50 protein-coding genes and 4 tRNA genes (1 of these 54 running past the window's edge) are annotated in these 57,671 nt (G+C 31.2%); 20 read left to right on the plus strand and 34 right to left on the minus strand.

The genetic code is table 11. The features are described 5' to 3' along the window. Window positions 1-65: 65 nt before the first annotated feature. On the minus strand, window positions 66-1,541 hold the full coding sequence (gene lnt, locus PKN74_RS02350; protein ID WP_472308218.1) for an apolipoprotein N-acyltransferase: 1,476 nt from the start codon (window positions 1,539-1,541) through the stop codon (window positions 66-68). 152 nt (window positions 1,542-1,693) lie between these two features. Between lnt and PKN74_RS02355 the strand changes: the two genes are divergently transcribed. Together PKN74_RS02355 and dnaK are read left to right on the plus strand one after the other, a co-directional pair. Continuing rightward, window positions 1,694-2,236 carry a 5-formyltetrahydrofolate cyclo-ligase gene (locus PKN74_RS02355; protein ID WP_472308220.1) on the plus strand — a complete coding sequence of 181 codons (543 nt, stop codon included), beginning with the start codon at window positions 1,694-1,696 and terminating at the stop codon, window positions 2,234-2,236. 280 nt (window positions 2,237-2,516) lie between these two features. Continuing rightward, window positions 2,517-4,316 carry a molecular chaperone DnaK gene (dnaK, locus tag PKN74_RS02360; RefSeq protein ID WP_472308222.1) on the plus strand — a complete coding sequence of 600 codons (1,800 nt, stop codon included), beginning with the start codon at window positions 2,517-2,519 and terminating at the stop codon, window positions 4,314-4,316. A 76-nt stretch (window positions 4,317-4,392) separates the two neighbouring features. Here dnaK and PKN74_RS02365 read toward each other — a convergent pair whose 3' ends face one another. The 13 genes from PKN74_RS02365 to asnS all read right to left on the minus strand — a co-directional run bounded on the left by PKN74_RS02365 (window position 4,393) and on the right by asnS (window position 20,754). Next, window positions 4,393-5,346 carry an enolase C-terminal domain-like protein gene (locus tag PKN74_RS02365; RefSeq protein WP_472308224.1) on the minus strand — a complete coding sequence of 318 codons (954 nt, stop codon included), beginning with the start codon at window positions 5,344-5,346 and terminating at the stop codon, window positions 4,393-4,395. Between the two features lie 37 nt (window positions 5,347-5,383). Further along, on the minus strand, window positions 5,384-6,007 hold the full coding sequence (locus PKN74_RS02370) for a hypothetical protein (RefSeq protein ID WP_472308226.1): 624 nt from the start codon (window positions 6,005-6,007) through the stop codon (window positions 5,384-5,386). 150 nt (window positions 6,008-6,157) lie between these two features. Beyond that, a complete protein-coding gene (locus tag PKN74_RS02375) occupies window positions 6,158-7,465 on the minus strand; it encodes a nicotinate phosphoribosyltransferase (RefSeq protein ID WP_472308228.1) in 1,308 nt (435 codons plus the stop codon). A gap of 7 nt (window positions 7,466-7,472) precedes the next feature. Continuing rightward, the gene (locus PKN74_RS02380) at window positions 7,473-7,937 is read right to left on the minus strand and encodes a methylated-DNA--[protein]-cysteine S-methyltransferase (protein ID WP_472308230.1); all 465 of its coding nucleotides are present in this window, start codon (window positions 7,935-7,937) and stop codon (window positions 7,473-7,475) included. Then, entirely contained in the window at window positions 7,934-11,458 is a 3,525-nt protein-coding gene (gene smc, locus PKN74_RS02385; RefSeq protein WP_472308232.1) for a chromosome segregation protein SMC, read from the minus strand. The genes PKN74_RS02380 and smc overlap by 4 nt, the downstream gene beginning before the upstream one ends. Then, the gene (locus PKN74_RS02390) at window positions 11,459-12,133 is read right to left on the minus strand and encodes a uracil-DNA glycosylase (protein ID WP_472308234.1); all 675 of its coding nucleotides are present in this window, start codon (window positions 12,131-12,133) and stop codon (window positions 11,459-11,461) included. It lies immediately after the preceding gene. Window positions 12,134-12,213: 80 nt separating this feature from the next. Next, window positions 12,214-15,660 (minus strand): LptF/LptG family permease, encoded by a 3,447-nt coding sequence (locus PKN74_RS02395; RefSeq protein ID WP_472308236.1) that lies wholly within the window; start codon window positions 15,658-15,660, stop codon window positions 12,214-12,216. Next, the gene (locus PKN74_RS02400) at window positions 15,661-16,413 is read right to left on the minus strand and encodes a phosphate signaling complex PhoU family protein (protein WP_472308238.1); all 753 of its coding nucleotides are present in this window, start codon (window positions 16,411-16,413) and stop codon (window positions 15,661-15,663) included. A 45-nt stretch (window positions 16,414-16,458) separates the two neighbouring features. Next, the gene (locus PKN74_RS02405) at window positions 16,459-17,280 is read right to left on the minus strand and encodes an NAD(+)/NADH kinase (protein WP_472308240.1); all 822 of its coding nucleotides are present in this window, start codon (window positions 17,278-17,280) and stop codon (window positions 16,459-16,461) included. A 3-nt stretch (window positions 17,281-17,283) separates the two neighbouring features. Next, window positions 17,284-17,583: a YggT family protein gene (locus PKN74_RS02410; RefSeq protein ID WP_472308242.1), complete on the minus strand. Its 300-nt coding sequence runs from the start codon at window positions 17,581-17,583 to the stop codon at window positions 17,284-17,286. A gap of 95 nt (window positions 17,584-17,678) precedes the next feature. Further along, the gene (locus tag PKN74_RS02415) at window positions 17,679-18,380 is read right to left on the minus strand and encodes a YggS family pyridoxal phosphate-dependent enzyme (RefSeq protein WP_472308244.1); all 702 of its coding nucleotides are present in this window, start codon (window positions 18,378-18,380) and stop codon (window positions 17,679-17,681) included. Next, complete coding sequence (ruvB, locus tag PKN74_RS02420; protein WP_472308246.1) at window positions 18,373-19,428, minus strand: Holliday junction branch migration DNA helicase RuvB; 1,056 nt, start codon at window positions 19,426-19,428, stop codon at window positions 18,373-18,375. The genes PKN74_RS02415 and ruvB overlap by 8 nt, the downstream gene beginning before the upstream one ends. A gap of 21 nt (window positions 19,429-19,449) precedes the next feature. Next, entirely contained in the window at window positions 19,450-20,754 is a 1,305-nt protein-coding gene (gene asnS / locus PKN74_RS02425; protein ID WP_472308248.1) for an asparagine--tRNA ligase, read from the minus strand. Window positions 20,755-20,957: 203 nt separating this feature from the next. On the opposite strand from asnS, the gene PKN74_RS02430 reads away from it, so the two are divergent. From PKN74_RS02430 to polX, 4 genes are all read left to right on the plus strand, one after another. Then, window positions 20,958-21,033 (plus strand) — tRNA-Ala (locus tag PKN74_RS02430). 76 nt (window positions 21,034-21,109) lie between these two features. After that, window positions 21,110-22,558 carry an IMP dehydrogenase gene (gene guaB, locus PKN74_RS02435; protein ID WP_472308250.1) on the plus strand — a complete coding sequence of 483 codons (1,449 nt, stop codon included), beginning with the start codon at window positions 21,110-21,112 and terminating at the stop codon, window positions 22,556-22,558. 26 nt (window positions 22,559-22,584) lie between these two features. Further along, window positions 22,585-22,854, plus strand: coding sequence for an acylphosphatase (locus PKN74_RS02440; protein ID WP_472308252.1), 270 nt, complete (start codon window positions 22,585-22,587; stop codon window positions 22,852-22,854). Window positions 22,855-22,872: 18 nt separating this feature from the next. Beyond that, window positions 22,873-24,594: a DNA polymerase/3'-5' exonuclease PolX gene (gene polX, locus PKN74_RS02445; RefSeq protein WP_472308254.1), complete on the plus strand. Its 1,722-nt coding sequence runs from the start codon at window positions 22,873-22,875 to the stop codon at window positions 24,592-24,594. A 125-nt stretch (window positions 24,595-24,719) separates the two neighbouring features. Here the strand turns inward: polX and PKN74_RS02450 are convergent, their stop codons facing one another. After that, window positions 24,720-25,148, minus strand: a complete 429-nt coding sequence (locus tag PKN74_RS02450; RefSeq protein ID WP_472308256.1) for a hypothetical protein — start codon at window positions 25,146-25,148, stop codon at window positions 24,720-24,722. Window positions 25,149-25,370: 222 nt separating this feature from the next. Between PKN74_RS02450 and PKN74_RS02455 the strand changes: the two genes are divergently transcribed. The 3 genes from PKN74_RS02455 (at window position 25,371) to PKN74_RS02465 (ending at window position 27,263) form a co-directional block, all read left to right on the plus strand. Then, window positions 25,371-25,447, plus strand: a tRNA-Thr gene (locus PKN74_RS02455). 31 nt (window positions 25,448-25,478) lie between these two features. Next, a tRNA-Gly gene (locus PKN74_RS02460) sits at window positions 25,479-25,553 on the plus strand. A gap of 48 nt (window positions 25,554-25,601) precedes the next feature. Beyond that, entirely contained in the window at window positions 25,602-27,263 is a 1,662-nt protein-coding gene (locus tag PKN74_RS02465; protein ID WP_472308258.1) for a uridine kinase family protein, read from the plus strand. A gap of 75 nt (window positions 27,264-27,338) precedes the next feature. Here PKN74_RS02465 and PKN74_RS02470 read toward each other — a convergent pair whose 3' ends face one another. The 6 genes from PKN74_RS02470 to PKN74_RS02495 all read right to left on the minus strand — a co-directional run bounded on the left by PKN74_RS02470 (window position 27,339) and on the right by PKN74_RS02495 (window position 36,585). Further along, window positions 27,339-29,945 carry an ABC transporter permease subunit gene (locus PKN74_RS02470; protein WP_472308358.1) on the minus strand — a complete coding sequence of 869 codons (2,607 nt, stop codon included), beginning with the start codon at window positions 29,943-29,945 and terminating at the stop codon, window positions 27,339-27,341. Window positions 29,946-29,950: 5 nt separating this feature from the next. Then, the gene (locus PKN74_RS02475; RefSeq protein ID WP_472308260.1) at window positions 29,951-31,705 is read right to left on the minus strand and encodes an ABC transporter permease subunit; all 1,755 of its coding nucleotides are present in this window, start codon (window positions 31,703-31,705) and stop codon (window positions 29,951-29,953) included. A gap of 226 nt (window positions 31,706-31,931) precedes the next feature. Beyond that, a complete protein-coding gene (locus PKN74_RS02480) occupies window positions 31,932-33,137 on the minus strand; it encodes a sugar ABC transporter substrate-binding protein (RefSeq protein ID WP_472308262.1) in 1,206 nt (401 codons plus the stop codon). A 184-nt stretch (window positions 33,138-33,321) separates the two neighbouring features. Continuing rightward, window positions 33,322-34,710 (minus strand): pyruvate carboxylase subunit B, encoded by a 1,389-nt coding sequence (locus PKN74_RS02485; protein ID WP_472308264.1) that lies wholly within the window; start codon window positions 34,708-34,710, stop codon window positions 33,322-33,324. Window positions 34,711-34,757: 47 nt separating this feature from the next. Continuing rightward, window positions 34,758-35,243, minus strand: coding sequence for a QueT transporter family protein (locus PKN74_RS02490; protein WP_472308266.1), 486 nt, complete (start codon window positions 35,241-35,243; stop codon window positions 34,758-34,760). A gap of 61 nt (window positions 35,244-35,304) precedes the next feature. Further along, a complete protein-coding gene (locus PKN74_RS02495) occupies window positions 35,305-36,585 on the minus strand; it encodes a hypothetical protein (RefSeq protein WP_472308268.1) in 1,281 nt (426 codons plus the stop codon). Between the two features lie 338 nt (window positions 36,586-36,923). On the opposite strand from PKN74_RS02495, the gene PKN74_RS02500 reads away from it, so the two are divergent. Beyond that, on the plus strand, window positions 36,924-37,244 hold the full coding sequence (locus PKN74_RS02500; protein ID WP_472308270.1) for a hypothetical protein: 321 nt from the start codon (window positions 36,924-36,926) through the stop codon (window positions 37,242-37,244). A gap of 3 nt (window positions 37,245-37,247) precedes the next feature. Here the strand turns inward: PKN74_RS02500 and PKN74_RS02505 are convergent, their stop codons facing one another. From PKN74_RS02505 to PKN74_RS02525, 5 genes are all read right to left on the minus strand, one after another. After that, window positions 37,248-38,102, minus strand: a complete 855-nt coding sequence (locus PKN74_RS02505; RefSeq protein ID WP_472308272.1) for a GNAT family N-acetyltransferase — start codon at window positions 38,100-38,102, stop codon at window positions 37,248-37,250. Between the two features lie 151 nt (window positions 38,103-38,253). Further along, a complete protein-coding gene (gene tpiA, locus PKN74_RS02510) occupies window positions 38,254-38,985 on the minus strand; it encodes a triose-phosphate isomerase (protein WP_472308274.1) in 732 nt (243 codons plus the stop codon). A gap of 35 nt (window positions 38,986-39,020) precedes the next feature. Continuing rightward, a complete protein-coding gene (locus tag PKN74_RS02515) occupies window positions 39,021-40,220 on the minus strand; it encodes a phosphoglycerate kinase (RefSeq protein ID WP_472308276.1) in 1,200 nt (399 codons plus the stop codon). An 88-nt stretch (window positions 40,221-40,308) separates the two neighbouring features. Further along, the gene (gap, locus tag PKN74_RS02520; protein ID WP_472308278.1) at window positions 40,309-41,313 is read right to left on the minus strand and encodes a type I glyceraldehyde-3-phosphate dehydrogenase; all 1,005 of its coding nucleotides are present in this window, start codon (window positions 41,311-41,313) and stop codon (window positions 40,309-40,311) included. Window positions 41,314-41,415: 102 nt separating this feature from the next. Beyond that, on the minus strand, window positions 41,416-41,811 hold the full coding sequence (locus tag PKN74_RS02525) for a YbaB/EbfC family nucleoid-associated protein (protein ID WP_472308280.1): 396 nt from the start codon (window positions 41,809-41,811) through the stop codon (window positions 41,416-41,418). 480 nt (window positions 41,812-42,291) lie between these two features. Between PKN74_RS02525 and PKN74_RS02530 the strand changes: the two genes are divergently transcribed. From PKN74_RS02530 to PKN74_RS02570, 9 genes are all read left to right on the plus strand, one after another. After that, window positions 42,292-43,023, plus strand: a complete 732-nt coding sequence (locus PKN74_RS02530; protein WP_472308282.1) for a basic amino acid ABC transporter substrate-binding protein — start codon at window positions 42,292-42,294, stop codon at window positions 43,021-43,023. A gap of 157 nt (window positions 43,024-43,180) precedes the next feature. Next, window positions 43,181-43,852, plus strand: coding sequence for an amino acid ABC transporter permease (locus PKN74_RS02535; protein ID WP_472308284.1), 672 nt, complete (start codon window positions 43,181-43,183; stop codon window positions 43,850-43,852). A gap of 1 nt (window position 43,853) precedes the next feature. After that, window positions 43,854-44,639 (plus strand): amino acid ABC transporter ATP-binding protein, encoded by a 786-nt coding sequence (locus PKN74_RS02540; protein ID WP_472308286.1) that lies wholly within the window; start codon window positions 43,854-43,856, stop codon window positions 44,637-44,639. Further along, entirely contained in the window at window positions 44,636-45,310 is a 675-nt protein-coding gene (locus tag PKN74_RS02545) for an amino acid ABC transporter permease (protein ID WP_472308288.1), read from the plus strand. The genes PKN74_RS02540 and PKN74_RS02545 overlap by 4 nt, the downstream gene beginning before the upstream one ends. Before the next feature lie 23 nt (window positions 45,311-45,333). Continuing rightward, the gene (gene argS, locus PKN74_RS02550) at window positions 45,334-46,983 is read left to right on the plus strand and encodes an arginine--tRNA ligase (protein ID WP_472308290.1); all 1,650 of its coding nucleotides are present in this window, start codon (window positions 45,334-45,336) and stop codon (window positions 46,981-46,983) included. A 34-nt stretch (window positions 46,984-47,017) separates the two neighbouring features. Then, a complete protein-coding gene (rlmD, locus tag PKN74_RS02555; protein WP_472308292.1) occupies window positions 47,018-48,379 on the plus strand; it encodes a 23S rRNA (uracil(1939)-C(5))-methyltransferase RlmD in 1,362 nt (453 codons plus the stop codon). Between the two features lie 16 nt (window positions 48,380-48,395). Continuing rightward, window positions 48,396-49,559 (plus strand): aspartate aminotransferase, encoded by a 1,164-nt coding sequence (gene aspC / locus PKN74_RS02560; RefSeq protein WP_472308294.1) that lies wholly within the window; start codon window positions 48,396-48,398, stop codon window positions 49,557-49,559. Further along, a complete protein-coding gene (locus tag PKN74_RS02565; RefSeq protein WP_472308296.1) occupies window positions 49,540-50,901 on the plus strand; it encodes a GlmL-related ornithine degradation protein in 1,362 nt (453 codons plus the stop codon). The genes aspC and PKN74_RS02565 overlap by 20 nt, the downstream gene beginning before the upstream one ends. A gap of 14 nt (window positions 50,902-50,915) precedes the next feature. Beyond that, entirely contained in the window at window positions 50,916-51,779 is an 864-nt protein-coding gene (locus tag PKN74_RS02570; RefSeq protein WP_472308298.1) for a deoxyribonuclease IV, read from the plus strand. A gap of 6 nt (window positions 51,780-51,785) precedes the next feature. Here the strand turns inward: PKN74_RS02570 and PKN74_RS02575 are convergent. The 8 genes from PKN74_RS02575 to flgB all read right to left on the minus strand — a co-directional run bounded on the left by PKN74_RS02575 (window position 51,786) and on the right by flgB (window position 56,692). Further along, window positions 51,786-51,860, minus strand: a tRNA-Val gene (locus tag PKN74_RS02575). A gap of 243 nt (window positions 51,861-52,103) precedes the next feature. Next, entirely contained in the window at window positions 52,104-53,015 is a 912-nt protein-coding gene (gene ribF / locus PKN74_RS02580; protein ID WP_472308300.1) for a riboflavin biosynthesis protein RibF, read from the minus strand. 2 nt (window positions 53,016-53,017) lie between these two features. Then, window positions 53,018-53,935: a tRNA pseudouridine(55) synthase TruB gene (gene truB / locus PKN74_RS02585; RefSeq protein ID WP_472308302.1), complete on the minus strand. Its 918-nt coding sequence runs from the start codon at window positions 53,933-53,935 to the stop codon at window positions 53,018-53,020. After that, window positions 53,935-54,309, minus strand: coding sequence for a 30S ribosome-binding factor RbfA (rbfA, locus tag PKN74_RS02590; RefSeq protein ID WP_472308304.1), 375 nt, complete (start codon window positions 54,307-54,309; stop codon window positions 53,935-53,937). The genes truB and rbfA overlap by 1 nt, the downstream gene beginning before the upstream one ends. Window positions 54,310-54,521: 212 nt before the next feature. Next, complete coding sequence (locus tag PKN74_RS02595; protein WP_472308306.1) at window positions 54,522-55,385, minus strand: HDOD domain-containing protein; 864 nt, start codon at window positions 55,383-55,385, stop codon at window positions 54,522-54,524. Between the two features lie 173 nt (window positions 55,386-55,558). Continuing rightward, window positions 55,559-55,858, minus strand: coding sequence for a flagellar hook-basal body complex protein FliE (gene fliE, locus PKN74_RS02600; RefSeq protein WP_472308308.1), 300 nt, complete (start codon window positions 55,856-55,858; stop codon window positions 55,559-55,561). Window positions 55,859-55,871: 13 nt separating this feature from the next. Then, window positions 55,872-56,291: a flagellar basal body rod protein FlgC gene (flgC, locus tag PKN74_RS02605; protein ID WP_472308310.1), complete on the minus strand. Its 420-nt coding sequence runs from the start codon at window positions 56,289-56,291 to the stop codon at window positions 55,872-55,874. Further along, window positions 56,291-56,692: a flagellar basal body rod protein FlgB gene (flgB, locus tag PKN74_RS02610; protein WP_472308312.1), complete on the minus strand. Its 402-nt coding sequence runs from the start codon at window positions 56,690-56,692 to the stop codon at window positions 56,291-56,293. Before flgB ends, flgC begins: the two co-directional genes overlap by 1 nt. A 115-nt stretch (window positions 56,693-56,807) precedes the next feature. On the opposite strand from flgB, the gene PKN74_RS02615 reads away from it, so the two are divergent. Further along, a protein-coding gene (locus PKN74_RS02615; protein WP_472308314.1) for a polysaccharide pyruvyl transferase family protein crosses the window boundary here: on the plus strand, window positions 56,808-57,671 show its 5' portion. The gene runs 162 nt beyond the window's last position; the window shows 864 of its 1,026 coding nt (coding positions 1-864); its start codon is at window positions 56,808-56,810; its stop codon lies off the right edge, out of view.

The following is a 57,671-nucleotide window of genomic DNA, read 5'->3' on the forward strand; positions in this document are numbered from 1 at the left end:
CAACCGAGCTTGCATTTCTACAAGCCCCCGCCTCTATAGGCGGTGGGTAATTGACCTTATTTTCTTTAAAAGATTGCAAATAACAATGCAGCTATTATTATGATTACTTTTAAAATATCAGAAATTTTTGAATATATAGACTCTGATCCATTATAATTAACATAAAGAATTCCTTTATTTTCTTGCCGATCTTTGAAAACATTTGTTATTCTACCATAACGATCTATTGAACCAGTTAAGCCTGTATTTGATATTTGGACAAAATCTCTTCTGGTTTCTACTGCTCTAAAAACGCCTTGAGAAAAATGTTGTAAACGAGCAGTTTTTGAGTTAAACCAACCATCATTAGTTATAGCGATCAAAAAGCCCGCTCCTTTTTTTGCTTGATTAATTGATACTTCAGAAAAATATGTTTCAAAACAAATTTGGACTCCAAACTCATAATTATTCAACTCAAATATATTAAATTTATCTCCAGGTGTGTAGTATCTTAATAACTTAAACACTTGAAAATTTTTAAAAAAGGACTCGTATGGTAGAAATTCTACAAAAGGAGTTAATTTAATCTTATCTTGAACACCAATCACCATCCCGTATTGGTTGTAAAACCAAGCAGAATTATAAAAATTTTTTCCATCGTCACGAAGATACCCAATTATTACGGGTTTATAAACATTTTGTATATCCTTTCTCATATAATCTTGCACATCAGTGTTAGAAATATCTTCTAGATAAATTGATTCTGGAAATACAATTAAATCTACATCTCTACCCTGAAAATCGATAATATTTTTTGAAAAAACCGAATAATTTTTATAAATATCGGAAGAGTATTTCATTTCTTGGGGAACATTAGTTTGGACAGCACCTATTTTTATTGAATCATTTGTATAATTCATATCAGGTAAAAACCTTGCTATGCTAAAATTGAGAAAATATATAAAAGAAAAAATAAGAATCATCTTAAAGACTCGATTTCTAGATTTATCAAAAGCTATAAATGAATTTACTAAAACAACTATAAAAGTAAGGCCAATTGGTCCTATTATCGAAACTAATTGAATTAACCCTGTGTGATCATACAGAGCGTAAGCTAGATTACCTCCGGTGAAAGCAAAATCTCCAAATTCTCTTAATATTTCAGCACTTGTAAAAGCTAGAGAATAAAATAAAGATAAATGTAAAAAATTATCTGTTCTTTTTTTTCTATGATAAAGTTCTGCCAATAGCCATATTATTAAATAGGGCAGAATAAGCAAAACGATCATACCCACAAATCCTAAAAATCCGAAAAATGAGGGATAAGTTTGTAAAACCTGTGGGATATTTTTTGTTAAAGTAGGAAACAACCACCAAAGTGTTGTAACCAACATTGAAGACGAAAAGATTAAAATATGAAAAAATCTTTGATAATAGTTCTTCGAATTAGCCATGTTTCTAAGAAAAAATACTAAAGAAAACCAAATAATAAATGAAAAAAGATTCCCCGGCATAGATAAACCAGTTAGAATCCCAGAAATTAAAGTAAGAAAATATTGCATTTACAACCTCCGTCTAATTAAAAGTTTGATTCTTTTATAAACATTAATATAACAATATTATCATATCATAAAATCTACAAGTTAAAAAGTAAAAGATTATAATTTAAATATGATTTATCTTATTCGTTTATTATACAACGGAGGAGAATAAAATGACCAAAGAAGAGATACGCAAATTGTTGCTAAAAAAAAGACTGGAATTAGATTCAATTAGTTATGAAGAAAAATCTAATGAAATAGTAAATAAGTTATTAGCGAAACTAGAGGAATATGATTTTCAAACAATTGCTCTATATTATCCAATAAAAAACGAAGTCAACATCATTCCTTTGATAGATGTATTGTTAAAAAAATCAAAAGAAATATATTTACCTAAATTGGTTGGTAAGAAAATGTACATGGCAAGATTAAATTCCCTAGATTGTTTAAAGCCCAACAAATACAACATCCCAGAACCTATAAACAACGAGTTTGCCTCATTAATTGATGTCTACATAATTCCAGCTGTTGCTTTTGACTTAAGAAAATATAGGATAGGATACGGAGGAGGGTACTACGACAGATACTTTAAGGAAAACAAAAGAACTTTACTGATAGGTGTGATTTTTGATTTTCAACTGGTTGATTATTTCAAAGAAAACGAACATGATATAAAAGTTGACTTGATAATTACTGAAAAAAAGATAATTAAATAGTAATAATATTTGGATTAAAAAATGATAGAACAATAAAAAGTAGGGCACTTTATTTTTTTCACTCTTATATTAAGAGTGATATACGATATTATTTTATTTACATTTATTAAGTTCAAAAATATTATTAGAACTGTTGTATAAGTTTATGACCATTTTAATTTTTCAACTTGAAAAATTAAAATTTTTCGAGTATAATATAAGTAAAGGATCGGTAATAAATAACTCCTTACATTTATTAAATAAAACAAGTTGAAAAAGTCATTTCAAAGGAGGTATAAAAATGAGTGAAAAAGAATTCGTTGTAGGGATAGATTTGGGAACAACTAATTCTGCAATCGCATGGGTAAAACCTGATGGAAATGCTGAAGTGATTCCAAATGCAGAAGGTAAAAGAACTACGCCTTCAATTGTATCTTTTACAAAAGATGGTCAAATTTTAGTAGGTGAACCGGCTAAAAGACAAGTAATTTTGAATGCTGAAAGGACCGTTAGGTCAATTAAAAGATATATGGGTAGTGATTATACCATTAAAATTGACGATAAAGTTTATACTCCACAACAAATAAGTGCTTTTATTCTAAAAAAACTTGTTAAAGACGCTGAGGAGTATCTCGGTGGAAAGATTAAAAAGGCTGTAATAACCGTGCCAGCATATTTTAACGACGCCCAAAGGCAGGCCACTAAAGAAGCAGGGGAAATAGCCGGATTGGAAGTTCTAAGAATAATAAATGAACCTACAGCCGCTGCCATAGCTTTTGGATTAGACAGATCTGAGGAAGAAAAAAGGATAGTAGTATACGATCTAGGTGGAGGAACTTTTGACGTTTCAATTTTGGACATTGGGGACGAAATTATAGAAGTTATAGCAACTTCTGGTAATAACAAACTCGGTGGAGACGATTTTGATCAAAGAATCATCGATTGGTTAGTAGATGAATTTAACAAAGAATATAAAGTCGACTTGAGAAATGATAAACAGGCTATGCAAAGATTAAAAGAAGCTGCGGAAAATGCGAAGATTGAATTATCTACAAAATTGGAAACAGATATCAATTTGCCTTTCATAACTGTAGTTGATGGTCAACCCGTTCATTTAGAGAAAAAACTAACAAGAGCGAAGTTTGAAGAACTAATAAGAGACTTAGTAGAATCTACAAGAATTCCTATAGAAAATGCCATGAGAGATGCAAAGCTGACTCCTCAAGATATTGACGCTGTTTTGCTTGTAGGTGGTTCTACAAGAATACCTTATGTTCAAAGACTTGTTTCAACTTACTTTGGCAAAGAACCTTCAAAAAACGTTAACCCTGATGAAGCAGTCGCCGTTGGAGCTGCAGTACAAGCTTCCATTATGGTCGGAGAGACTGACAGGGACTTAGTGTTAGTGGATGTTACGCCTTTGTCTTTAGGAGTTGAGGTTAAAGGTGGATTACTGGAAGTAATTATTTCTAGAAATACCAAAATTCCCATAAAAAAATCAAAAATATTTACGACTGCAGTTGATGGACAAACAGAAGTCGAAATTAGAGTCTATCAAGGAGAAAGGCCATTAGCAAGAGATAATTTCTTTCTAGGAAGCTTTAAGCTTACTGGCATTCCACCCGCACCAAGAGGAGTACCACAAATCGAAGTTACGTTTGATATCGATACCAATGGCATAGTAAGTGTATCGGCCAAAGACCTTGGAACACAAAAACAACAATCTATGGTTGTAACTGGAAGACAGAAACTAAGTAGGGAACAAATTGAAAAGATGATTAGAGATGCTCAAGCATATGAACAACAAGACAAGAAGATCAGGGAACAAATCGAAATGAAAAATCAGGCTGATGAACTAGTTTATCAAACTGAAAAAGCTTTGAAGGAACATGGAGATAAACTACCCAATGACCTCAAAATTTCTTTAGAAAATATAACCAACGATCTTAAGGAAGCTATCGAAGAAGACAACTTTGGAAAAATCAAGATATTAATGGATGAATTGCAACAGGAAATCATCAAAATAGGCGAATATGTGTATCCTCATGAAGATCCTGGAGCGGCGACCGGAACTGCTTCCACAGAGTATGACGAAGATTAGACGAAGATAATTAATAGTTTTTTACAAATAGTAAGAGGCAGCTTTGGCTGCCTCTTATTATTTTATTTTTATAATTTCAATCGTCATGTTCCTCTACTATATAATGATCAAAATATAGATCTACAATATCGAAGGGAGCTTTAATTTTATTTGACCACTCGATATTTAAAGGATGCTCTATTCCTGATGATATAACCGTTATTAAATTAAAAACATCTGCTAAATCATGTATCTTTTTCACATTATACAATCCACCAACTTTTGTTACATTCAGTACTACTCCATCGGAAATTTTCTGTAATCCTAATAAATCTTCTACAGTTACAATCGATTCATCCCAAAATACCGGATATTGCGATTTTATTAATTCTATTCTTTTTTCTCTACCTTTTGCAAGTGGTTGCTCTAATGCAACTATTTCTACGTTTCTCATGAGATCTAGTGCCTTGGTCAATTCATAAAAATCTAACAAACCTCTGAAATCCAACCATACGCGTTTATCTTGAAAAGCTGACGAAATTTTTTCTAAGTCTCCCATCGAAGGTTTTTCTAAAAATTCTATCTTTACAACCTTATCGTTTGTAAAATATTCGTTGTACACATCAAGAATATTTGCATCTTTGTTCCAAAAAATTCGAAAAAGATTTTCTTGATATTTATCTTCTTCAAAAGAAAAAAGCAGTTTAGATATATCAATGTTATACTTATTACTGATATAATCACAGATCGCCAACATTATTGAAGTTTTGGCAGTATTTTCATTTCCAACTAACCTGTCAATTAGATTTTCAACCGTTTGAAGGTTTTCAATCTCTGGAACATTTTCAATAAAATCTCTCAACTCCTCAAGGATAGCCATTGTAGATTTAAACGTGTGTCCAGAATAAACATCAGGAGTAGCAGTCCCTACACCTTCTACACTGTCTTTATCAATTATCTTAAAAAGGACATGTTCTTTCCATTCTTCATTTACATTTTTTAAAAAAGTTCTTTCTTGCCAGTAATATACATCTCTTTCTCTACTATGCACAATTAGATCACTCCTAATTTTTTAAAAATACTCTTCCTCAAAATAGTACCAACATTAAATAATACCACAATATCGAAGATAATATCCCGTATATTGGAGACAAAAATAACTCTTTAATATTCTTTTTCTTAACAAAAATAAGTTTATAAGCTAATCCAGCTGCAATAGCTATAATTACCCACAAATAGTTATCGGCAAGTGCAAAGATATACATAGCTAATCTTTCAGAAGCACCAATTGTGTCTCTTTGATGTTTTTCCAAAACACCAAAAGTTCGAAATAAAAAACTGCCAAAACTAGTTGCTACAACCATTCCTACAATGTAAAATTGAAATACTTCCGAAATAAAAGAGTTTTGAAAAAAAGATCTGAAAAAATAGGAAAGAAACAGAAAAACAACAATCCAAACCAATTCAAAAAACAAGTTTGTTCCTTTTCTCTTTATCCGTAACAAATCTATTATTACATGAATAAATAAGGAAAAGAAAACTATTAATATACCCCATCCCTTCAGCATATCAAAATTGAAAGCAAGAAATACCAAAACAACCCAAATTAAATGTTTATAATAATTTTTTTTATCTAAAAATTTTGGTGAATATACATTTGTGAATGCAAAGTCAGATACAAAATGACTGATAAAAATAGTTAATGGGAACATAGACTACCTCCAATTTTATGTTTTTTACAAATTTGCAACTTTCAATATACTTCTTAAAATTGCCCTTTATTTTGCATAAGTGTTATATAAACTATCATAATAAAATCAACAAGGATACAGAACATAGACCGATTCTAATTCAAAAACTAATTATTCCCAATACTTTTTCTCAACTTTTGTTAACCTTGAAAAATCACCTTTCTTTCTTCCAACTTTCGCACATTCTCTTCCATTCACTTCCACAACATCGGCAGTAAAATCTAATTTTTCTTTCAATAATTTAGATCCAACCCCATACAAATCGGCTGGAACATCTAGTGTTTCAAAAAGATCTATCTTTTCCACATCAAAACCTCCAGAAACCATAATTTTCAAATCATTCATACCTAATTGATCAAACTTTTTTCTTGCTCGCCAAACCATCTCGGGGTTTACTCCTAATGAAGCCCTATCTTTTGGAATTACTGATTTATCTCTAAGGTTACCTGAAGTATCAAATCTAACCCCCCAAATTTTATTCTTACCTTCCCCAATCACTTTGGCTAAATCCCCAGCTGCAACATTTGGTTCATGACCATAAAAGTATTTGTAAAAATTTTTAGCAACCTCTATTGAAGTTCCGATTACATCGTTATTCCAATCCACCAAAACAATTCTATTAACATGTCCATCGATGTGCTTGTCAAACGCAATTGTTGCCGCAGTTGTGTCTCCTTCATAAGCAGCTATTAAAGCATGCGGTATTGTTCCCAATGATTCTACTCCCCAATAATCGGCATTAGCATCTGTTGAAACTCCAAATGCACCTGCTTTTAAAGCCGCATAGCCATCGGTTGTTTGAACCCAGAAATGGTCAAACCTTGCACTAAAAAATATTACAGGCTTACCTCTTGCAGCTTTCACAACTTTTTTTACCGAAGTAGCAGTGCTCGAAGCACGAGCCATTACGCCTAACAAAATGGTTTCCAAATATCCAAAATATGCTGGATTACCCTCAATTACAAAGACAGGTTCCATATCCTTAGCCTCGTCACCGTCATAAAGCGCTTTTACTTCGATTTCGTCCCATTTGTCTACCCATAAATTGTTCAAAATCATTCTTATATCCCATTTCTTCGAAGTAAGTTTTAATAATTCGTCTTTGTCCATCCTGGTTGAAGCATCTTGTATGGACCTTTCTAATTTTAAAATTTCATCAAATAACTCCTTAGCCCTTTCTTCATCTTTATAATATCCTGCCCCAAACCTCAAAATAGCAAGAGCTTCGTCTATTCCTACTACTACACAATCTCCTCTAGGAAAAAACTGATAAGTTACCGAGACATTTCTATTATCTTTCTTTAGAACTTCCACATATCTAGTAAAATATTTATCACTGTAATATCCCATTCTTACTTTATCAATCGGAACTTTAAAAACATTGGGATGTAACCTGCTCTTCTCATTCACTTGACTCATTCAAAAATCACCTTCTAGTAGAATAATTTTTCTCTAAGTTTAAGAGATATTCTTTCCATTCTAATCCTGGATTAAAATCTCCCAATTCTCCATTACTTTTTATCACTCTATGACAAGGAATTATTATAGGAAGGGGATTATTTTTCATTAAACTACCGACTGCTCTATATGCTTTCTCATTTCCAGCTTGTCGAGCCAATTCCTTATATGTTATGATACTACTTTTTTCTGTCTTATACAAATAACAATACACCTTTTTTGCGAAAGAGGTTTTTCCTGGAACTTCAAAGTATTTGATAGGGACTCTTTCTAATTCTCCAAACAAAAAATCATAAATTAAATCAAAATATTTTTTGGTTTGATAACTGTATTGACTAGAACTTTTAATCTTTGTAAGTTCGATTCTTATTATCTTTCTATCTTCAATGTGAATAACAATATTTCCAATCTCCGTTGGTAAAATGGCTTTCATCTTTCTAGCTCTTTGAAATCTACTGGTACAACATAAGTTACACCATCTTTCATGGTGATACCATAAAAAATCTCTGCAATCTCCATCATAAGTTTATTATGAGTTATAATTAAAAACTGAGACTTTTGAGAGTTTTCCAAAATTAAATCTGCAACTTTGGCTGTATTTATATCATCCAATGATGCATCAATTTCATCTAAAATATAGAAAGGACTGGGATTTAAATTGATCAAAGCAAATAAAAAGGCTATTGCAATTAAAGCTTTTTCTCCTCCTGAAAAAAGAGAAAGTTTTTGAAAATTTCTCCCAGCTTTTTTCACAGATATCTGAATTCCTTTTTCAAAAGATTTTCCTTCTCCTAAAAGTTTGAGCTCACCATAGCCGTTTGGAAAGAGCTTGGATATAAAATATCCAAATTCTTTGTTTAACTCTTCAAAAAAATTGCTAAACTGGTTTTCTGCTTCTTCGTCTAACTTTTTTATAGAACTTTTTAAAGAATTTATTGAATTTAATATGTCTTTTTTATTTCTCTTACTCTCTTCGTATTCTTTTTGTACTTCATCGTACTCATCTAATACAGTTAAATCCACCGACCCTAGCTTTTTTAGCGAGTCTTCTAAATCATATAATCTATTTTCCAAGGCTTTTATATCATTTTCAGGTAAATCTTTCAATTCAAAATCTTCTTCTTGTATGCCAAAATTTTTAGCTTTCTCTACTAAAAACTTAATATTATTATTAACATCTTTAATCTCATATTCTAACTTTTGGTTTTCTTCGCGAATTTTATTTACGACTTCCTTTAACTCATTTCTTTGATTCTCATATTTTTCTAACAATTGCGATTTATCATGTTTTCCAGTTCTACTAGCTTTCATCATATCAAATAATCTCGAAATTTCTTCATTTAAAAATTTATCATCATTTTCTAAACTGCTTAAAGTCTGATTTATTTTCTCTATTTCAACATTTATTTTATTCATCTCATGAGATAATTCTTCCATACGTTTTCTGGTTTTAATTAATTCATCAGAAATAGTTAATTTTTCATTTCTAAAATATTCGCACTTCTCAGTAGCTGTTTCTAATTCTATTTTGTACTCAACTAGCTTTCTTTCCTTTTCAGAAAGCTCATCTTTTAAAACATTTATCTGTTGCAAAAGATTGTCTTTTTCTTTTTCCAACACAGCTTTCTGATGTTGGTATTCTTCCAATTTTGTCTCTAAGTCTTGCATCCTTTCATTAAAATTGTTGTTTTCTTCTTCACATTGCATGATTTTATCTTGAATTTGTTCAATTTGCGTTTTGACTTTTCTTTCTTCCTCTTTTATCCTTTTATACTCACTGAGATGAATATTTTTAGTTGCATAAAGATTTCTTAATTCATCTCTCAAATTTTCTAATTTGTTTTTCTTTTCTATAAGTTCTTGTTCAAGGTTTTTCAAAGTATTAGTCCTTATATTTAGTTCTTCTCTTATCTTTGCTAGTTCTTGTTCTAATTCATGTGTTTCTCTTTTTCTTTTTAGAAAGAAAGAAGAATAATCATATTTTGACTTACCACCGGTTATCGAACCATATCCTGAAACTAGTTCTCCACCTAAAGTAACAATATTTCCATTGTAGTTCATTTTTGAAATTTTTATTGCAGTATCTAGATTATCTACTAATAGTGCGTTAGAAAACACATATTCCATAACTTTTCTATAACTTTCATCAAAAGTTATGATGTTTAACACAAAATCAATAACTCCTGGTTCATTCAAAAAAGATTTTTTCAAAGACACTCTAGTTCTCAACAAATCAAGAGGTAAAAAAGTTATTTTCCCATTTGTATTTTGCTTTAAATAATCTAAATATTCTTTTGCCCTGTTAGAATCTTTTATCACAACGTTTTGTAATTTTGCTCCTGCAATTGTGGAAACTGCCTCTTCATATTTCTCGTCTGTTTTAATTAAGTTTGCAACAACATCCACAACATTTAGGTCTGATCCAAACTTCTTGAAAAACTCCCTTGTAACCTCAGAATAACCTTCATACTCATTAATTTGCCTTTTTAAATTTGTGTAATTAAAATCCATTTCTCGTTCTTTTTCTTGCATCTTTAAAAGTTCAACCCGGAGTGAATTATACATTTCTTCAGTTCTTTTTAAATCTAATGTTTCTTTCTTTGTTAATTCCTCAAGTTTTGACTCAAAATCCTTTGTCATACTTAATTCACTTTCTAATTCCTGTAGCTTTTGTTGTATTTCATTATATAATGTTTCTAAAGATCTTTTCTGCTCATTAAATAAGTTAATTTTATTCTGGTTATTTGAAAACTGGCTCTTATTCTTATCAAGACTTTCTAGTAAACTTCCGATTTCAGGATCAAGATTCAAAAGTTTCTCTTCTATTTCATTTAATCTATTCTCATTCTGTTTTAAAATTTTCAAAGACTCTTCTTTTTCTTCTAATTTTAGAACATAAGATTTTTCTTTTTCTTCTTTTTCAACGTTGTATCTATCTAACTGCTCATTAATTATAGAAAGTTTCTCCTTAAGATCTTCTATTTTTTCTTTTAATGATTTACTTTCCCACTTTTTATTCAATAACTCAGAATTTAGAATATTTAACTTTTCAGATAGATTTTCCTTTTCTTTATCAATCAGCTGTAATCTTTGGCGATAACTTTCTACCAAATCACCATGAGTAGATAATTGTTTGTCAACGTTCTCTATTTCGTCTTTAAGACTTCGATACATCCTTTCAACCTCGAACAACTGACCTAATAACTCTTTTATTTTTTCGGAATTTTCATTCAACTTACTTTCATAATCTTTTATTTGATTCATAAATTTTACCTTTGAAACGCCAAAATAAACCTTTCCTATTTTTTTTATTTCATTAACATATTCAAGATACTTTTTAGCCCTTCCTGCTCTTATAGATAAAGATTTTAATCTTTTATCTACCATAAAAAGTACATCATTTATTCTTTCTAAATTCTCATCTGCCTTCTCTAGAAGTTTAAGAGAATTTTCTTTTTTCTCAAGATAATTAGAGATGTTTGAGGCGTCTAGTACGATATTTCTGATATCTTCAGGTGAAGCATTAACTATTTCTCCGATTTGTCCCTGCCCTATGATAGAATAAAAATTTCTTCCCACCCCTGTATCAAATAGACTATGTAATTCTTTTAACGTTACCTGTTTAGAATTTACATAGTATTTATTGTGTGAATCCCTCTCTAAGATTTTTGAAATTTTTACGGTTTTTCCTACGTCATTTCTCAGTACCAATGAAACTTTAGCTTCATTGGATGAACTTAGGTTATTACTACCAGAAAAAAGTATATCAGTTTTTTCAGATATACGCATCTGCTTTTGGGATTGTTCCCCAAGCAACCATCTAATAGCATCTACTATATTTGATTTCCCAGATCCATTGGGACCAATTATAGCAATGATATTTTTATCAAGATTAAAAACCGTTCTTTTTCCAAAACTTTTGAATCCTTCTATCTCTAGAGAAAGAAGTCTCAACTAAATCCCCCCAGAGATCTCCAAACTTTTTATTTTTTCTTCAATATACTTAACTACTTCTTCGGTGCTTTTCCCTTGTTGAAAAGCCCTGTACATAAAACCAATTAATGTCATATCCAGTGACGCGAACCATCTAGGAGAAGCCTTAGCCGTACTTTGATTTCTTAATAAATAGCTAGGATGAAATGTTGCAAAAACTTTAACATTACCAAGCCAATCGAAAAAATGTCCTCGTGATTCAGTCATTTTATTTAAGCCCGTAAAATAATTCAAAGGAGTACTTCCCAGAGTTACTATAATTTTAGGTTTAATCACAAGTATTTGAGCGTCCAAATATGACTGACACTCTTTTATCTCTTCCTTAGTTGGTGCTCTATTTTGTGGTGGTCGGCATTTTACAATATTTGTGATAAAAACATCTTTCCTCTCTAGCTTTGCTAAATCTTTCAACATCTTTTCAAGCAATTGCCCTGCCCTTCCTACAAAAGGTTCACCTAAAGCATCTTCATCTGCCCCAGGACCTTCGCCTACAAATATTATAGGTGAATCAACATTACCAGAACCCGGGACTGCGTTCTTTTTTGTAAGATGGAGAGGACATTTCTCGCACAATTCAACGTTTTTTGCAATCATCTTCATCTTTTCTTGTTTTTCAATATTTCCGTATAAAACCACTATAATCTCCCCCGTTTAATATCAAGATTGTGGAAAAGTAACTTCTTTAATTTATGTAAACTTTAATTTTACATTGGTATTTACATTAAACCTACATTAACTCCTGTATTACTAAAACTAACATTCTTGCTGGGTAGATAATTGATGAAAAATGTCAAAGCAAAAGATTTTATTTCAGGTTGAGGTAAAACTGAAAATTTAGCCTTAAAGTTGAAAGTCCAACAAACTATTCTCTTTTGAATTTCAAATTCAGTAAAGTCTAAATATTTATTGTTTATATCATAATTAAATGAAATATTCGCAAATTCACTTTTGTCCCAATTCATTACTTGAAATCCTGTCTTTAAATAATTTGATACATAATAAGTTGAACCTATTCCAAATGAATATTCTGAGTTCTTTTGAAGAAAATTTAGATTGAAATCATATAGATTATACTCGTTTTTTATGTTAAAATTACCAAAAATTTTGTTACCTTCCTTATAGAAAACATAATAACTGTATATCTCAGGAATTATTTTAGAAAAAACTTTTTCATCTAAATAAATCTTATAATCAAGTTGTAATAAATTCCGGTTGTATCTAAATATTTCTCTGTTTTTTAAATATTCAATTTTCAGATCTTCTTTATGATTGAAATCAAACTCTGTTCTATGACTGTAATTTGGTAAATTGTTTGTTATCTTTATATTTGTAACTTCAGGAAAAATATTGTCAGGATTAACGACATTAAAATCTGTTTTTGTCTGTAAAATATTTTCTGAACTTAATATTTTTAATTTATTATTAGTTTCTAATTTTAACGCTTTTAAATTAAAAGGATTTTCGAGGTCTATTAAGTCATAAGTACGAGTTAATATGGCAGAATTAAAAAAATGATTTTCAAAAAGAGATAAATTGTACCCAAGGTAATCTATATAATTAATCTCGTCGGTGGTACTTGGAGAATAGGAGTTTTCTAAAACTTTGACGTATTCAAGAGAATTTCCAATGTCAAACATACCCAAATTTATATCTATCCCTGGCTTTAAGGAATAATCAAAAAGAGTTTTCCCGTTAGAATATGTCTGATCAGGTACAAAGTCTTTTCCGTGATTGAAATGAATTTTGCTATCTATGTTGAACTTTAATTTAAAATCATCTTTTTTATATTCATATATAGTATCTCTGTATGAAAAAGTATTATTTGAAATCAACCTATTTTGTACCACTTCAGAACTCAAACTGGAAAAAGCGTAATCAAAATTTCCGTACATACTAGTTATCCCCGTATAGAAATTATATTTTCCAGCTAATTCAATAGTATCTTTTCGAGTATTCCATATTTCATCTAACGTTAGATCTGTCAAATCACCATAAGATTTTGAATTTAGTTTTACCTTTGATAATGAAACTAAAGATCTACCAAATCTTTTCTGAAAAGCTTGTGTCTCTAAATTTAAAAATAGAACATCTTCGAACCCTTCAGAATCCCAAAAGAAATGAGACTGGATATTTTTTAAATCTCCTAAATTAGTTTTTAGTTTAGGAATATTTAAAGAAAGGTACTTATTATCAGTCGTAGGCTCTATTTTTATCTCCAATTTTGATTTTTCAAAAAACTCATAATAAACTCCCAAATTATCAGCCTTACTAGGAGAATGAGATATCTCGGAAAAAATAAACAATTTACCTTCAAACAACGGAATTCCATACCTAAAAAAAGAATCCAGATAAACATTCCCTGTATCTAATTCATTAATTACAGTGTTAGATAAATGAATAGAGGAAGAATTCTTAAACTTATAATTAATCTTTGTTTTAATGGAAATTTCTCCTTCACCATAACCAAAAGTTAAGGAAAAAGGTTCTTCCTCTTCTTCAGATAAACTTTGAAAATAGATAGGTAAATAAAATGCAGGAATACCAAAAAAACTCAGAACAACATCTCTAGCAATTAAAAAATAGCCTGGATATACATCAACTTTTTTAGCAGACAAATAATAAGTTATACAATCCTCACACGTTGTCAATTTTGCTTCTCTTGAATGAATTACATTTTCATCGACAGGTTTTTCCAAAGTTTCAGACCAGATTCTTACGTTAATTTCTTTTTCTCCTTTATACTTTTGAATGGTATAAGAGTTTAAAAAAAGCACTGAGTTTTTTTCAAAATTAACGGCAATTTCAGAGGCTTCTATTAACATTTCATTATTATAGTTATATTTAACATTACCAAAGAAGGTTGCTGATTTAATTGTTCCATCTTCATTTAACTCTCCTTCGGCTTTATCTGAAACAATAGTAGATCCTTCGTATTCTACCAATACACCATTTTCTAAAATTAAAAAATTATCTTTTAAATAGAAAGAATCACAGGTGATATTTACAGGGGAGGAAAAAAGCATGCCACTAAAAAATAAAATAATAAATAAAGGTATAATTCTTTTCACTGGTTCTAAAAGCTTATAAGAAAATCTGGTATCTAATATTAGAAATAAAAATATTCCAATTGCTCCAAAAATAATATTTGGTATCCAAGCGCTGATTGTAGGATCTATCAATTTTTCTTTACCTAAAGCAGTTAACCATGCCCCCGAACCTTGATAAATAACTACCAAAATAAAGGTAGTGATAACACTCCATGACTTACTGGTTAAATTTAAAAATAAAGACAATGCAATACCGAGGATACATATTACAAATGGAGCCAAAGAGTTAGCAAACTTCGATTGGTAAGAAACAATAAGCCCTGAAACATCTAAACCTAACTTAGAAAAGGTATTGATTTTTTCCCGCAATTCTTTTGAGGTCATTTCGTTTGCACCCTTTGAGAGTTTTAAAAATTCCTCGACATCTTCTTGTATATCTAACTCAATTTGTTGAAATACCATATCTAAATCTAGAAATCCATCTTTGTTCATTTTGAACATTCTACCTTCTTCCATATACCAACCATTTAACCCTTTTTGAGCTTTCTGAGCATGGAAAACAACGGTGGAATTTCTCTTAACTTCATATAAAAGAACATCATATAAAATCCCTGTGTTTCTGTCTATTTGCCTTACAAAAAGATATCTTCCATCTCCAACGTCAACAAATTGGTTTTCTTCGATCTGAGCTTCAGGCTTTTGATAAACATACAATGCCAAAGCTTCCTTGGCTTTAAAATTGGCTTTTGGAACGATAGTATCAAACAAAGCAAAAGTAAAAAAACAAAAAATTACAGCCCAAACTAAAAAAGGAATAGCAAATTTCTTTGTTGGAATACCTAAAGTTTGAAGAGCAATAATTTCATTAGCGGCAGAAAGTTTTGAAACTACCCAAAAGACACCAAATAATACACCTACAGGAATTCCCATAGAAATAAAATATGGTAAATGGTACCATATCAATATCAAGAGCTTTGAAAATCCAACATGATTCCTGACAATTATTTCAGAAAGTTGATATAATAATTCAACACTTACGAAAACTATGAAGGCTATTACACCCATAAAGAAAGGTGGTATAAACTCTTTAGTAATGTATTTAAAGAGTTTTTTCATTTATTCTTCTCCTAAACAATAAAAAAGTTCTAACTCATTGTTTCTACATTTATAAAAATCTCCAGTTAATGCCCAAATAATATTTTCGGAAATATTTGTTGTTAAATCTGAAAAAGTTAGAATGTTGTTTAATATTTCTATATGTAGAGATATTACTTTCACTGAGTCCTTTGATTTGTATAGGTAAGATTTATACGCTTTAATTAACGAATCAACTTCCCCATCAAAAACACAAACTTCTCTGGATTTCTTAAAAAAGGTGTCCAAAACTTCTTTTGTTCTTAACTTTTTTTCTTCAATGTTGATAAAATCCGATAGCATCAAAAGTGCATTAGAAAAATTATCTATTGTAACGTTGATAGCGTCCTCAAAATTAGCTGAATTAATAAGATGAGGATTATTCATAATTTCTATATTCAACTTTGCGTTTTTCTCAAATAAATCTCCCATGTTTTCAAAGATATGAACTAAATTTAAACTCATAAAACAAGCTTTCAAATAGATCCCTGTAAAACTAAATGAGGTTAACAAACGCATGCCTTCATAGCTAAGTTCCACTTCCATTAAATCAAGCCTATCATCTTGTTCTATAATCTCTTTTGATAGATCTATCATTCGCTCCAAATAAGCATCTCTAAATTTATACAACATACCCTGTAATATTCTTCCCATGCGTAAAACATTGTTAAGATATCTTATCAATTCATTTAAACCTATTTTATTAACTTGTGTAAAGGTTTCTTCTTTAGCCATCTGATACCTCCTGCTTTTATTTATGAAAAAATTAGTCGCAGGAAACTATTCAAATCTTCTACCAAATCCTAATTTTTGTTTTAATGCATCAAAATAATACCCTTTATTCCTTTGAGCCAATCTAACAAACTTTTCACTACCCGATACAATAAATGATTCATTTGTTTTTATTTGATGAATTACGTCACCATCACCAGTAACATAATCAAAATCATGCGAACTATTTTTCAAAAACACTTCAACTTTGTGAATAGGTTCAATTATTAAAGGTCTAATATTCAAAGCATGAGCAGCCAAAGGAACTATTTCTATCACATTTAAATTCGGATTAATGATAGGACCTCCCGCTGATAAGGCATATGCTGTTGAACCCGTTGAAGTAGAAATTATTACTCCGTCTCCTAAAAAAGAATACAACAAATGTTTACCTATTTTAATTTTTATATCTATAGTACCCAATGGTTGACTTTTAATAAGAACTACATCGTTTAAAACTAAAAACTTTTTTTCTTCGATCAAACATTCTAAAAGGTGTCTTCTTGAAAAATTTAAATTATCTCTTTTTATATCGTTTATTAATTCATCAATTTCGTTACTAGAATAAGCACTTAAAAAACCTAAATTACCTGTATTTATACAAATAATAGGTTTAGAAAAATTAGCTGCTTTTTCCGCAACCTTCAAAACTGTTCCGTCTCCGCCAAAAACAATAAAATAATCGCTTTTCTCTCCCATCTCTTCGTTTATTTGAGATTGAGCTGGCAAGAGGGCGGTTACTTGAATATCTTCCTTTTCAAATAAGGCTACAATCTCTTCTAATTGCTTTTTAAATAATTTTAAAGGGTTGTAAAAAATAATAACGTTCATATCCTATCCACCAAGCCTTAAACCTAAATCTAATAAACTTTGAATCAAAAATCTATCTAAAAAGATTAGTATCAAAAAACCTATCATAGGAGAAAAATCAAGTGGACCAATTACTATAGGAATAAACCTTCTTATGGGATTTAAAATAACATTCGCGACAGAATCTACAAAACCTCGAAATTTATTATAATAAGGCATAAAAAAACTCAATAAAGCTGACATAATAATGCAAAATTCAAAGAAGATCACAACTATCCTTAGTACATAACCTATTGCAACAAAAAGATTTCCTAATATGAACATTTTTTCTCTCCTTATTTTAAAATATTTATGGCCTTAGCATAATATTATTAAAACTAAAGAAGTTATATTGGCAAACATTTACCTTCACGATAAATTTAATTATATTTTCTTTCACCAAATAAACGTGTGCCAATTCTTAGATATGTAGCACCTTCTTCTATTGCTATCTTGTAATCATTAGACATACCCATTGAGAGCTCTCTAATGGTGTCATACCTTGACTGCAGCTTATCTTTTATTTGCCTAAGATCAGAAAATGTTTTTCTCAAGATATTTTCATCGTTTGTGTAAGGAGCCATCGTCATTAAACCTATTATTTCTATGTTCCCAAAAGAGTTTAGCTCCATAACTTCGGTTACAAAATCTTCAACTTCAGAAGGTTTAAGACCTGCTTTAGTTTCTTCTCCTGAGACATTTACTTCTAAGAAAATCTTTTGAATCTTGTTAATTGATTCAGCCCTTTTCTGAATTTCTTCAATCTCTTTTAATCTCCACACAGAATGGATGTAATCTGCCATTTGTACAATGCGTCTTATCTTATTTGTTTGAATTGTGCCTATAAAGTGCCAATTTATATCGTATCCATTTAATTCCTCATATTTATTTATCATTTCCTGAGCTCTGTTTTCACCAAAATCTCTCTGACCACATTCATACAAAGTCTGTATATACTTAGAAGGAAAGTTTTTTGAAACTGCTACAACTTTTATACTCTTATAATCTCTACCACACTTTATTGCTATATCCTCTATTTCTTCTTTAAAGCTATAAAAATTATTTCTTAAAAAGTCATTCATTTATTCCACTCCACAAACTGAGATCCTTATCTGAGACCTTTTTATCTAAATTAAACTTTTTGTAGGATTTCTTTGTTGCAACTCTTCCCCTCGGGGTTCTAATAATGAACCCTGATTGTAATAAATAGGGCTCATAAACCTCACTGATTGAATCTGGCTCTATCCCCAGAGAGGAAGCTAGGGCATTTATACCTACCGGTCCACCATCATAATTTTCTATAATGGTTTTAAGAATTTTTCTATCCATCTTGTCCAATCCATCTTCGTCCATTTCAAATAATTTCATAGCATTTATAACATCTTCTACTTCTATGACATCTTTATTGTGAACCTGGACATAGTCTCTGATCCTTCTTAACAGTCTATTTGCGATTCTAGGAGTTCCTCTAGCTCTTTGTGCTAAAAGCAACGCTGCATCTTCTTTAATTTCAATATTTAAAATGGTTGCACTTCTTTGAATAATCAGCTGAAGATCTTTTGGCGGATAAAAATCCATTTCTAAAACTATTCCAAATCTGCTTCTTAAGGGAGGAGCTATCAAGCCTAATCTTGTAGTAGCCCCTATTAAGGTAAATGGTTGTAAATCTATTCTGATAGATCTTGCAGAAGGACCTTTCCCAATTACTATATCTAATTGAAAGTCTTCCATAGCAGTGTATAAAATTTCTTCTATCGACCTATTTAATCTATGTATTTCATCTATGAATAAGATATCTCCTCTTTCCAAATTAGTCAGCATGGCAGCGAGGTCCCCTGCTCTTTCTATAACAGGTCCACTGGTGACGTGTAAATGAGATCCGATTTCATTTGCGATAACATGTGCTAGCGTAGTTTTCCCTAAACCAGGTGGTCCTGCTAGCACAATATGGTCAACTTGTTCATTTCTGATTTTTGCGGCTTCAATTGTCACCAACAATTTTTTCTTTATATTATCTTGACCAATAAATTCATCCAAAAATTTTGGCCTTAGATTTCGTGATCCAACGTCTTCAATATTAGCGTTAGGATCTAAAAATCTTTTTTCCAAATCGTCACTTCTTTCAAACATTTTTAGAACTCCTTTATTTCATTATGGATACACCCTGTAGAGTGTTCTTGGAAATGGAATAGCTTCTCTAATATGTTCTAAGCCACATATCCAAGCTATGGTTCTTTCTACTCCCAAACCAAAACCACTGTGAGGAACACTTCCATACTTTCTTAAATCTAGGTACCATTCATATTCTTCTACGGGTAAATTACACTCTAGTAATCGTTCAATTAGTAAATCTTCATCCCAAATCCTTTCTGAACCTCCGATAATTTCTCCATAACCTTCGGGAGCTAACAAATCATCACACATTACAACCTCAGGATTTTCTTCACAGGGTTGCATATAGAAGGCTTTTATCTTTCTAGGATACTTTTCAACGAAAACTGGTTTCTCAAATTGCGAAGCAATGGCTGTTTCTTCATCTGCACCAAAATCGTCACCAAATTCAATATCAAAACCCTTTTTATTTAAAAATTTCACAGCGTCGGTATAAGCTATTCTTTCAAAAGGTAAAGATACTTTCTGTAGTTTATCGACATCTCTTCCGATTTCTCTTAGATCCTCTTCGCAATTTTCTAAAACTCTATTTACAATGTAATAAACTAAACTTTCTTGAAGTTTAATATTCTCTTCATGCCTATAAAATGCAACTTCTGCTTCATTCATCCAAAATTCTATTAAATGTCTTCTTGTCTTTGATTTTTCTGCCCTAAATGTAGGTCCCAAATTGAAGACCTTACCAAAAGCCATACATGCTGCTTCAAGATAAAGCTGCCCTGTTTGAGCTAAATAGACTTTTCCATAATCGAAATAATCTAGCTCAAATGTATTACCAGCAGACTCCCCAATTGAGCCAGTAAAAATAGGTGTATCAATTAAAACAAAATCATTTTCATTAAAAAAATCTCGAATTGCTTTTATAACCTCATTTCTTATCTTTAAGATATGAAATTGTCTTCTCGAGCGAATCCAAATATGCCTATTTTCCATTAAAAAATCGATACCGTGTTCTTTTTTGGAGATAGGATAATCCTCTTTGGGCTCATGAACAATTTCAATATAATTGATGCTTAATTCCACATTTAAAGGAGATCTTTCATCTTTTCTTACTATTCCCCTTAATATGACACTAGTTTCCATCTTTATCTTTCGAATTTTTTCAAATGTTTCATCATCAAAATCCTTTTTCTCCGCAACTCCTTGAACAAAACCGGTACCATCCCTTAATTGTAAAAAAGCTATTTTACCACTACTTCTTTTATTCCATACCCATCCTCGAAATTCAATTAATTCTCCAACATGGTCTTTGAAATCTTTTATATAAACCCAGTTAGGTTTCATGGAACACCTCCATATGTATTTTATGTGCTTGTTTTTAAATTTTAATAGGTATAAATCAGTTTATCAATTAACCATCTAATACAATATTTATTATATCACACTGAACATTTAATAATGATGTCAAAACAGAACTTGATACCAATCAAACACTTGAAAAAATTTTAGCTTTTATGGTATAATAGAATTAGTTAAAATGCAAAAATGGGGTCGTGGCGCAGTTGGGAGCGCGCTACCATGGCACGGTAGAGGTCGTGGGTTCAAGTCCCATCGACTCCACCAGATGAGGGAGTTATTCCCTCTTTTTTTATATAATTAAAAAGCTAAAAATTTTAATTTTTCATTAGGAGGTAAAGCAATGGAAGAATACCTTACCTTTGATGATGTTTTACTGTTGCCAAAAGAAAGTTCCGTTTTGCCCTATCAAATTGATACCACTTCAAGATTAGTTAAAAATATATATTTAAAAATTCCTTTTTTATCTGCGGCAATGGATACAGTGACAGAATTCAAAATGGCAAAAGCTATGGCTAGAGAAGGAGCTGTTGGGGTTATACACAAAAATCTATCAATCGAACAACAAGCTTATGAGGTATCAAAAGTGAAAAGAACAGAAAATGGCATTATTTATGATCCTATAACAATTGGACCAGACACCACCGTAAGAGAAGCAGAAAATATCATGAGAGAATATGGCATTGGAGGTTTACCTGTCGTAGATAAAGATTTAACTCTTCTTGGAATTCTTACAAACAGAGACATTCGATTTGAAAGAAACTCCGAATATAAGGCCAAAGATCTTATGACCCCTTTTGAGCACTTAATAGTTGCTGGTCCACATATAACATTAGAAGAAGCAAGGGAAATTCTTCACCACAACAAAATAGAAAAGCTCCCTATTATCGATAATAACCGTAAGATCATAGGGTTAATAACCATAAAAGACATAATTTCAGTAATTGAAAATCCTAATGCTACTCGAGACGATAAAGGTAGATTAATAGTAGGAGCAGCGGTCGGTGTTTCTGATGGCTTAATTAGGACAGAAGAGTTAGTCAAAGCAGGTGTTGATTTTATAGTCTTGGATTCTGCTCATGGCCATTCCAAAAATATAATGCAAATACTTAAATTAATAAAAGAAAAATTTCCTGATCTTCCTGTCATAGCTGGAAATATTGCTACAGCCGAAGCGGCTGAAGATTTGATAGAATGCGGCGCAGATGCTTTGAAAGTTGGGGTGGGACCCGGATCTATTTGTACTACAAGAGTTATTTCTGGAGTTGGCGTTCCTCAATTATCTGCCATCATGAAAGTTGCCCAAGTCGCAAACAAATTTGATATTCCTGTGATAGCAGATGGAGGTATAAGGTTTTCAGGAGATATAGTTAAGGCTCTTGCTGCAGGTGCTTCTACTGTAATGATGGGCAATATTTTTGCAGGCACCGAAGAAGCACCTGGAGAAACAATCATATATCAAGGTAGAAAGTTCAAATCTTATAGAGGAATGGGGTCACTTGCAGCAATGGAAAAAGGAAGCAAAGATAGGTATTTCCAAGAAAACATACCAAATGAAAAACTAGTTCCTGAAGGTGTAGAAGCAATGGTACCATATAAGGGAAACGTTAAGGACGTAATTATCCAATTGATTGGTGGCGTAAAAGCTGGTATGGGATATATTGGAGCCGAAAATGTTGATGCTTTAAAAAGAAAAGCAGAATTTATAAAAATTACTAATGCTAGTGTTATTGAAAACCATCCACATGACGTCCAAATAACTCGAGAAGCACCTAACTACTTTTTCTTTTAACTGCTATCAATTAAAGGAATTTTGTTATGATTTGCAAAAGATGGATCTTAAGTGGAAAGGTACAAGGTGTTGGCTTAAGATATTTTATAAAAAGTAATGCTCAGAGATTAAGACTTGAAGGTTATGTAAAAAATCTTATCGATGGCAGAGTTGAAGTGGTTGTCCAAGGGGAAGAAGAAAACATTGAACAATTTAAAAAAATGATCCTACGCGGAAATGGATTTAGTAAAGTAAGTAAAATTGAAGAAGAAGATCTCCCACTTGGAGATTATGGAGAATTTCATATAGAATATTAATAACTGAAAGGAATTAAGATGGAGAAAAAAGAAATTGTTGAAATTTTAAATGAAATCGGCTTATTACTGGAACTTAAAGGCGAAAACCCTTTTAAATCTAGAGCTTACTATAATGCAGCTAGAACCATTGAACTTTTAGATGAAGACATAGAAACTTTAGTAAAAGAAGGCAAATTAAAGGAAGTCAAAGGAATCGGCGAGGCTCTCAATAAGAAGATTACTGAATTAGTTTTAACAGGAAGATTAAAGTATTACGAAGATTTAAAGGCTTCTGTTCCTGAAGGCCTTCTGGATATGCTTAAAATACCTGGCTTAGGACCAAAAAGAGTAAGAACAATATACGAACAACTAAATATCACCTCAGTTAGAGAATTAGAGTATGCGTGCTTAGAAAATCGACTTTTAGATCTTCCTGGATTTGGAGAAAAGATGCAAAATAAAATTTTAAAAGGCATACAGTTTATAAAACAATTCAGTAGTCATTTTTTATATTCAGAAGCATACTTAGAAGCAGTTAATTTTAAAGAATATTTAGATTCTACAAATGTTGCACTAATGACTGAAATAGCAGGTAGTTTAAGAAGGAAAAAAGAAATTGTAAAAGACATAGATATATTATCTGCTTCTAATAATCCTAACAATATTATTCAAACTTTTTTAAGTTATCCAAAAATCAAGGAGATTACAGAAAAAGGAGATACTAAAAGCAGTGTTATTTTAGAAAATGGTATAGGTGTTGATCTGAGAGTAGTAAAAGAAGATCAATTTCCCTATGCTTTCCATCACTTTACTGGTAGCAAAGAGCATAATACCGCCATGAGATATAGAGCAAAAAACATGGGAATAAAAATGAACGAATACGGCCTTTTTAGGGGAGAAGAACTCATAAGATGTGATAACGAAGAAGAAATATTTTCATATTTAGGCCTTTCGTTTATTCCACCTGAATTAAGAGAAAACATGGGTGAAATCGAAGCTGCAGAAAAAGGAAATATCCCTAATTTAGTGGACGAAAGTGATCTTAAAGGTATCTTGCATGTACATACACGTTATAGTGACGGCTCTAACTCTTTAGAAGAATTAGTTAAGGCAACCAGAAACTTGGGTTATTCATATATTGGCATATCTGATCATAGCAAGTCTGCCTATTATGCAAATGGTCTTAATGAAGAACAATTGTTCGAACAATGGAAAGAAATTGATAATTTAAACAACAATTATACTGATTTTAGAATTTTTAAAGGAATAGAAGTTGATATTTTACCAGACGGATCACTTGACTATGACGAAGATATACTACAAAAATTCGATTTTGTAATTGTTTCTGTTCATTCAAGCTTTAACATGAACAAACAAGAAATGACAGATAGAATAATAAAAGCGTTAACAAACAAATATACCACAATTCTAGGACATCCTACTGGCCGACTGCTTCTTGCACGTGAAGGTTATGATGTCGATATTGGAAAAATAATCGAGATTGCAGCAGCATATGGGAAAATAATCGAAATCAATTCAAACCCATACAGGCTTGATTTGGATTGGAGGTATATAAAACCCGCAAAAGAAAAAGGGGTAATGTTTGCTATCTGTCCAGATGCACACAATATTGAAGGATTAGACCATGTAAAATATGGAATAGGAATTGCAAGAAAAGGATGGCTTGAACCTAAGAATATTGTTAATACTCTGAATATTGAAGACTTCTCGGAATTTCTGAAAGATTTAAGAAATCAATAAAATGTCACTTCATAGGAAGTGACATTTTATTTAAATAATTATTCAAAATGCGAATTTTATCCTATATTTTATCTTCTATAAATAAAAAAATATTCATTAAATAATTCTATCTTATACTATAATATTTAAAACATATAGAAAAAACCTACGCCACCACTCAAATCAAAATCAGTCTCAGGATAAAATTTAAAACCTGGAGCTATTTCTAAAAATACTGTTATTGGAACACCTGGAAATCTATAATTCATTGCTAAAGGGAACCTCACACCGATGTTTAGATTACTTTTCCCTGCTCCAACCATAGCTCCTGCTCCATAACTGAAATCAAAATCACCCAAAATTCTTGGGTAAACCATGTTATAGTCTGCATCCACAAGAAAATAATCATGTTTAAACGACCAAGCGGCTGTTATTCCTACAAAACTTTTTGATCCTGTATAAGTTCTTAAATATAATCCTGTTGGTTCACCAATTTTAAACCCTGCTCCTACCGCTGAGAATATCGATACACTGAGCACTAATATTAACACTATGGCAATGACTGTTTTTTTCATAACAAATCCCTCCTTACCATTTAGATAAATTTCTGGACATTTATAAAAAACTACAAAGTAAAAGTTTGAAATTTCCAATATAATACTAACTTGAAAAAATGAATTGTTTTTAATCTTTTTTTAAATATATGTATATTTATTCTAACAAATTTCAAAAAAAAAGTCAACACAAATAATGACTTGACGTTACTGCTTAAATATAGTATAATTTAGATGAAAAATGCAGGCGTAGCTACAGCAGGTAGAGCGCCGCCTTGGTAAGGCGGAAGTCATGGGTTCGAGTCCCATCGCCTGCTCCATAGATTTTTAGCTACTTTTAGATGAATGAAGGCGGATATAGCTCAGCGGTAGAGCACTTGCTTGCCAAGCAAGGGGTCGCGGGTTCGAATCCCGTTATCCGCTCCATGTGATTAGGGAAATGCCGCGTTTTTATTGTTAAAAGGAGATTTGAAGATGCATTATATTTTGCAGGATATTGAAACAGGGGAAATATATGAGGTACCTAAAAACTTCAGATTCATTGATCTTTCTAAACAATACGAAAAAGAAAAAAATAAAAAGGTATTGTATGTAAAATTCAATAATGACATTAAAGAACTTTTTGAGAAGATCGAAAAAAGTGGAAATATTCAATTTTGTGATATAACTACTAGTGATGGGGTAAGAATCTATCGAAGAGGTCTTTTTTTTATATTTTATGTCGCTATGAAAGAAATTAATCCCAACGATAAACTATATGTGAACAATACTTTAAATGATGCTATATATTGCGAACTGAAAAGTGGGGAACCATCTGAAGAATATTTACAGCAGATTGAAGATAAAATGCGCGAAATTGTCGAAAAAGACTATATTTTTGTGAAAAAAACTATTGACAAATTTGATGCTATAGAAATGTTTTCTAAAATTGGAGAAGAAGATAAAGCTCTTCTTTTTAAATATAGGAAAAAAAGTACCGTCAATATTTATTATCTGGATAAATATTTTAATTACTTTTATGGTTACTTACCTTATTCAACCGGATATCTATCCAAATTCAATTTACAAAAAGTTGAAAAAGGATTTGTAATACTTCATCCAACAGAAAACCTTCCTGATGAAATTCCTGAGTATCAACATTCTCCAAAATTATTCTCGACCTTTGAAGAATACAAAAACTGGTTAAATATAATGGAAATAGAAACCGTTGGTGAATTGAATTTATTGATATCACAGGGTCCTGAAAAGGTTAGAGAATTAATCAGAATATCGGAAGCACTTCATGAAAAAAAATACGCAGAGATCGCAGATGAAATAGTCAAAAGAAAAAACATACGTCTTGTTACAATTGCTGGTCCTTCTTCTTCTGGTAAAACCACAAGTGCCAAAAGAATTGCACTCCATTTGAAGGTTCATGGATTAAGACCAATTCCTATTTCTCTTGATGACTTCTTTTTAGAAAGAGATAAAACACCCAGAGACGAATTCGGTAATTACGACTTTGAGTCAATAAATGCTTTGGATTTAGATCTATTTAATAAAACAATGAAAGATTTAATAGATGGAAAAGAAGTAATGATACCCAAATTCGATTTTACCAGTGGAAGAAGAACTTGGTATCCTAAACCATTAAAGATAGAAATTGATCAACCAATAATAATTGAAGGAATTCATGGATTAAATGAAGTTTTAACAGCATCAATCTCAAAAGAAAATAAGTTCAAAATATACATTAGCTCATTGACTCAAATGAATTTAGATAGTATGAATAGGATTCCTACTACAGATACTAGGTTGATAAGAAGATTAGTAAGAGACTATCATTTTAGAGGCTATACCGCCGAAAATACTCTAAAAATGTGGCCTTCTGTTGTTAAAGGAGAACAACAAAACATATTTCCTTTTCAAGAAGAAGCTGATATTATGTTCAATTCTCACCTTGTTTATGAACTAGCGGTTTTGAAAATGTTCGCTGAACCACTGCTACTTAACGTAGATAACACTGTTGATGAATATACCGAAGCTAAAAGACTTTTAAGATTTCTAGATTACTTTTTACCGATAACAGAAATGGAAGAAATACCTCGTACTTCAATTATCAGAGAATTCATCGGAAATAGTACATTCAATTATTAAACCTATATTAATAAATATATCGGTTCGAGAAGAACCGATATATTTATTGCATTAAATTTTCTCGTTTTATAATAATTAACCTTTTACAGAACCTTGAGTCAAACCACCTATAATCCACTTTTGCATGGATAAAAACAATATAACCATAGGAACCGCTCCAAGCAGCGAAGCTGCTGTGAACAATCCCCACTCTGTTTCATAAGGTCCTGTCGAAAAAGTTTGTAAACCTACTGCATATGTATAATTTGTTTCACTTTGCAATATTATTCTTGCTATTACAAACTCATTGAATGTATTCATAAATGTTAATATCAGTACTACTGCTATTATAGGTAATGATAAAGGAAGAACTATTCTCCAAAATGTCTGAAATCTGGTGGCACCATCTATCATTGCAGACTCTTCCAAAGAATCCGGAATAGTGTCATAGTAACCTTTAAATAACCACATATTGTAGGCGACTCCTCCCATATATGCGAAAATTAAGCCCGCCATTGTATCTAAACCTAAAACTCCAAAACTATCTCCCATGAACTTTAAAATACCGTATATTGCTATCATGAACATTACTCCCGGGAACATTTGAATTATTAGCAAGAAATAAAGTCCTTGCTCTCTACCTACAAATCTCATTCTTGAAAATGGATATGCTGCTATTGAAGTCATAAAAACTGTCAATACAGCTACTAGTCCTGCTACTAATATTGAGTTAAGTAACCATTTCATAAAAGGTTTTCGGATTTTAACAGACCAATCTTGTTGTAATAAATATAAATCCTTATCAATGTTCCTTAGCATTTTCTTCAATTCACCATATGAAGTCCTATCGGCTAAATCACTCACTATTCTACCTGCTCGTGAAATATCTGCAGAGGCTACTCCGTACTGGGTATTATAAAATGTTTGCATTTCAGCTAGCGGAGTAATTGTCGTTACATTTCCTCCATAGTTAATTGATAAATAATGCTCAAGATCGTTTTTGTATATGTCAATGTTCTTTTGTATATTGTTTTGAAGTGCTATTAGCTTTTCTCTACCGGCATCAAATTTACTTTTTGATTCAACTAAATTGTTGTACCAGTTCATAACTATATATCGATTCCTTTCTGGAATATAGTAGGGATAATACTTCGATTGCATAAATGTTGCGTAATTAGTGGCTTGGAAATTATCTGTGATTTCTTGAGATGAAGCCTCTAGTAGAACTAACAATTTAGGAATAGATTCTATTTTTGAAATATTGTAAGTTAATTCTTCATATTCTTTCTTGAGTTCTGATAAGTGGGCTTCTAATATGTTTTTCTCCTCTCTTAGACTAGTTAACTTCAGACCCAAACTAGCTAATTCTTTTGTATTGTTACTATATTCCTGAGATAGCGGGACTAACTCATCTATAGATACAGACATTTTCATAGTAGAGGTTTTAATAGCCTTATACACAGGAGAGACAGCTGTCGTATCTTTTATTTCGTATATTTTGGTAAAATTATCATTTAGAAATGTGTAAACGTCACTGTAAAAATCTAAAGTATCTACAAAACCACTTTGAATGAATTCATCTATAGATTTTAAGTTATTATACACTTCAGGTATGATTATTGACAATTTTTGTACTGTCTCATATAAGAACTTGTCTTCTCCAAGTAAAGGTTCTTTACCTTGGATATCTCGTAAATCTTGCTTTTTAAAAATAGAATAGGCTGATTCGACCCTTTCCTTTTCCATAATAAAAATGTCTGAAATTGCAACCAACCTTGTATAAATTTTTTGGTTAATTTGTTTTAAGTTATTTTGTTGGGACAAAATTTGAGAAATTTGTGTATCTATTGTGTTTATTCTATTTTCAGTATCTGAGATTTTTTGAAGAGCTTCTCCATATAAACTAGTTACTTGAATACTAATATCTTTCCTTAGTCTATCCATCTCATTTTCTATATCCTTCCATAAATCCCCTAAAGCTAATATTTCTTCACCTATAATTTCTGCTTCTGGTTCTTCGCTTATCCATCTCCTGTAAGTTTTTACTTTCCAAACAGAGGTGTTTAGAGGAATTTGTAAAAGTACATTAACTGTATCAATATAATAGTCTCCTGTTTTTTCTAAATTACTTATTTTAAGACTATAAATTATTTTCTCTCTTTGAGCAAAATATTGTTTTATCAATTGTTGTAAATTGGAAAACTGTACCTCAATTCCTAATTCTTTAGCAATATTAATTATATTTTTAAGTTCTTGGTCAAATTTATTATGGTCATCTTCTCTTATAGCATTCATTTCTCGATAAAATTGGTCTTTATACTGAGTTTCATAAAGAGAGAAAATCTCCATGTATGTTTTTTCTATATCATCTAAGTTTTTATTTGTAGCCATAAAATAAGCTTCTAAATCTCCTAAAAGTTTAGTTGATTTTTCCGATGCTGTTTCAATAGTAAGGTCGCTATATTCTCCAAGATAGGAACTTATTGCAGTCAATTTATTTACTACTTCGGGAATATTTGGCTTCTGAATTATCAAATCTTTGTAATTATTTAATGTTACTCGACTTGAAAACAACTTTGGGGAAAAAGCTGCATTATCCCTCCTGATGGATGTTGTTATCAACCATACTAAAGGAAATAATATTAAAATAACACAGATAATTAATATTATATGTCTCAGCCAATAATTCTTTTTCTCGATCATAGCCATTATCTGCTCACCTCTTCAAATGAACCAGAAAACTTGAAGTTAAAATAACTAAATATCGCTATAATACCAAATATTAGAATTGAAATCGCTGAAGCAAATCCAAAATCTTGTCCATGTGATCCTTCAAAGGCGAGTTTATACACATAAGAAATCAAAATATCGGTAGATCCTGCTGGAGTATTTGTCCCGGCCATTGCTGGCCCTCCTCCTGTTAGTAGATATATGTTTGTAAAATTGTTAAAGTTGAATGCAAAACTCATCACTAATAAAGGAGCAACGGCAACCATTAATAAAGGAAAAGTAATTTTTGTAAATTGTTTCCACCTTGAAGCACCATCTATAACAGATGCTTCATACAAATCTTCTGGGATACTTTGCAACGACCCCAACGTAATAGTCATCATATATGGAAATCCCAGCCAAGTATTAACTATTAAAACTGCAACTTTAGCCCAAAACGGATCATTTAACCATTTAACCGGTTTGACACCAATATTCCCAAGAATGAATCTATTAATTATCCCATACGTTTCGTTGAAAAACCCATTCCTCCATACCAAAACTGATATGAAAGCTGGAATTGCCCAAGGAATTATCAACAATGTTCTATAAACTATTCTGCCTTTTAATCGATTATCATTTAATATCAACGCAAATGCTAAACCTATTATAAAAGTAAAAAGCACACTCAAAGCTGCATACAAGAATGTCCAGCCAAATATTTTTAAAAATGGTCCAGAAACTCTAGGATCCTTAATTATCTTCGAAAAATTATCTAATCCCACGTAACTCTTATACCCAATAAGTCGGTATAAATTTCCGCTCTCATTGTAATCCCAAAAAGCTGCGTCTTTCTCTACTAATTCTTTGTTTGTTAATGTGTTCACCACAACAGTTTTATATATTTCTCTTTCACCGTCTATTATTACTTTTACCAAAGTGTCATATACTCTGTATGCTTCTGAAAACTTTCTAAATACATGCGAACTTGAAAGCCTAAAATTCGTAGTTCCATGCATCAAAACCAAAGATTTCAAATAATTCTGTCTTAGAACAGAATTGTAGTATGATGAATTAGAAGAAGTAGTTGAATCTATCGGTGAATAAAAATAAGTGTACCTGACACTTCCATTCTTTTCGATAGCTATTATAGAATCTCCGCCTGCCTGTGAAACACTTCCTGAAGGCCTTATTATTTCATACGTAGCCCCTTCTTTAACTACTCTGTCATTTTGCACTTTAACCATATCGCTTTCGGCATAGATTAAATTACCTTTTGAATCTAATTGCCTCATTAAAGGTTTCTCAGCTAAATACATATCTTCTTGGTCATACAATAATAAAACAAAATCTTCTGTAGGTTTATATTGTTCATCATATCTAACAAAAACTTTGAAATCCAACGTTTTTGGATTCTCGGGTTCATAATAGTAACTCGAATCTGTAAGTAAAGTATCTATCGCATTTGTTCTTGTAAACAAATGCCCCGTTCCATAATTAGTGAACGCCGTATCAATTGTGTAATAAATTGGATAAATAGTTAAAATAAATAAAAAGAATAAAGCAGGTAAGGTATACCTATAAGGATAAGCCTTTGGAGAAAAGATAGCCCAATCTGTAATAACAAGAAAAACAGATATAACTACTCCTAATCCATAATTAGCAAGCGTAAACAAGAGGATTATTGCCCAAAGCAAAAAAGCATTCAAAACACCAATAAAAAGCCATATTAATATTTTTTTGAAGACTTTCATTCCTCATACCCTCCTAAAAAGGCTTCATTTTCATTAAATAAAATAATTAAAAATATACTACCAGTTTGTGTGTCAAGCTATTATACTAAAAAACAGAAAAAAATAGACATTTTTTATAAAAAAAGAAGGAGGGGAGTTCCCTCCCTCTCTCTTGTTAAAAATCAAATTCTTGAATTAACACTTTGTTTTTTTCGCTAGTTACATATAAAAAATTAAGCATAACTTTTTATTTTAAACCTGCTTTTATCTTAGATACGGCATCGTTGAGAGCTGCTTCAGGTGTTTGCGTGCCGTTTATAATATTGTTTAATGCATCTGCCATTGGTTGCCATACAACCTGCATTTCAGGAATGTTTGGCATTGGTTCTCCACCGGCTGCGCTTTCAGCAAACGCTGCAACGATTTCAGCAGGTACCGGTCCGCCTTGTTCGTCTATTATTTGTGTTACATCTTTTCTTGCAGGCAATCTTGGATCTGCTATATAGAATTCGTATACGCCTTCAGCCGTAGCTAGATAATTAATGACAAACTCCATTGCAAAAGCCTTGTTAGCTGATCTAGAATTGATCATTAAACCTTGAACTCCTACAAAAGGCTTCATGGTTTTACCGGGCTCTAGTTCCATTTTTGTTAACGGGAGAACGCCAAAATCAATTCCGGCTTCAAGATAATTTTTTACTGCCCAAGGTCCGTAGATTATCATAGCTGCTAAACCATCCATAAACATTGAATCCATGATATTATAGTTTATACCTTGAGGCATTATACCTTCGTCAAAGAAACTCTTTAAAAGATGTCCAGCTTTAATAGCACCTTCATTGTTTAAACCTATGTCCTTGACATCGTATCCTGTTCTTGGATCGTATCCAAAAACATATCCACCATATCCAGTAAAGAAACCATAAACGTGATAAAAATCATTAGCAGTTACAGCAAATCCCAATGTTTCACTGGTAGTAAATTCTTTAGCTAGTTTTTTCAAATCGGAAATATTTGTAGGTACTTCATCATCGCTTACATAATCTCTATTATAGAACAAAGCTACAGCTTCTGTTGCATAAGGTACACCGTATAATTTCCCTTCATAAGTAAATCCTTGAATTGCTGATTCAGCAAATTTATCTAGTTCAATCGCTGAGAATGGAATCGGTTCTAATAATCCATTTATAACAAGCTCTCCTACCCAGTCATGTGCTCCAATGATTATATCTGGTCCTTCACCAGCTTGTGCAGCGGTTAGAAATTTAGATTTTATGTCGCCAAATGTGACCATTTGCACTTCAACATTAACTCCAGTATCTCGTGTAAACTCTTGGCCTATCCTTCTAATAAAGTCAACTTGCATCTCAGAACTCCACACAGTTAAAGTTGCTGAAAATGCAAAAGACATTACAAGAACCAATATCAACGATAGAGTTAATACTTTCTTCATTTTAATACCTCCTTTAAAGTTGTTTTTCTAAATGGAAACGTTTTACTAAATATATTATAACAAAAATTTTAATCTTTTCATATTGTTATAAATCTGGATTAGAGTCGATTATTTTGAATTATAGCAAAATATTTAGGTTTAGAAGTAAAAATCTCAAAATTTATACAATTTACTCTTTACATCTTTATATTGGATAGATCACTACATCTTCATTTTTGAACGAATTCACTATATTAAAATCAACTTTCAATTTCTCCTCATACTTCTTGATTAAAAATTGTCTACCTACTTCTTTAAATAATACATAAGTCAATAAGTCCTCATCACTTTGAGCTAATAACCCTATCTCTTTTCTCGCCTTATCTAATTCGGGGGGGATTTCATCTGCTGGCCTATAATCTATAGGTTTAATATTACCTAAGGCTTTCTCGTACAACTCTTGATTAACAGGTGCTGGTGGTTTTCCATAAAAACCTCTTAAATAATTTTTTACCTCATTTGTTATCATCGAATATCTTTTACCTGTCAAAACATTTAAAGTTGCTTGAACTCCTACTATTTGGCTAGTAGGCGTAACAAGAGGAGGATAGCCAAGATCCTTTCTAACGATTGGAACTTCTTTTAAAACTTCTTGAAGTTTATTTTCAGCTTTTTGAGCCTTTAACTGCGACATAAGATTTGATAACATCCCACCTGGAATTTGTGCATCCAATATTTTAGCATCTATAGAACACATTTGAACATCAAACTCTTTATACTTTTCCCTTACTAACCATAAATAATCTACCAGAGCCATGATTTGTTTCCAATTTAAATCTAAATTAAATGCATGTTGAAATGGTTCAACTGCTGGTTCTGAAGTACCGTTTGCAAAAGGACTGAGCGCTAAATCTATTATATCCGCTCCTGCTTCTATTCCAGCGTAATAAGACATAGAGGCTAGACCTGTCGTAGCATGTGAATGAATATTAAGAGGTATATCAAATTTCTTTTTAATTTCTTTCACTAAGTCATACGAGTCTTTTGGAGTCAGAAGTCCAGCCATATCTTTAATTGCAATGGAATCAACTCCTCTATCAACTAATTCTTTAGCATAATTTAAATAAAAATCCAACGTATGGACAGGACTTACAGTATAACAAATTGCTCCCTGAACATGTATTTTTCTTTTTTTTGCCACTTCTATAGATTTCTCTAAATTTCTAACATCATTCAACGCATCAAAAACCCTTATTATATCCATTTCGTAATCTGCAACTTTATTTACAAATAAATCCACTACATCATCGGCATAATTTTTATAACCAACTAAATTCTGACCTCTTAAAAGCATTTGTATATGAGTATCTTGTAGCTTTTCCCTGAATATATTTAACCTTTCCCAAGGATCTTCATCTAAATATCTTATGCATGAATCATAAGTTGCTCCACCCCATACTTCCATTGCATAAAAGCCTACTTTATCAAAATCTTCCAAATGATTTTTAAAATCTTCGAGTTTTAATCGTGTTGCTATTAATGATTGTTGACCATCTCTTAATGTTGTATCGACTATAAAAGGTTTGTTTTGCAAACATTTTCACCTCTATTTGTTATTTAAATATGTGCTCTAAAATTAAATTATAATTTTTTATTTTTCCCATCTTTATAAATGTTTTTTTCAAATAATTTTAATATAGGTAAACCAATTGCAAAAGTAGCTATAGCTTCTCCAATTGCTATCCATATTACAGATAAAAAGTAAGGAAAATTGTATAATGGTGCAACATATAATGATACTCCAAAGGCATTAATTAAAATAGGTGGTAGTGGTGTCAAATATTTATTTGGCATCTTCCACGTTAATATAGCTGCAATCAATGTAAAAAAACTTCCTAGCCAAATATCCCACGCTCCTAAACCACCGATTATGTTTGCAAGGAGCACACCCACATACAAGCCTGGAATAAAAGCTGGATCTAAATAAGGTAATAAAGTAAAAGCTTCAGAAATCCTAACTTGTATAGGCCCGAAACTAATAGGTTGAAAAATCAGACATAAAACAACATAAAGTGCAGATACTAACGCTGCTCTCACTATTCTTTTAGAAATATATGTCGCCTCCAACTCTCAAAGTTAATGAGTATTAGAAAAATAGGTTGTTAGAATTTAATATATTAAAGTTCTCTCACTTTAGAAGAGTGTTTATTTCCACAATGATCTTATTAGAACCTTCTAACTTATCTTTTTCCAAATTTTCATTTTCAGTAAGTTCAGTAAAAATACTCTTAAGAACATTTAAATTTGCTTTTATATTTTCCAAGTCTCCGGTGTTTTTATAATAATCCAATATTAACGAATAAACTAAGGCAAAATAATCATATGAAATATTAGGATCTTGAGGATTTATCTGATAAAGCTTAGAACTTATCTCTATAGATTCAGGATTCATTTCCTTAAGATCCATCAGAGCTTTTTCATAAGCTATGTATATTTCATTAATTTCACTTTCAATTTCAGAAAATTTTGATCCAATCGTATTTTCATCATAATCACCATATTTTTCTAGTAAATACATATAACTTTGTAAAAGATTTACCTTTTGAGTTGCTTCAAATCTCAAATCATCTGATTCTTCTGTTTCTGAAATTTGAGTGTAATAAGCTAATTGACTATCTAATTCCTTTCTAGAATATTGTAACAATTGGGGATAATCGGTCACCATTTGTATGTAATCACGCAGATCTTCCATCTCTGCTTCTTTCAAAGGAAGAATATTTTCCACTAGATATACATAAGAAATGTACCATTCTTCAGGTATATCTTGCTCTTGTATTATTACATTTCTATATTTTTCTTCTATCTTTTCTAATTCTTCTAACGAAAGAGCTTTAAAAATTTCATATGCAGGAATTAAAGGTTCATATGAAACAACAAAATCATAATTAGATATATATTCTACATACCAGTCAGAAAAAACTTCTGACATGTCTTCTCCGTACAAATCTGTAAAGTATTCATTAATTTTTGATATTACTTCATCTCTATATACAAGACTCTTTATAAACCCTCTAAAATAACTTTCATTCTCAAAAAAAATCAGCAACATTTGCTTTAAACTTTCATCTGTCATATATTGATTGAATAGTTCTTCTGAATCATTGGCTATTCTATCGTAGTCCAACGTAACTCCATTGTCGTTTAAAAACTTTTCTAGAGCCTTGTAATCCATTAGAGCAGATACGATAGTTATGACATCTAAAGGTTTATAAAAGTATGATTCATACTGCGGATTAAATTCAAGAACACTAAGTAAAGCGTTGTAATATTCACCCATTACATCATTATATTCTACAAAGTATGATTCATAAATCTGATGTTCTGAAGAAGTCAGGTAAGCTACACTTTCTGAAAAAATCATAGAAGCTAATAAAATACATATTACCATTACAATACTATTCTTTTTCATTTTAGACCTCCTAAAATGTTTTTTTATAATACTTACAATTGTTAAAAAACCTCTATTTCATTAATGTTCTGAATAAAGATTTTCAAAAAAATATTTTTTCATTCAAAGACGCTCATACAGAGCTCCTCTACAATTTTTGGCGCTTTTTACAACAAAACGGAGGACTAACGCCCTTGAATCCAGTTAAGTCAACCCTTTTCCCTAAAATTATATTATTAGGTGAAAAACTACAAAAATTTGACTCATAATTAGTTTCTATGTTATAATAATTGAAAGAAATATTAACATTTCTGTTTAAAAAGTTGAGATACATTACCATTTAGAAGTAGGTGATAAATATGATTTCTTTAAAAGAAAAATTGATTTTAAAAACTTTACATAAAAAATTTAACAATCAAATTCCTACCTTATTTTCAGAAATAGCTTATAAAGGAAAAGAGAAATACTTGTTTTTTGTTTTTGTAGATAAATCAAGTGAACTAGCTCAAAAAACTATGTACGAAATCATAAAAAGTGATGATTCAATAACTTTTGTACTTCAAAAAAACGAAAAAGAATATCAATTAAATGTTGAAAAAATATCTGATTTTAAATCGTATTACTATGTAGAAATGGATGAATCATGCCAAATTCATGAATTTGTAGAATTTATTAAATAACATTTAGTGCAGTTTTCTTTCCATTTCTAGTTGTTTAATAAAAGAGAAATAATTGTTTTCGATTAATGCACTATTCAATGGATCATCTTCAGGAACAGTAATTACAATTATTTCATCTTTTATTTGAAATAGTTTTAAAGTTACATCTTTCACTATATCTGAGAATTTGTAAGCTTCAGCTATTGGAGAAACATCTACAATGAAGGCATTGTCTTCGTTTAATCCCCATACAATATAACCTATCTTTTCACCTTGTTCATTTAATATTACTTCATTAATATACCTTTGATCGCTAAGCTTTAAAGTCATAGGATCTCTCTGCCAATTAGGATCTCTCTTCAGTCTAAGTTTAGCAATTTGTGCTAGTTCATAAACACCATCTGAAGTGGTAGCTTCATATTTAAAATAAGGAACTTTCAGTGTCCTATCATTTTTTCTTTTGAGATAAGAATACAAATTCCTCTTAGATCTAAATCCATGTTTTTCATAAAATCTAACAGACCTCTTATCCAATTCTACAACTTCTAATATTATACTATCGATATCCTTCCATTTTAGATTTTCGACGACTCTAAAAAGCATTTGAGAAGCTAAACCCGTTCCTCTGTATTCTTCCAATACGCCTATAGAATCGATCCTACCTATTCTACTCCTAAGAGAAATAATGCAAAATCCTACTGGTTTTTCATCAGAAAAAACCACGAAAGAATCTTCTAGAGAAATTGAATTTTCTTTAATGTCCATATTAAAACTCTCATATGTCCATTTTACAGGAACTACATAATCTTTGAAAACTTCGTTTACAAGGTCGACTAAAACAGACATAGAAACTTGACTCAAAGGCTTAAAAATAAACATATAGTTCCTCCTCTTCTTCAAGCATAAACCACTTTCAAAAAAATGGTCAGTTGTACATATATACTTCATACTCTCCAAAATTATTCTAACACATAAATCTTAAATAAATCTTTAAAAATAAAATCAACCGCATAGATGCGGTTGATTATATCTATTCGATAACTTGTCTCATAATTTCTGCTAATTCTATAAATTCTTCTGTCAAAGAAGCTCCTCCAACTAAACCACCATCAATATCAGGTTTTAAGAAAAGACCTAAAAAGTTATTAGCTTTAATACTCCCACCATAAAGTATCGTCATTCCTTCTGCCAAACTTTCACCAAATAAATCTTTAAGTAAATTCCTGATATATTCATGAACCTCTTGAGCTTGCTCAGGTGTTGCAACCTTTCCTGTACCAATAGCCCAAACTGGTTCATATGCAATAACAACACGAGAAACTTCTTCAGGAGTTAGACCAAAAAAAGCCTCTTTAATCTGTCTTTCGACAACGTTAAATGTAAGTCCTTTTTCGCGATCCTCTAATTTCTCACCTACACATAAGATAGGAGTTAGACTGGTTTTAACAATCTTTTTCAGTTTTTTATTAATCATTTCATCAGTTTCACCGAAAATATGTCTTCTTTCTGAATGACCAATTATCACATATCGAACATTTAAATTTGTTAACATTTCAGTAGAAATTTCACCTGTAAAAGCTCCTTTTTCTTCATAAAAAACATTTTGCGCTCCTACTTTAATTTTGGAACTGCTAACGATATCGGATACTCTTTCTAAGGCGGTGTAAGGTGGACATAGGATTATCTCGAATTTACTTTCGTTTCCTATCCTCCCAATCAATCCTGAAGTAAATTGTGCAGCTTGAGTATTTGTTTTATTCATTTTCCAATTACCAGCAAGAATAAATCTTCTGTTATTCAGTTTTTTTTTACAGAAATAGAAGCAATTCCGGGAAGTTCTTTACCTTCAAGAAACTCTAGAGAAGCTCCTCCTCCAGTTGAAACATGTGAAAATTCTTCTGCTAAGCCAAATTTTTCAGCTGCAGCCGCAGAATCTCCTCCACCTACTATACTTATGCAACCTTTTTTAGTAGCATTTACTATTGCTTCGGCAATCTTTTTTGTTCCTTCTGCAAAATCATCTATTTCAAAAACTCCCATAGGACCGTTCCAAAAGATTGTTTTAGCGTCTGACAACTTTTCAGTGAAAAGCTTAATAGTTTCAGGACCTATATCTAGTCCCATCCAACCTTCAGGTATTCCTTCATCTATTTTAAAAACCTTCTTTTCTACTCCTGCTTCCATCTTTTGTGCAGCAACTGTATCTACTGGTAATACTAATTCAACGTTTTTAGCCTTAGCGTTTTCCATAATTTCTCTTGCTACATCTAATTTATCTCCTTCTACCTTTGAAGATCCGACCTCTTTGCCTAAAGCTTTAAGAAAAGTGAACATCATTGCTCCACCAATTAAAATTCTATCGGCTTTTGTCAAAAGATTGTTTATTACACCTATTTTGTCAGAAACTTTAGCTCCACCTAACACTACAACATAAGGTTTTTGAGGATTTTCATTTGCAGCGCTTAAAAATTTAATCTCTTTCTCCATCAAAAAGCCAGCTACACTAGGTATATAATTTGCGATACCAACGTTTGAAGCATGAGCTCTGTGAGCCGTTCCAAAGGCGTCATTTACATGAATATCTGCAAGACTTGCCCAATATTTCGCCAGCTCAGGATCGTTTTTTGTTTCTCCTTTTTCAAAACGAGTATTTTCTAAAACAAGAACTTCTCCACTTTTTAGTTTTGAAACCGCTTCTTCAACTTTTTCACCTCGTGTTTCATCTACAAAATATACTGGCGCATCTATTAATTCTTTTAATCTTTCTGCCACAGGCTTTAATGAGTACTGTGGATCTCTTTCCCCATCTGGCCTACCTAAGTGAGAAAGTAAAATAACTTTGGCACCTTTATCTAATGCATATTGAATTGTAGGTAAGGCTGCCCTAATCCTTGTATCATCTGTTATTTTTCCATCTTTTATCGGAACGTTAAAATCTACTCTCATTATAACCTTTTTATCTTTTAAATCTACATCTCTTAACGTAAGCTTCTTCATCAATTTACACCCCCTAGTGTATATTTTGCTAGCCAAAAGTCTCAAATCTAAACAAAAAGGGGAAGAAACTCCCCTTTTTTATCTTATTTTATAACATATTCACTAATTTTTCAGCTAATTTAACAACCATTGCTGAATATCCATTTTCGTTATCATACCATGAACACACTTTGACAAAGTTTCCGTCGATTACGTTAGTTAATGTTGCATCAAATATACCTGCATAAACTGAACCAATAATGTCTGTTGAAACGATTGGTTCTTCATTATATCCAAGAATTCCTTTTAATTCATTCTCTGTAGCTTCTTTCATTATTCTGTTTATTTCTTCAACAGTGGTTGATTTCTCAACTTCTACAGTTAAATCTGAGATAGATCCATCTGGTGTAGGAACTCTTAATGCAATTCCGTCTAACTTTCCTTTCAATTCAGGTATTACCACTCCTACGGCTTTAGCAGCTCCTGTTGTTGTAGGAATTATATTGAGTGCAGCAGCTCTTGCTCTCCTTAGATCTTTATGTGGTAAATCTAAAACTCTTTGATCATTTGTATATGAATGAACGGTAGTTAACAAACCTCTTTTAATTTTGAGGTGATCGTTTAAAACTTTAATAACAGGTGCTATTGAATTTGTCGTGCATGAAGCATTTGAAATAACTTCCATTTCAGGTGTTAAGATATCTTCGTTAACCCCCATAACAATCGTGGCATCAACTTCTCCTTTTGCAGGAGCTGTAATTATAACTTTTTTTGCTCCAGCTTTCAAATGAGCAGAAGCCTTTTCTTTATTTAAAAAAACCCCAGTAGCCTCAATAACTATCTCTACTCCCAAATCTTTCCAGGGAAGATTAACAGGATCTTTTTCTGAAAAAACCTTGATTTCTTTGCCATTCACTTTGAATCCATTTTCAACCACTTCAACACTACCTTTGAATCTTCCATGAACTGAATCATACTTGAGAAGTGTGGCTAAAGTTTCCGCATCTGTCAAATCGTTGATTGCCACTACTTCAAACATTGGGTTTTCAACCATCTGTCTAAATACTAACCTACCTATTCTTCCAAAACCGTTTATTCCTACTTTAACTGCCATAAATAATACACCTCCTAGTAATATGCTTGCTTGTTATTTTTTTCTCTAAGTATATTATACAATTTTATTTATACTTTTTTGAAAATAAAAAGTTAAAATTTTTTAGAAACCAAAATCAGGTAATTGGCCTAAATACTTTTCTGATATTTCATTTGTCTTTTCTTCTTTTAGTTGAATAGCTTTTTGAATCACTTCATTTGTAGCAGCAATTATTAAGTCTTTCAAGGTGTCAAAATCTTCATCTTCAACTTCCTCGGAAAGAATTATGTCTTTAATTCTTAAATCGCAAGTTGCAATAACTTTTACAACTCCTCCACCAGCTGTAGCTTCAACTTCTACATCTGCCAATGAGTTTTCCATTTCTTCTATTTCATTTTGCATTTCCAATTGGGCTTTTTGTGCTTCTTGAAGCAACAAGTTCATATTATTCACATTAGGAGATTTTTTTGAAGAGGTAGATAATGACCTTCCACCTAAACTTTTCATTTTTTTTGCCATGAGTATCCTCCTTTAAATTTTATGTAAAGTGCTTACTTTAAATATTCTTATATACTCTAAGAATATAGATTTATTAAAACAAATAATGACAACTAGATTCGAAAACCTACTCAAATTAAAATATCTAGAGCAACAACCAATTTTATACAAGAAAAAATGTTCTCAATTTAAATATTCATGGATTAATTTTCTTTAATAAGGCTTTTTTATAATTTATCTAAACTTAATTATATCACACTGTTTTTTCAAATAAAAAATATTAAGATCTATTATCTACACATCAAAAATGTAAATAATAAATTCTTTTTTAAATATTAATCGAATTAAAAAATATGTTATAATTAAATGTAAAAAACATAGATTAAAATTGTTTTCAAATAAAATTAGCATCTTTATTTCAAAGAAGGTTAATTAAAGCGTGGTTTATCTTAACTATTTTGGTTTACAATGTTTTTTCATCAAGGAAAGGGAGGGATTAGAATGTTTAAAAAGTTTTTTTTGCTTTCCTTTATCGTTCTTATGCCCATACTTTTTGTTTTCTCAGTTACTTATAAAGTTGGAACTGAAGCATCTTTTCCACCTTTTGAATATGTAGAGGATGGGCAATTTGTTGGCTTTGATATCGATCTTATAAGAGAAATTGGAAAATTGAAGGGTTTTGACGTAGAAGTTATCGATATTAGTTTCGATTCACTAATACCTTCATTGACAACAGGAAACATCGATATAATTGCGGCTGGCATGACTATTACTGAAGAAAGGCAAAAGGTAGTTGATTTTACTATCCCATATTACAGCGGCGATCAAAGCATTATTGTAAGAAGAGATTCTGATTTTGACATTACCGTTCTTTTTGGAAATCACAAAATAGGAGTACAAACAGGTACTACCGGAGATCTGTGGGTCACTGAACATCTCGTTGATAAAAATATTTTGCCAAAGAAAAATATCGTCAGATACGATACTTTTAACTTTGCTGTTAGAGATTTGATAAACAAAAATATAGATGCTATAGTTTTAGATAGCCCTGTTGCAGAACGATTTACTAAAACAGATCCTGTTAAAATAGTAGGAATTATAAAAACTGAAGAAAGCTATGGAATGGCTGTTAAAAAGGGAAACAAAGAATTATTAAATCTTTTGAATGAAGGCATACTGGAATTACAAAAATCAGGTAAATTTGATGAATTGATTGAAAAGTATTTTAAGTAGATAAGACTAAGACTTTTACTTGTTTTAATACTATTTTATGTCTTTTTTTTTGCTTGACAAAACTATAAGTTAATCTAAATATTAATGAGGGGGCAATGCCCCCTCTAATGTAGTATGTAAAAGATATGCATTATAAAACACAAGAAGGGGATGTAAATTGGAAAGCCTTCAAATTGTTATAAACTCAATACCATATCTTTTAAAAGGAACTGTAGTCACTCTCGAATTAGCATTTTTCAGTATAGTTCTAGGATTTATGGTGGCTATTTTTGTATCTATTGGACAATTATATGGAAGCAAATTTGTGCAAACATTTTTTCTACTTTATGAAAGAATACTGAGAAGTCTTCCGGAACTAGTAATTTTATTCTTAATTTTCTATGGTCTCCCTATAATAGGGATAAGACTAAACCCATTAGTAGCATCTATTATTGGTCTAGGACTAAGAAGTTCTGCTTATCAATCTCAAATATTCAGAGGAGCTATTTCTTCGTTACCAAAAGGACAAGTGGATGCAGCTTATTCCTTAGGAATGACTAAATTTCAAACATTTTTTAATGTGATTTTTCCTCAGGCTATGCGAATATCTTTGTCTGGGTGGACTAATGAGGCCGCAGTTGTGCTAAAAGACACATCTTTAGCCTATTCTCTAGGGGTTATTGAATTGTTAAGGCAAGGCACTTACATAATAGCTGTAACAAATAAACCTTTACTCATATACGTAATTTGCGGCTTGATTTATTTTGCACTAACCTTCTCTTTAAGTAAAGGTCTTGGTTATGTTGAGAAAAAACTCGCTATTCCTGGATACGAAGTAAGGAGGGGGTAAAATGAACAAAAATAATGACAGCAATAGCTCAAATCACGTAATTTTAAGAGTACAGAACGTACATAAAAGTTATAATGGAGTTGAAGTCCTAAAAGGTATATCCTTTATTATGAACAAAGGAGAAACAAAAGTAATAATTGGTCCAAGTGGTACGGGTAAAAGTACTTTGTTAATGTGCATAAATAGATTAGTAGAAGTAGATTCTGGAAAAATATTCTTAGAAGATGATGAAATAACTTCCGCAAAAAATGTACATAAAATAAGACAAGAAATAGGTTTTGTGTTTCAACATTTTAATTTATTTGAGCATCTTAATGTCCTTGATAATGTACGACTAGGCTTAATAAAAGTAAAAAAAATGAATAAAGAAGAAGCTACTAATATTGCTTTAAAAGAACTTGAACGCGTTGGTTTAAAAAATAAAATTGATCTTTATCCTGCACAACTTTCTGGAGGCCAAAAGCAAAGAGTGGCAATAGCCAGAGCATTAGCTATGAATCCAAAATTAATGCTGTTTGATGAACCTACTTCTGCTTTGGATCCTGAGTTAATTGGTGAAGTTTTAGGAGTAATGATAGAATTAGCCAAAAGTGGGATGACAATGCTCTGTGTAACCCATGAATTGGGATTTGCTAGAGCTGTTGCTGACGAAATAATTTTCATGGAAGGTGGAGTGATTGTTGAACAAGACCCTCCTCAAGTGATATTCAATAATCCTAAGAAAGAAAGAACCAAAGAATTTTTGAACAAATTAACCAAATTATATGGAAAGGAAGAGAATCAATGACTTTTTTCCAAATAGTTCAAAGTTCTTGGAGATACATGTTAGATGGATTATGGATTACATTATTTTTAACTTTAACATCTGTGGTAATTGGCTTTTTTATAGCCATACTTCTTGCTTTATCAAAAATGTACGGGAATAAGGCTTTGTACGCTATAAGCAATTTTTATATCGAAATAATTAGAGGTACACCTTTACTTGTGCAACTTTTTATTCTTTATTATAGTTTGCCTGTCATAGGTATAAGGTTATCACCTTTAACAGCTTCGATAATCGCTTTTTTCTTAAATTCATCTGCGTATCAAGCGGAATATTTAAGAGGAGCTATACAATCTATTAGTTCAGGCCAAATGCATGCTGCTCTTTCAATCGGAATGACAAAATGGCAAGCAATTAGGTTTGTTATTTTACCTCAAGCCATTCGAAGATTCATTCCTTCCTGGACAAATGAATTTATTTATTTATTGAAATATTCTTCACTATCTTATATTGTGGGAGCACCTGAAATCATGGCTCAAGCAAAATTTGTTGCAAGTCGTAACTTTGAATTTTTTAAAGTTTACCTTTTCGCTGCTATAATTTATTTTCTGTTGGTTACCGGTTTTAGCGAAGTTTTTAAATATATAGAAAATAGATTAAAAATACCAGGAACTCTATCACAAGCTAGGGAATAAAACTCAATTAGGAGGAATAATTAATGGAGATAATATCTTTAATAAAAGAACAGATTGATGATGCGCTTAAAAATATTGGGATTACTAATTTGTCTGAAGAATATGTTGTTGAAATCCCCCCACAGGATGAATTGGGTGATTTTTCTTCCAATATTTCTTTCATTTTAGCTAAAAAACTCAAAAAAAATCCTAAAATAATATCCCAAGAGCTTTCAAAAGAGCTTACGAAAAGTAGTTTCTTCGAAAAAGTGGAAAACGTTAATGGCTTTTTAAATTTTTTCTTATCTCCAAACGTTTATCAAAGAATTTGTTCTCATATAGTAAGCCACCCTAGAAACTACGGCAAAATTGATATAGGTAAAGGTAAAATTATTCAATTTGAATTTGCCAGTGTCAATCCTACAGGGCCTTTAACCGTTGCTCATGGTAGACAAGCTGTTATGGGAGACGTAATTGGAAACATTTATGAACAAACAGGACATATAGTACAAAAAGAAATGTATTTAAACGATGCTGGAAGACAAATTAAACTGTTAGCGAGATCATTGTGGGTTAGATACAATGAACTGTTAGGTTCGCATTATGAAATACCAGAAGATGGATATGTAGGAGAATATTTAATTGAAACTGCAAAAATTGTTTTAAACAAGTATGGTAATTCGTTTAAGGATAAATGGAACGAAGAGATTGAAAATATTTTCATGGAAGAAGCAGTTGAAGACATGCTTAATAAAATGCTTCACACACTAAAACGACTCGATATAAATTTTGACGTTGTTTTCAGTGAAAAGCTGTTATTTAAAAATAATATTGTAGATATCACTTTAGGCCAATTAAAATCAAAAGGTTATATTTACGAAAAAGACGGTGCAATATGGTTTAAAGTTTCTGATCTTATAGATGAAAATGATAAGGTTTTGATAAGATCTAACGATAAAATACCTACGTACTTTTGCGATGACATTGCCTATCATTACTATAAATATCTAAGAGGGTTTGATCAGGTGATCGATATATTTGGTTCAGATCATCATGGACATATTCCCAGAATGATGGCATCTATTAAAGCCTTAGGGCTACCAGATGATTTTTTAAAAATAGTCCTTCATCAATTTGTCAACATCAAAAAAGATGGAGAACTTGTTAGAATGTCAACAAGGAAAGGAGAATTTTATACACTTGATGAATTGATTGACAACGTGGGAAAAGATGCAGTAAGATATTTTTTTGCAATGGTTGATCCGGATACTACATTGAACTTCGATGTAGATTTAGCTATCAAGAAATCAAATGAAAATCCAGTATATTACGTACAATATGCTCACGCTAGAATTTGTAGTATCTTCAAGGAAGCTGAAAAAAGAGGTATAAAATATGAAAGGTTTTTAGGATTAAATGACCTCAACAAGAATGAAGAAAAAATGTTATTAAGAGAATTAGCTTTATTTCCAAACTCATTAAAAAATGCCTGTCTACAATTTAAACCAAATTTACTAACACAGTATCTAGAAAAAGTCTCTTCAAGATTTCACCATTTTTATAATTCACTTTCTGTGCTTAACGCAGAAAGTTATGAATTGATGCAGGCTAGACTTAATCTTTGTGAGGCGACAAAAATAGTTTTAAGTAGAGGTCTTTCTATTTTAGGTGTAAATGCACCTGAAAGCATGTGATTATAGATTTTTTAGTTAATGTCGAGGTGTAAAGATGCAAAATAAGAATTTTACCAGTCAAGATGAAATAAATCTAGTCGTAGAAAAACTTGTCTATGGTGGGTACGGGTTGGCTAAATATGAGGGAAAGGTTTATTTAATAGAAAATTCATATCCAGGCGATTTCTTAAAAGTTACCCCTACCAAAATAACAAAAAATTTAGTATTCGCCAAACCCATTGAGATCATCGTCCCCTCTAACTATCGCACTTCTTCGAAGTGTAAACATTTTCCGCAATGTGGAGGATGTCAGTGGCTTGATTGCAAGTATGAATATCAAATGGATGCAAAAACTAATATTGTCAAAGAACAATTATCAAGAATAGGTAAAATAGATGATTCTTTCGTCAAAAATATCATAAAAAGTGATATAATTTGGGAGTATAGAAATAGAATGGAGTTTACTTTTCAAAATGATCAAGAGCCAAAACTTGGTCTAAAAGAGAAAAATTCTAATAATGTTGTGGATATTTACTCTTGTCCTATTTCTCCTAAAGAGTTCGATAGTATCAAAAATAATTTCAGAGATCTGGTACAAAAACTTAATATAAAGATTTATGATAAAAAAAATAAAACTGGTATATTAAAACATTTAGTACTACGGAAAACTTTCTATTCTAATCAACTTATGGTAATAATTGTTACACATACAGAATACTTACCTTTTGAAAAAGAAATAAAAGATCATTTTAGAAAAAATCACTTGATAAACTCATTAATTCACGTGATGAATAGTTCTGATAAAATAGTCTTAAGAGGACCTTATAGAACCTTGTTAGGAGAAGGAGTAATTGAAGAAGAGTTCGATGGCTTTAGGTTTCAAATTCCTCCCACCTCTTTTTTCCAGAATAACTACAATGTAACAAAAAAAATGTTGAGACACATCTTAGACTATTTCAAAAACAATTCTAAAAGAACAGATACTCTTTTAGATCTTTATAGTGGAGTAGGACTTTTTTCTGTTTACTTTGCACCTATCTTTAAATTTGTAGAATCAGTTGAAAGTTCTAAAGTTTCTGCAAAAGCCTCAATTTCAAATGCTAATATAAATTCAATAAAAAATATAAAAGTTACACAAGAGTTGGTGAAAAACTTTCTATCCAACAATAAGACAAAAAAATTCGATTATGTAATAATTGACCCTCCACGAGCCGGTTTAAATGAGGAAGAAATTGAAATGATTTCAAATATCACAGAAAAAGCTGCAATTTATGTTTCTTGTGATCCTTCTACACTTGCTAGAGATCTAAATATTTTTATAACAAAAAACTTTAATTTAGTTTCCGTTCAACCATTTGATATGTTCCCTAATACTTACCACATAGAAAATGTAGTTATTTTGGAGAAAAAACATTGAGAGAGGTGGAGAAAAGTTGTTTCTTTCCGGGAGAATTGCTTCTTTGGAATTATCAAAGACGATGGAGTTAAATTCAAGAGCTTTAGAGTTACAAAATACGGGAAAAAGAGTCGTAAGACTAACTGCAGGAGAACCAGACATCAGAACACCGGATCCAATAATAGAAGCTGCCTACTTAGCGATGAAAAGTGGCAAAACTAAGTACACTGATAATAGGGGTATCTTAGAATTAAGAAAGAAGATCTCAAAATACGTAAACGAGAAATACCAGGCAAATTACAACGAAAACAATGTAATAGTAACCAATGGCGGTAAGCAAGCAATTTTCAATGCCTTATTTTCTATTATTAATCCAGGAGACGAAATAATCATTTTTGATCCTTCTTGGGTTAGCTACGATTCTCAAATCAGAATGCTCGAAGGAGTTCCTGTTCATGTTAAAAGTTATGAAGAAAATGGATTCTTACCTCTTGAGGAAGACTTAGAAAAGGCAATAACTAATAAAACCAAAGCGATAATAATAAATTCACCAAACAATCCTACTGGAATCGTCTATCCAAAAGAATTTTTAGATGTAGTAACTTCTTTATCTATCAAAAATAATCTTTTGATTATTAGTGATGAAGTTTATGATTGCTTACTATATGACAATACTTATACTTCAATGTGCACCTTTCAAGAAATTAAAAATAGATTAATTGTAGTTAATAGTTTTTCTAAGGCATGGTCAATGACAGGCTGGAGAGTGGGATATGCTCTAGCTCCTGAAGAAATTATTGATCAAATGGCCAAAATTCAATCTCATTCTACTTCAAATGTTAATACACCTTCACAATATGCTGCACTAAAGGCCTTAGAGGTGGATAATTCTTTTATGGTAGAGGAATTTAAAAAAAGAAGAGATTTTCTCTTTGAAGAATTTAAAAAATTAAACTTAAAATTTGTAAAACCTCAGGGTGCATTTTACTATTTTATAAACATCTCTGAATTCGGTTTAAGTGACATAGAATTCTGCGACAGGTTATTAGAGTATGGATTAGCTGTTGTTCCCGGATCGGCTTTCTATACAGACGGATATATAAGACTATCTTTTGCAGCTTCTTTTAATGAATTAGTCGAAGCAACAAAAATATTAAAAAGCTTTCTAAAAGATAGGAGACATGTCTTCAATGAAAATTGATTTACTCGTTGCTGAGATTGGTAGTACTACCACTGCATTAACTGCTTTTCAATTCAAAGGAAATGATGTAACAATATTGGCTCAAAGTGAATGCGAAACCACAATCTCTGAAGGAGATGTAACAATTGGTATAGAAAAGGCGTTGAGTGGTTTAGCTGATAAACTAGGAGAAAAAATTCAATGGGAAAAGTTTTTAGCAACTTCTTCAGCAGCAGGAGGTCTTACCGTTACAGTTCACGGACTAGTTTATGACATGACAGTAAAAGCTGCTCAAGAAGCCTCTTTGGGTGCCGGAGCTATTATAAAGTATGTAACTGCGGGAAGATTACGTGAAAGTCAGTTAACACAAATTAAAAAAATAAATCCAAAATTAATCATATTATCAGGAGGAGTGGATTACGGGGAAGAAGAAATAGTAATGGAAAACGCAAAACTTCTGGCTAGTTTACCCCTTAACGCTCCAGTTATTTATGCAGGAAACTGTGCAATACAAGAAGAAATAAAAGAGATATTTGAAAATCAAAACAAAAAAATAATAATAACAGAAAATGTTTATCCTAAGGTTGATCAATTAAATGTAGAACCTGCTAGGAAAGTCATACAAGAAGTATTCTCTAAACATATAACTAACGCACCTGGTATGGAAAAGATCTACGATATAGTTGATGAAGAAATAATCCCAACCCCTGCTGCCGTTGTACGTACTACCGAACTTTTAAGCATATTATATGAAGACGTAATGACGATCGATATTGGTGGAGCCACTACAGATATTGTTTCAGTAACTGACGGATCACCTGAAATACAAAAAATTTTAGTTTCGCCAGAACCAAGAACAAAGAGAACAGTAGATGGAGATCTAGGTATCTATATAAATGCAGCCCATGTTATTGAATTGATGGATAAAGAAGACATTGAACAATATTTTAGAAATTATGATGAATTATTAAAAAATCTTTCACCATTTCCAAGTAATGATATTGAAGAAAAGTTTTTTGCTTTTTTATCAAAACATTGTCTCTTAACATCTATCAAAAGACACGCAGGAAAAATCAATTATATTTACACACCTTTGGGAAGGCAAAAAATAGCTCAAGGAAAAGATTTAACTGCTGTAAAAGTACTATTTGGAACTGGTGGTATATTATCCCGCTCAAAATATCGAAAACATATCATGGAGAGTTTTTTATATCATAAATTTTCAGAAGACCTACTACTGCCATCCAAAGAAGTAAGAATTGCATACGATAAAAACTATATATTTGCAAACATTGGTATAATTGGAAAATACTACAAAGATATAGCTTTTTCCTTATTAAACAACGATGTGGAATTTCTATAAATGGGAGTGATAACGTGATTAAACTTGGTGCTCATATGAAGATATCCAAAGGATTTAAAAAAGTTCCAGAAGATACAGTTAATATAGGTGGAAACACGTTTCAAATATTCACCCATTCGCCTCGAACATGGAATATGAAGCAACCTAGCGAAAGAGAAGTAGACGAATTCAAACTAAACATGAACAAATTTAACATAGATTTTGAAGATGTTTTAGTACATTCTAGTTATTTGATTAATTTGGCATCTCCTAAAGATGATATATGGGAAAAATCTATCAATACAATGGTTGAAGAAATAAAAGCAACTGACAAGTTAGGTATTTTTTACTACAATTTTCACCCAGGGAGTCATTTAGGAATGGGTGAAGAGTTTGGAATTGAGAAAATCATTGAAGCATTAGACATCATTTTTAAGGAATTAGTACACACAAAAGTGACAGTTCTGCTTGAAAATGTTGCAAAAAAAGGTGGCAATATAGGATACAGCATGGAACAGTTAGGAGCGATTATAAATGCTTCTGAATTCAAGAATAGATTAGGTATAACCTTTGATACTTGTCACGGTTTTGATTCAAATTATGACATAAGAAACAAAGAAGGAGTTTTAAAGTTATTCGACGATATCGAAAAAAATGTTGGACTTGAAAAACTGAAAATGATTCACTTAAATGATTCAAAATATGATTTGGGAGCGGGTAAAGATCGTCATGAATTCATTGGAAAAGGTTATATAGGAACAAAGGGATTTGCAAATTTTCTTTCCTTTGATGAAGTTTGTAAACTCCCCTTATTGTTAGAAACTCCTGGAGACGATGAAGAGCATGCGGAGGATATTAAAGTAGTCAAAGAAATTCTAAAAAATATTGGAAAACTCTAACAGAAGTGGTGGGCGCTGTAGGATTCGAACCTACGACCTTCTGCGCGTGAAGCAGACGCTCTCCCACTGAGCTAAGCGCCCTATTAAAATCATCTTTTAAAGATTATATAATTTTATTTTTTAATTGTCAAGTAGACCATACCTATTTAAAGCATTTTTAATAATCAATTTGACTAGTTCTTTATGTTTCCTTTTGTATTTTCAGTAGTTCCTACATTTTTTAATTTTCTCTATTTAGAAAATATTTGTCTCTTGATTTCTCTTTAACAATAGCTATTTAAAAATCCTATTCAATTTAAACCTTCTTAATGTATAACAAATACATTAACTAAGACTTTTTATATTTCCATAACTTTTTGCTATTATTTCCCTAGCTCTGTCTTCGTCTCTTATCATTGCATTAACAAGTTCTTTCTCATTTTCAAATTTTTTCTCTTCCCGTAAGAAATCTAAAACCTCTAAAATAATATATTCATCATATAAATTACCAAAAAAATCGAGAAAATATACTTCAACTTTTGGTTCTTTGTTAGGTTCATGAATAGTCGGCCTGACCCCTACATTCATTAAACCCCACAAACTTCCTTTTTCCCCAAGGATCTTACCCCTTACTAAATAAACTCCGAACTTTGGGAAAATAATCTGTTCTCTGTATAAGGTATTAATATTTGCAGTAGGGAAACCTAATTTAAAACCCATACGCTTATCTTGATATACAGGACCTTCCAAAGTCCAAAACCTATTTAGCATATCATTGGCACTTTTCACATTCCCGTTTTTTAGCTCTTTTTTTATTGCCGAAGAACTAATCCTGGTACCATCTTTCGTATAATCTTTCAATACCTTTACATTTAAACCTTTAGCTTTACCAACTGATTGTAAATAACCTACATTGCCCAAAGCGCTTTTGCCAAAAGTAAAATCCTCACCACAAACTATGGCTCCCACACCCATATTAATCAATTTATTCAAATACTCCTCATGCGAAATTCCCCAAACTTCTTCCATATCTTTTACAATAACTTCAAATCCCATGCTTTCGCAGATTTCTTTTCTTCTCCAACTGGGTAAAATTAACCCTTCGAAGGAGCTTCCTAGAATTTTTTCCGCTGGATATCTAAACATCAAAACTAACGGAATGAAGTTCATTTTTTTTGCTACTTCTAAAGTATTATCTAGAATGTATTGATGGCCTTTGTGCACCCCATCAAATACCCCAATTGTTAAAGCATACAATTTTAAGTCACCTCGTATAAATTTTTGTAAATCTTTACTATACGATCATTCCTCTCAGGCATCTTAAGAAGAGTGGTCAAAAATTTAGATCTTCTTTCTGCTATTCCTATACTTATGAATTCTCTCTCTTCATTGTATATTTTAACATAATCTCCTTTTTCAAAATCAGAGTACTCAATGATATTTGATTTATAAATTTGTTGACCTTTTAAAACTTTATCTCCATTGTTTACCACTACATATGGGAAATCAATACTATCGTCTAGAGATATCAATTTATCATATGATACCTCTTCCAAGCTTATTGCCTCATCTAAGGTAAATTTTCCACTCTTTAATCTGCAAAGCTCAACTGTGACAGCACCACATCCTAATTTATAGCCAATATCCATTATCAAAGATCTTATATAAGTTCCAGGACCAACTTCAACTACAAAACTGAATTCTGTGCCCTCCTGTTTGAAATTTGAAATACTATAAATTTGAACTTTCCTAGGTGGCAAATTGATTATTTTACCCTCTCTTGCATACTCATATAAACGTTTTCCCTTATATTTTTTTGCAGAATAAGCAGGGGGAACTTGAAGATACTCCTCTATAAAGGAAAACACAACTTCTTTGAGTGCATCAATATGCTCTTTGGTAACTTCATTTACCTCTCTTATTTCACTCTCAAGATCAAAAGTTTCAGTAATAATCCCTAGTTTCGCCTTTACATAATAAATTTTTCTATCATTGAAAAAAAACTCAAGTAACTTGGTCCCTTTATTTACCCCTAAAACAAGAACACCTGTTGCAAACGGATCAAGTGTTCCCGCATGACCTACCTTTTTTGTCTGTAATATATATCTCACCTTTTCAACTACTCCATGAGATGTTATTCCCTTAGGTTTATTAATTACTATTATCCCGCTTTTCATTAATCATCCTCGTTTGATTCATCGTCTTCAGGTTGATTTTCTTGCAATTCTTCTAATAACTTATTAATTCTAATACTAGCTTCAATACCCTCATCCTTGTGAAACCGAACTTCAGGCGCTTTATATATATGCATATTCTTTGCAATTAACGTTCTAAACATACCTTTTGCATTATTTAAAATTTCTACAATTGTATCAATATCTTCATCCAAAGAAGATACATAGACATCTAAATATGATTTATCTCCCGACAATTTTACAAAGTTTATATTTATCATTTTATCCTTGATTCGAGGATCTTTCAATTCAGAAAAACCTTTCATGATAATCTTCTTCATTTCTGATTCAAGCATTTCTTTTTTATAATGAGCCATTTTAGTTGCCTCCTAACAATTATTTTGAAAATCATATAACTCTCTGTTGAATCTATTATAGAATTCTTTTTTGTTAAAGGATTCGATGTATTAATACTTTATCAAACCGCTATTTATTGTATTTATCATTTAACTTAAATAAATCTTACGAGGCGTGGCCCGCAGGCCTTGAACCCAATTAAATTTAAGAACTTCGACTCTAAAACATTAACTTAAATATCTTTCATGTAAATAAATTCCTGAGATTTTTCTATAGTCCTTTTTAGGTCCTCTAAATAACTGTCATATTTATAATAATTCATTCCTAAATAGTTCCAGACTTCTGGCTCAGCAACAGGTATATTATAACACCCTGAAAAACCATAAAAAAGTAAATTAATCGTTACGTTTGCTAAATTCACAATGTATAAAATCTTTCTATTATTTTCATTCTTTAAATTAACTGGATCATTATGAAAAGCAACGGTATCAATTACAATCTCTGACATATTCCAGCTTTCGAACAATATTTTACCAAGTTGTTGATGACTGATAACTGATAAAAGCTGTTCCGCCTCAAAGAAAGATATCTTTTCATGCTGAGCAACCTTAACAACCATCTCAAAAATTTCTGGCATAATATGAGCCGTAACTATTTTTCCCAAATCATGTAAAATACCACACATAAAAGCCTCTTCTTTATCAGGAAAATTAATATATTTTGCCAAAAGCTCTGAAGCAATTCCAGTAGTTATTAAATGTTGCCAAAAATTATAAGTGTTAAAAAAAGGAAATTCCTTGTCGAAGTAATTTTCAACAGTAAAAATACTTAAAGCCAAATTCCTAACTGTTTTTAGTCCAAGTAAGTTAACAGCCTGACTTAATTTTGTAATTCTTTTAGGTAAAGAATAATAAGCAGAGTTAGCAAGTTTTAAAATCTTTGCTGTTAAGGTAGGAGATTGAGATATCGAAGTTATTAGCTCTTTCATATCTGCCTCAGAATCCAAAGATATAGAAATAATGTTTTGTACTAAAAACTCAGGCGTAGGTAACTCTTTAATCTTATTGGTAATTTCTTTTACATTATTTACTTCCATAATGATTCCTCATCAACTAAAATTTCTTTATCATGATTGATAAAATTATAACAAATTATATTAAAATTACATAAAAAGTTTCTATTAAATAACAATAAAATAGTAAGGGTATTAAACCCTTATTTTATGTTATTATTTATTCTTCAACAGCTAGCTTTTATCTTTTTATGATTCTAAATTTGCATTCTCATTATTTCTTTGTAAGCTTCGACTATTCTATTTGTTACCTCTGCTGTTAACTTTAAAGAAAGTGAAGCTTTTTCTGCAGATATCATTACCTGGTGTATATCGGTTATTTTTCCTGAGGCATAGTCAGCAGCTACTTTATCTGCATTTTTTTGCAAAGAATTCACTTCTTCAATCGCTTCTTTTAGCATTTCAGAAAAATCTAATTTTTTAGTCTCTTGTTTCTGTTTCTCAACACTAATATTCTCTGTACCAATACCTGGTATTTTATTAATTCCATCAACCACGATTTTCTACCTCCTATCTTCCAATATTAAGCGCAGCATTGTACATACTTTTAGCAGCGCTTACGACAGCTGCATTCATTTCGTAAGCCCTTTGGGCAGAAATCATATCTACCATTTCCCTCAAAACATTAACATTAGGATAACTAACATACCCTTCTTCATTTGCATCTGGATGATTAGGATCGTAAACCATCCTGAAAGGGGAGGGATCATCTTCTATAGATACAACCTTGACCCCCGCTAAATCGGGTTCGTTTTTTAAACTCTTATTTACTGCCTCTTGAAATACTACAGCCTTCCTTCTGTATGGTCCACCTTCTTCTGTTCTTGTTGCATCTGAGTTTGCTAAATTTTGTGATATGACATTCAACCTGAATCTTTCGGCAGACATACCACTTGAGGCAATATTAAAAACCTTAAACAAACCCTCCATCATTTTCCACCCCTTATAACCGTATCATAGCGTTGAATTGCATAAGTCATTAATCTAGATAAAGTATTATACTTTAATGTATTTTCTATCAAATATACAAATTCCTTGTCTGGATCAACATTGTTACCGTCATCTCTTAGAGATTTAGAATCATCTTCTTTTATATCAGCTTGAATTATTTCTAAAGATGAGGTATTATTAATATGTCTATCATTATTTGTTTTCAAACTTAAAATGTCATTTTCGTTCAAACATTTCTGTAATTCACTTTCAAAGTTTACATACTTTCTTTTGTAACCGGGAGTGTTATAATTAGATATATTTTGCGATATTACTGTTTGTCTTAAAGATAGAGCATCTAAAGTTTTTGGGATTAATCCAAAATTTATTTCATCAAACATATTAAAACTTCCTTCCTTAAATTGTGTGTAACTTATTTATCTATTTTGTCTCTGGTATATTATTCTATATAAATATGTTATTTTCCTAAAAATTCCCTTGCAAGGAGTTAAATTTATGAAAAAAATTTTATTAGTAGGTTATTATGGATACAAAAATTATGGCGATGATCTTCTATTAAATAGTTTCTTAAAGATTTTTGACGAAATGAAGTTTGATGGAGTGATTCTACTACCATTAGAAAATAAATTAGAATTCAGTAGTAATTATACATTTGATATACAAATCGTTCCGAGGTTCAATTTATACGAAATAAAAAAAGCTATTAAAGAGTCTGACTTAGTTGTTTTTGGAGGAGGTAATTTATTTCAAACAGAGACATCTTATAGGAGTTTCCTTTACTATTACTGCATAGCAAATGTTGCTGCAAAAGAAAACAAAACAATTCTACTACTATCTCAAGGATTCGGATCATTTAAAAAAAACAAGGGTGTTAAAAAACTGAAAAAAATTCTTTGTTATCCCAAACTTTATGGCATCCTTAGAGATAAAACTTCATATGAATTTGCAACAAAAATCAATAAAAACCTTTCTCTAGGTGTGGATATTGGACCATATGTTTTTTTTGATTACGAGTTCAAAAAAACAGACAAAATTGCGATTTGCTTAAAAGAAGACCATGATTTAGAACTTCTTATTAGTTTTCTTTCAACGTTTAGTAATTTCACTATATCAACTCTTGCTATAAATGCAAACCAAGATATCATGAAAAATTATGATTTCGTGGAAAAAATAAGAAAGAAAACTAACATGAAAGCTGATTTACCTATACACGACTTTCAAAAAATTACAGAAGAAATTGCTCAATCTAAAATTGTAATTTCTGACAGATTACATAGCTCTTTAGCAGGTATCTTTTTTGAAGCTAAAACACTTACTTACAATAACATAAAAAATCGTAGAGTTATAAAAAATATTAAG

Origin of the sequence: Defluviitoga sp., assembly GCF_035349255.1 — a bacterium.
In the GTDB taxonomy this organism is placed as follows: domain Bacteria; phylum Thermotogota; class Thermotogae; order Petrotogales; family Petrotogaceae; genus Defluviitoga.

Coding starts and splice junctions, on each gene's coding strand:
- rlmD (WP_472308292.1), top strand. CDS start 47,018: ATGCAAAATAAGAATTTTACCAGTCAAGATGAAATAAATCTAGTCGTA.
- dnaK (WP_472308222.1), top strand. CDS start 2,517: ATGAGTGAAAAAGAATTCGTTGTAGGGATAGATTTGGGAACAACTAAT.
- PKN74_RS02530 (WP_472308282.1), top strand. CDS start 42,292: ATGTTTAAAAAGTTTTTTTTGCTTTCCTTTATCGTTCTTATGCCCATA.
- PKN74_RS02525 (WP_472308280.1), bottom strand. CDS start 41,811: ATGGCAAAAAAAATGAAAAGTTTAGGTGGAAGGTCATTATCTACCTCT.
- PKN74_RS02480 (WP_472308262.1), bottom strand. CDS start 33,137: ATGAAGAAAGTATTAACTCTATCGTTGATATTGGTTCTTGTAATGTCT.
- PKN74_RS02375 (WP_472308228.1), bottom strand. CDS start 7,465: ATGAGTCAAGTGAATGAGAAGAGCAGGTTACATCCCAATGTTTTTAAA.
- gap (WP_472308278.1), bottom strand. CDS start 41,313: ATGGCAGTTAAAGTAGGAATAAACGGTTTTGGAAGAATAGGTAGGTTA.
- PKN74_RS02565 (WP_472308296.1), top strand. CDS start 49,540: ATGTCTTCAATGAAAATTGATTTACTCGTTGCTGAGATTGGTAGTACT.
- asnS (WP_472308248.1), bottom strand. CDS start 20,754: ATGAAACCTAACTGGGTTTATATAAAAGATTTCAAAGACCATGTTGGA.
- PKN74_RS02545 (WP_472308288.1), top strand. CDS start 44,636: ATGACTTTTTTCCAAATAGTTCAAAGTTCTTGGAGATACATGTTAGAT.
- guaB (WP_472308250.1), top strand. CDS start 21,110: ATGGAAGAATACCTTACCTTTGATGATGTTTTACTGTTGCCAAAAGAA.
- PKN74_RS02415 (WP_472308244.1), bottom strand. CDS start 18,380: ATGAATGACTTTTTAAGAAATAATTTTTATAGCTTTAAAGAAGAAATA.
- PKN74_RS02405 (WP_472308240.1), bottom strand. CDS start 17,280: ATGAACGTTATTATTTTTTACAACCCTTTAAAATTATTTAAAAAGCAA.
- polX (WP_472308254.1), top strand. CDS start 22,873: ATGGAGAAAAAAGAAATTGTTGAAATTTTAAATGAAATCGGCTTATTA.
- PKN74_RS02400 (WP_472308238.1), bottom strand. CDS start 16,413: ATGGCTAAAGAAGAAACCTTTACACAAGTTAATAAAATAGGTTTAAAT.
- PKN74_RS02465 (WP_472308258.1), top strand. CDS start 25,602: ATGCATTATATTTTGCAGGATATTGAAACAGGGGAAATATATGAGGTA.
- tpiA (WP_472308274.1), bottom strand. CDS start 38,985: ATGAATAAAACAAATACTCAAGCTGCACAATTTACTTCAGGATTGATT.
- rbfA (WP_472308304.1), bottom strand. CDS start 54,309: ATGGCTCATTATAAAAAAGAAATGCTTGAATCAGAAATGAAGAAGATT.
- argS (WP_472308290.1), top strand. CDS start 45,334: ATGGAGATAATATCTTTAATAAAAGAACAGATTGATGATGCGCTTAAA.
- PKN74_RS02515 (WP_472308276.1), bottom strand. CDS start 40,220: ATGAAGAAGCTTACGTTAAGAGATGTAGATTTAAAAGATAAAAAGGTT.
- ruvB (WP_472308246.1), bottom strand. CDS start 19,428: ATGTTTGAAAGAAGTGACGATTTGGAAAAAAGATTTTTAGATCCTAAC.
- PKN74_RS02440 (WP_472308252.1), top strand. CDS start 22,585: ATGATTTGCAAAAGATGGATCTTAAGTGGAAAGGTACAAGGTGTTGGC.
- PKN74_RS02450 (WP_472308256.1), bottom strand. CDS start 25,148: ATGAAAAAAACAGTCATTGCCATAGTGTTAATATTAGTGCTCAGTGTA.
- PKN74_RS02355 (WP_472308220.1), top strand. CDS start 1,694: ATGACCAAAGAAGAGATACGCAAATTGTTGCTAAAAAAAAGACTGGAA.
- PKN74_RS02500 (WP_472308270.1), top strand. CDS start 36,924: ATGATTTCTTTAAAAGAAAAATTGATTTTAAAAACTTTACATAAAAAA.
- PKN74_RS02595 (WP_472308306.1), bottom strand. CDS start 55,385: ATGGAAGTAAATAATGTAAAAGAAATTACCAATAAGATTAAAGAGTTA.
- PKN74_RS02505 (WP_472308272.1), bottom strand. CDS start 38,102: ATGTTTATTTTTAAGCCTTTGAGTCAAGTTTCTATGTCTGTTTTAGTC.
- flgC (WP_472308310.1), bottom strand. CDS start 56,291: ATGGAGGGTTTGTTTAAGGTTTTTAATATTGCCTCAAGTGGTATGTCT.
- PKN74_RS02540 (WP_472308286.1), top strand. CDS start 43,854: ATGAACAAAAATAATGACAGCAATAGCTCAAATCACGTAATTTTAAGA.
- PKN74_RS02495 (WP_472308268.1), bottom strand. CDS start 36,585: ATGAAAAAGAATAGTATTGTAATGGTAATATGTATTTTATTAGCTTCT.
- PKN74_RS02370 (WP_472308226.1), bottom strand. CDS start 6,007: ATGTTCCCATTAACTATTTTTATCAGTCATTTTGTATCTGACTTTGCA.
- PKN74_RS02380 (WP_472308230.1), bottom strand. CDS start 7,937: ATGAAAGCCATTTTACCAACGGAGATTGGAAATATTGTTATTCACATT.
- PKN74_RS02470 (WP_472308358.1), bottom strand. CDS start 29,945: ATGATCGAGAAAAAGAATTATTGGCTGAGACATATAATATTAATTATC.
- truB (WP_472308302.1), bottom strand. CDS start 53,935: ATGAAAAGCGGGATAATAGTAATTAATAAACCTAAGGGAATAACATCT.
- PKN74_RS02410 (WP_472308242.1), bottom strand. CDS start 17,583: ATGTTCATATTAGGAAATCTTTTTGTTGCAATAGGTTATGTACTAAGG.
- flgB (WP_472308312.1), bottom strand. CDS start 56,692: ATGTTTGATGAAATAAATTTTGGATTAATCCCAAAAACTTTAGATGCT.
- lnt (WP_472308218.1), bottom strand. CDS start 1,541: ATGCAATATTTTCTTACTTTAATTTCTGGGATTCTAACTGGTTTATCT.
- PKN74_RS02395 (WP_472308236.1), bottom strand. CDS start 15,660: ATGAAAAAACTCTTTAAATACATTACTAAAGAGTTTATACCACCTTTC.
- PKN74_RS02475 (WP_472308260.1), bottom strand. CDS start 31,705: ATGAAAGTCTTCAAAAAAATATTAATATGGCTTTTTATTGGTGTTTTG.